We start from the raw sequence: 47,289 nt of genomic DNA on the forward strand, positions 1-47,289 counted from the left end.
ATAGTTATAACAACTATCTCTTTTTTAGTTTCTTTTTTTAAGCTTATCCACAAGTTTATAAACATTATCTTATGTACTTATTTAAAAGTTTAAATCAGATTACATAACTTGTATTATTTTACATTTAATTAGAGTATAATTATAATGTATGACATAAATAAAGATTATGGGGGTAATTTATGAGTAATAATTTACAGACATCATATAAAGGTTATAAAACTAAACATTTTATAAATTCTGTATTAGGTATATTTAATGCTTTATTTACAATTTCAATTTCTGTAATTATTACATTAAATTTAACTTTTATATACAAGTTAACTATATATAAATACAATTTATCAAAAGTCAGTGGATTAACTGTGGAAGAATTAATGATTAACTATAAAAAAATAATAGTTTATTTACAAAATCCATTTATTGAAAAGTTATATTTTCCTAATTTTTCTATGAGTGTTCAGGGAGAAATTCATTTTCAAGATGTAAAAAGAATATTTATCTATATTGATATATATATTTTTTTAGTCATGATATTAATGGGAGTATACTTTCTTATAAGAGATAAAATAAGGTATGATAATTATATAGAGCTGAAATATATATTAAATAGTAGTGCTAATTATATACTTGTATTTGTTACATTTTTAATGTTATGTATTTTAATTAATTTTTCAGAAATATTTATCACATTTCATAAAATATTTTTTAGAAATAATTATTGGGCGTTTGACTCTAATTTAGATCCAATAATTGATGTATTACCTGAAGAATTCTTTATGATAATGAGTGTGATTATACTGATATTTATATTAGTATATGCCTTAATTTCAAAAATATATTATTATAAAAACTGTAAATAGTTAAATATCAAGTATTAATAGTTTGACACTTATTTGTATACCCCTTAAAATTATAAGATAGTAAATAATTAGGGGGATTATATGGAAGTATTATTAATAATATGTCCACTTGTATTTTTAGCGGGAATTATTGATGCTGTAGCAGGTGGTGGAGGTATAATATCTTTGCCTGCATATATTTTTGCTGGAATACCAATTCATATTGCATATGGAACTAATAAATTTGCAAGTTGTATTGGTACTTCTGTTTCATCAATAAAATTTTTTAGAAGTGGAAACATAAAAATAAAGCCAGCATTATTATCTGCAGCAGGAGCATTAATAGGATCGTGGTTTGGGGCACAAATAGTATTATTGCTAAATGAAAAATATTTAAATTATTGTTTAATAATAATTTTACCTATTGTTTCATTATTTTTATTGTTTAATAGAAATTTTGGGATTAAGAATAAAAAAGAAATATCTAATAAAAAATTGTACATGTTATCTTTTATTATTGGGTTGTTTTTAGGTGCATATGATGGATTTTTTGGGCCAGGAACAGGAACTTTTTTAGTTATATGTTTTACAGGAATATTGGGATTTAATCTTATAACTGCATCTGGAAATGCTAAAATTGTAAATTTAGCCTCTAACTTTTCGGCATTAATAGCATATATATTAGGTGGGAAAGTTATGTTCTCTATTGGAGTACCAGCAGCTGTATGTGCAATAGTTGGTAATTATTTAGGTGCCCATTTAGCTATTAAAAATGGCGACAAAATAATAAAGCCAATAATATTTGTAGCTATTGGTTTATTATTTATAAAAGTTATACTTGATTTAATATAAAAGTTATTATGTTTTTAAACAGTGTTAAGTTTTAATATAAGAATATTAAAAATAGAATTACATAATAGAAATGTTAAACGATATTAATTATAAGTTATATTGAAAATAGAGCTTATAATTAATATCGTTTATATTTTTACAAATATATTATTTCTAAGTCATCTGGAACATATATATCTCCATTAAACTCTTCTTTACCTTCATTAAGATATGATTCTTTTCTATGTGATAAATCTTTATCTTCAGTATGATACAGTATAACATTTTTTACAGCTAAGATTTTAGCATTATTACAAGCATCTTTTACAGTTGCATGATGTTTTTCATATGGTTTAAAGATTTCTTTTTGAGAATATAAACAAAATGCTTCATGAAATAAATAATCTACATTTTCACAAAAATCTCTCACCACTTCTCTATATGGTTCATCTCCTAGAAAAGTTAAAGTTTTACCATTTGATAAAAAAGTTTTGAATCCAAACTGCAATTCTTTAGTGCTATGTATATCAAAAAATATTGTTCTTCGTCCTAATATATTAACTTCAGTATTATTTTCAATTTCATTAAATATTATTTTATCATCAAATAGTTTTAAAAATTTATTTTGAAGTACATAAGAACAAATCGTTTTAATAGCCTCAATAGATTTTTTAGTACAATAAATATTAAAAATCCCATCATATTTATCATTTAACATTCCATTTGCTACTGAACGAATTACCCACACACTTCCTAGCACATGATCATTGTGATTATGAGATATAAACATATTATGTATTTGATTTATATTTATGTTTGCTTTTTCAAGATTTGACAATATGGTATTTCCACCACCTGCATCTATAAGAAAATGCTCATTATCTTTTGATAAAGTGAAACAAGTATTATAGCATTTGGTTACCATAGCAGATCCAGTACCAAGCATAGTTATAGATTCCATAAGATTTCATCCCCTTATAATTCATTATTTAAGACAATATAATTATAAAGTTTATATGTATTTATAACAATAAGGCACATGAAAATAAATAATAAGTCTAAAGTTGCAATGGATATTTGTCATCAGGCAAGAAGGTGAATTGTTCATTAAATATATTAATAAAAGAAAAAAATGTATTCCTGAAATAGTTCAAGCTACGAGGGATAAAGATAGTGTGTCCTTCCATTTAATAATAAGGGGAACTTAAATATAAAACCTCTAAGAAAGCACTGCTAGTTCACAAAACAAAAACAATAAATGTAATTATTATATTAAATATATCTTGTAAGTACTTTACAGTAATGTTTAAAAATGATATAATGGTCAAAATGAATACGGAAAACCTAAGGTAGAGGAGCTGTTTATAAATAGTACTTATTTAGAAGTTGGCAAACGTTGACTAATAAGGAAAGGTATAATGGCCGAAGAAATAAATCAAGCAAAAATTTATTTCTGGGTATGTATATAATATATGCATAACTGTCACGTAAGTGGAGAGCTACAAGGATTTACTAAGATGTTATTGTTAAATTTTAATTTAAAAAAATAATATCTTTATAAGCTTTAGCAATGAAACTCTACCCGTTATAGTATTACTATAACGGGTTTTCTTATAGCAATATTTTTAGGGGGAATAATTATGAAAATTAAAGGAATAATAATACCACTTGTAACACCATTTAAAGATAATTGTGTTGATTTTGTTTGCTATAAAAAATTGGTAGATTATTATATAGAACAAGGTGTAGATGGAATAATACCATTGGGAACTACTGGGGAAAGCCCAACAATATCATCTTTTGAGTATAATGAAATACTATCAAAAACAATGGAATATAATAATGGTAGAACAAAAGTTTATGTAGGACTTGGAGGAAATAACACATCTGAAGTAATAAAAAGATTAAAAATAGCTAAAGATAATAATGTTGATGGAATATTATCAGTAGCACCGTATTATTCTAGACCAAATCAAAGAGGAATTTATGAACATTTTAAGAGTATATCTGAATCTACAGATAGAAATATACTAATATATAATATTCCTTATAGAACTGGAGTTAATATAGAAAATGACACTATATATAAGTTAGCAGAGCTAGAAAATATAGTTGGAATAAAAGATTGCTCGGGAAATATAAGCCAAACTTCAGAGTTATTATTAAACAGACCAAGTGATGATTTTTCAATATTAACAGGAGAAGATGCTCTTTTTTATACTACATTGGCGCTTGGCGGTGATGGTGGAATTTTAGCATCTGCAAGCTTAAACACAAAAAGTTTTATAAAAGTATATAATGATATGAAATCAAATGATTATAAAGAAGCATTAAAAACATGGAGAGAGATTTCCAAGGTTATACCATTATTATTTAATGAACCTAATCCAACTCCATTAAAATATTGTTTAAAAAACATGGGATTAATTGATTCTGATGAAGTTAGATTACCATTAATTAATATAACAGATGAACTTAAGAATAAATTAGATAATATGTTATTTTCTAAATAACTATTTATATAAGGGGCTAGGACAATTAGCAATAAGTAATAAGTAAAAAATATGGGGATATTTTTTAAATAAATAAAATTAAGGAGATAAAATCTCTTTAGTTTTATTTTTTTTGTTAAGTGGCATTTAATTAGAAGCTTCTTCTTTATATTCTCAAATATTTTTGACTATTCAAATATTTAGGAGTAATATAAAAGGGTTGCGTTCAATTTTAAAATAAGTTGAGTTTTTTTATTGATACGTACAATTTAATTAAAAATACTACTAAAATGTAGTTTCAAATAATATGATAGGGGGAGATATAAATAATGTTACCTAAACTACTTACAATGATAAAACAAAAGGATATTACTAAGAATCAGATAGCAAAAGATATTATATCAGGAATTATTGTTGCTATAATAGCCTTACCTTTATCAATAGCGTTAGCGATATCATCAGGAGTATCACCTGAAAAGGGACTTATTACTGCAATTTTTGCAGGCTTTGTAATTTCACTTTTGGGTGGAAGTAAAGTTCAAATCGGAGGACCAACTGGAGCTTTCGTAATTATAATTTATTCTATTATTCAACAGTACGGATTAGATGGATTAATTACAGCTACAATAATGGCAGGAATCATTCTAGTTATAATGGGATTGTTAAAATTTGGAACAGTAATTAAATACATACCTCAAACAATAACTGTAGGTTTTACTAGTGGTATAGCAGTAACCTTATTATCCACTCAAATAAAAGACTTTTTTGGATTAACAATAGATAATGTTCCAGCAGAATTTATTCCAAAATGGCAAAGTTATTTTTCACATATGAATACATTAAGTACTTCAACATTATTAATAGGTATATTATGCGTACTTATTATTGCTTTATGGCCAAAAGTTAATAAAACAATACCAGGTTCATTGGTGGCGTTAATTGTATCTACTGTACTAGTAATGGCTTTTAAATTACCAGTAGAAACTATAGGTGATAGATTTAGTACATTATCATCTTCAATACCGATGCCAATGTTACCTAAATTAAGTATAAGCACAATAAATCAATTATTTGCACCAGCGATGACAATTGCTATATTAGCTGGATTAGAATCGTTATTATCAGCAGTAGTAGCTGATGGCATGATAGGAGATACTCATGATTCTAATATGGAGCTTGTTGCACAAGGTATAGGTAATATTGTATCAGGATTATTTGGTGGAATACCAGCAACAGGAGCTATAGCAAGAACAGCAGCAAATGTTAAAAATGGAGGAAGAAGTCCAATTTCAGGTATTGTACATGCTGTAACATTACTAGCTATTATGCTAATTTTAATGCCAATTGCTAAATTAATACCTATGACATCTCTTGCAGCAATATTAGCTGTTGTATCTTATAATATGAGTGAATGGAGAACATTTAAGTCATTATTAAAAGCACCTAAGAGTGATGTTATTGTATTAGTTATAACGTTCTTCTTCACTATAGTGTTTGACTTAGTAGTAGCTATTGGATTTGGAATGCTTATGGCTATGTTTTTATTTATGAAGAGAGTATCTGAAACAACTGCTATTAGAGATTTAGTAGATGAAGAGGTATTTGATGAAGAAGTTTTAGATATGTTAAAAGAAGCTGATGGAAAGATACTTGTTTATCAAGTTGATGGACCATTGTTCTTTGGAATTGTACAAGATTTCTTAATTAAAGTTAATGCTGTTAAATCAACGGCAGAAGTTCTTATATTAGATATGAGACATAGTTATGCAATAGATGCTTCAGCAATAGAGGCATTAGGTAAACTACTTAAACATTGCAGAAAAAATAAAATAAAACTTTTAATAACACATGTTCAAGAACAACCAAGAAATGTTTTAGGAAATATGGGAATTTCAGATGCAATTGGTGAAGAAAATATATACAACACTAAAAGAGAAGCTATAACTGTAGCAAGTGGATATATAAAAAATATATCTAGTTTTGTAAGTTAAATTTTTAAAATAGATCTATATTATACATAATTAGATTAAATGAGATTTAAAAAGTAAAGTATAACATAATGATATACTAAAATAGCAATCTTTAATTTCAACAAATATATTAGATTATAGTATATAAAAACCGTCATAGAAAATAATTATAAAATTATTATCTATGACGGTTTTTAATTTAAATGATTATTTTTTTATGTTTTAAATATGTGCTTATATATTAAATAGGCAAATTACCATTGGAATTAAATTTTTAGCATTACTAAGTTCAAATACTTAACCCACTTACTTACGAATATATCAACACTTTGTAAAAATAGATTGTTAACTAAAATATTTATTCTTAAATTGAAGAGGAGAAATGCGATGTTCTTTTTTAAATAAATTATTATAGTAGTTTTGATTATTAAAACCTACAGTTAGAGATATATCTAGTAATGACATTTCTGTATTAAGCAATAACTCTTCACTTTCTTTTATTCTTAAAGAATTTATATATTGTGTACAAGTTTTACCGATTTCTTTTTTAAATAAACTACAAAAATAGCTTTTATTTATATTTACATGAGAGACTATGTCATCTAAAGTAATATTTTTTTTATAGTTTTCATGTATATATTCTAAGGCTCTTTTTATATGAAAACTATATATTTTATTTATTATATACTCATGTTTATAGATATGCTTATTATTATGTTTATTTGATATTTTATTATTATCAAAATTATATAGTAACTGTATGAGATGAGGTATACAGTGTAATGGTCTATAGATAAACTTTGAATTCTCAATTTTTTCTTTATTAAAAGGTCCTAAAATAAAAAAGAAATTATCATCATTAAATAAATATGGACAAATAGCAAAATTCAAATCAATATATTCTACTATCTGAAAATTGTTTTTTAGATTTTGTTTTTCATATATTAAATTTATTATATGTTTACATATAAAATCTTCATTAGAATCTTCAACATTACCTTTTGATAAAATGATTTTTCCAATAGAATCTACAACTTTTATTGGCATCGATGTACATAAATAAAAGTTTTCAATGATAAACAATAAGTTTTTTTCTTTAGTTTCCAAATGATCCTCCTTTATTATACAAATATAGTTTAAAAAAAATATATATACTTTAAGACATGAACTAAATAAAAATGTATACTAATTGAGAATGATTATTAATTTTAAAAAGATAACCATATTTAAAATTAAAACATTAAAAATATAAATTATACAAAAGAAAACATTAAATTATAAAAATATAATTTAATTATATTACATATGGAGGAAAAATGAAAAAAATATACTTGTTAATATTGTTGGTAATACTGTCAATAGCTTCATTATTTATTGGAGTAAGTGACATATCATTATCAGATATTATTAGTTTAGATAGTGAAAAAATAAACCTTATGTTAATTGGTAGATTACCAAGGCTTATAAGTATAATCTTTGCTGGAATTGGAATGAGTATAAGTGGACTTATAATGCAGCAGATAAGTAGGAATAAATTTGTTTCACCTACAACTGCTGGAACAATAGATTTTGCTAAATTAGGAATATTAGTATGTATGCTTATATTTCCACAGGCAACTATGATGAATAAAATGCTTTTATCATTTACATTTTCAATACTTGGAACACTTTTATTTATGCAAATACAAAAGAAAATAAAGATTAAAAATATAGTTTTTATACCTCTTATAGGTATGATGCTTGGAAAAATAGTTGGTTCAATAACTATGTTTTTCTCTTATAGGTATGATCTTGTTCAAAATATAAATTCATGGATGGAAGGCGATTTCTCATTAATCATGAAAGGGAAATATGAACTATTATATATAAGTATACCTCTTGTAATAATAGCAGCTATATATGCTAATAAGTTTACTATCGCTGGAATGGGAGAGGACTTTTGTACAAATTTAGGAATAAAGTATAATCGTGTTGTTAATTTAGGACTGGTAATAGTGGCCTTAATCTCATCAGTGGTAGTTATAACAATAGGAGCAATACCATTCTTAGGTATTATAGTGCCTAATATAGTGACTATGTATTATGGAGATAATTTAAAAAATGTATTAGGACTTACAGCCTTAATAGGACCTATCTTTTTATTAATATGTGATATTTTAGGAAGACTGATTATCTATCCATATGAAATATCAATAAGCTTAACAGTAGGGGTAATAGGTAGTATAGCATTCCTTTACTTAATATTTAGGAGGTCTGGTCATGAGGCATAATAAGAAATTATTAATACTTAGTTTTTCAGCAATAATACTTTGTGTATTGTTTGTAGTAATAGGATTAAATTCAAATAATCTTTCATATGCACTGTCAAGAAGGATTCCTAAAGTTATAGCAATAGTTTTAACAGGAGCATCTATAGCATTTTCTTCTGTGATATTTCAAACTATAAGTCAGAATCATATATTAACACCTAGTGTTATTGGACTTGATTCATTATATATGTTAATTCAAACAATAATAGTGTTTTTATTTGGATCTAGCAATTTATTTTTGACTGATAAAAAATTAAATTTCTTCTTATCACTTATAACAATGCTCTGTTTTACAGGAATTTTGTATAAGTTCTTATTTAAGAAGGGAAGTAAAAATATATTCTTTTTACTTCTTGTAGGGCTTGTATTTGGAACATTATTTGAGAGTTTAACATCTTTTATGCAGGTAGTTATTGATCCTAATGAGTTTCAAACTTTACAAAATAAAATGTTTGCAAGTTTTAATAATGTAAATACAAATGTACTTTTTATATCTCTTATAATAGTAGTTCTTGTATTTGCATATGTTTATGAACATTTAGATACTTTAGATGTAATGCTATTAGGAAGAGAACATTCTATTAATTTAGGGGTAGATTACGATAATATTGTAAAAAAGATGCTTATTTGTGTAGCAATACTTGTATCAGTAGCTACGGCATTAGTTGGGCCAATAACATTTTTAGGACTTTTAGTAGTAAATATAGCGAGGCAGATGTTACCTACTTATAAGCATAAACACTTATTTAGTGCATCAATTCTTATAAGTATAGTTGCTTTAATTGGAGGACAATTAATAGTTGAGAGATATATGAATTTTGGAACAACAGTAAGTGTAATTATAAATTTTGTTGGAGGAATTTATTTCATATACCTTTTACTAAAGGAGAGAAGTGTATGATAACAGTAAAAAATATAACTAAAAAATATGGTGAAAAAAAAGTAGTAGATAATGTCTCTTTAGATTTACATGAAAATCAGATAATATCATTTATTGGGCCTAATGGGGCAGGTAAGAGTACATTACTATCAATGATAAGTAGACTTGCTAAAAAAGACAGTGGCGATGTCGTAATTGATGCTAAAGAGCTATCTACATGGCAAGATAAAGATTTATCAAAAACAATATCCATATTGAAACAAAACAATAATATAAACATAAGAATTACAGTTAGAGAGCTAGTTACATTTGGAAGATTTCCTTATTGTGGTGGAAATTTAACGAGTGAAGATAAAGCTTTTGTTGATGAAGCTATTAATTATATGGAACTTACTGATTTGCAAGATAGATATTTAGATGAATTAAGTGGAGGACAAAGGCAAAGAGCTTATATAGCTATGGTTATAGCTCAAAATACTAAATATATACTTTTAGATGAACCACTTAATAATTTAGATATGAAACATTCAGTTGAGATTATGAAAATTTTAAAGAGATTAGTCAATGAAAAGAGTAAAACTGTCATAATAGTTATTCATGATATAAATTTTGCATCATGTTACTCTGACTATATAGTAGCTTTAAAAGATGGAAAAGTAGTTAATCAAGGAAAAACAAGTGAAATAATAAATAAGGAGATTTTAGAAAGCATATATGAAATGAATTTTAATGTTACAAATATAGATAATAGACCAATATGTGTGTATTTTTAATCTACGTTTTAAGGCACTAGACAGGCTATTAAAGTGATCCATATTAATTAACGTATATTCTTTGATAATAATAGATTAAAGATCATTACAGAGCTGTCTGAAGAGTATAAAGTGTATATCTAATTGAACAGAATCTATTTTTTAGTTACTAGGTAGACTATTAGACGCAAATTAGTATTAATTACTATTAGATTATCATTAAAGAATAGAATATTAATTATGGAGTCGTATAGCTTAGATATTAAATTTAGGAAGAAAAATAAGTAAAAACAATAATAAATGAAAAATATAGGAGGAAAAAAATGAAAAAAATAAGTAAAAAAACAATAATAATAGTAGTAGCAATAATAGTAGGACTTTTTGGAATAGTAGAAGCTACTAAGTTTGTAGGAAAAGGTAGTAATGATAATAATGAGAAAATAACAATTACACATAAATTAGGTGAAACTGAAGTAACTAAAAATCCAAAAAGAGTAGTAGTATTTGATTATGGTGTACTAGATTCTTTAGATGCATTAGGAATTAATGTGGTAGGAGTACCTAAAGATGGAATACCTTCTTATTTAGACAAATATAGTTCTGACCAGTACATAAATGTTGGTGGAATAAAAGAGCCAAATTTTGAAAAAGTACATGAAGCAAAGCCAGATTTAATTATAATATCAGGTAGACAAGAAGAAAGTTATGATGAATTTAGTAAGATAGCTCCAACAATATACTTAGGAATAGAAAATGAAAGTTATATGGAGTCATTTACTAACAATATGAATACTTTAGGTCAAATATTTGATAAAGAAGGTGAAATTAATAAAAAACTTCAAGGAATAAATTCTAAAATTGCAGAATTAAATAAAAAGACAAGTGAAAGTCAAAAGAATGGATTAATAATATTAGCTAATGATGGAAGTTTTAGTGTATATGGTAAAGAATCAAGATTTGGAATAATTCATCAAAACTTTGGTGTTGCGCCAGTAGATAGTGATATTGAATCATCTACTCATGGACAAAAGGCTTCATTTGAATATCTTGTTGAAAAGAATCCAGATTATCTTTTCGTAGTAGATAGAAGTGCAGTAACTGGAGGACAAATATCTGCTAAAGCCCTTTTAGATAATGAATTAGTAAAAAGTACGAATGCATACAAAAATAATAATATAGTATATTTAGATGCTAATGTATGGTATATAGCAACTGGTGGAATAAATACAACATTAACAATGATAGAAGAAATTGAACAAGCATTTAAGTAAATATTTATAGAATTTTCAATGTAAATTAAAAATCATGTGTAGAATAATGTCTACATATGATTTTTTTCTTTTAATAAGATAATAGAATAGGCATAGTTATAAAGAACTTTTTTGTTATCAAAAAATGTAGAGAATAATTTAAATCATAATTTTAGTATTCCACAAGGAAATTTTAAATATAACTGGAAAGTTAAATTCCAGTTATATTTAAAATCAAATACTTAATTTACATAAATTATTTGATATTTTTAATTGATTTGATAGATTTTGTGTTTATTCAAAAGTTTTTATTAAATCAACTAAACTTTGCTTTATATCATCAATTTTATTAAAATCAATTGTATTAATATATATCTTTTCTAAATCATCATGATAAGATTTAGCTTTTGCAAGATATAGGGTAGCTTTTGAAATTGCTTCTTTATATTTTGATTGAATAACAGATAAGTTATTAGCATATTTTTCATCAGTACCTGGAGTTATTAGTTCTGTATACATATCTATTACAAAATCATTTTCTTTAGTTGGAAAATATTCATGTGGAGCAGTTGAATCAAAGATGCATACGTCTAATTCTCTCATTATAACCATATCTAGGCTATCTGGATCAAATCCACAATGATATACTTCAGCATCAATTCCTCTTAACTTACATTCTTTTACTAATTTTTTTAATAGTGTAGATTTTCCAGACCCAGGTCTTCCTTTTACAAAATATCTATTAGAAACGTTCTCAGTTAAGTTTTCAACAAAATTAACGGGGCCTTTAGGTGTAGATCCACCTAAAAATCTATCTTTTATTACAGCAGTTTTGTTGAATTTAGTATTTCCTATAAGTTTTTTTATAACATCTGCTGTTAGTTCATTTGCTTTTTTAAAATCCATATTTTCAATGTATATTTTTTCCCAATCATCATGTATTACAAGGGCTTTTTCAAATAGTTTATAAGCATTATTATAACAAGATGAAATATGCTTTTTAATTTTTAGTATATCTTTTGTATGTTCTTTTAATTTATTAGTATCCCAAGCAACGCCTAAGTTAACATACTCTTCAATAGCACCAGGAGCAGTAGGTTCTATAACATGAGGAGCAGTTCCATCAACTATTGCTACTTTAATTTTTGGTATTATTACTCCATCAAGAGAATCATTATCAGAAGAACAGTGAATGAATTCTATATCATAACCTTTATTGCACCATTCATCTCCAATAGATTTTATAAGTGTAGATTTTCCACAGCCAGGTCCACCTTTTAGAATATATATTTTATCTAAGTTATCTAAATTAGATGAAAATAAGTTACAAAACCCTTTTGAAGTATTAGCAGAAGCAAAATAATTTAAAATTTTTCCAGCCAAGTTCATCAACTCCTAAATAAAAATAATTTTAACACTAAATATTATATGACTAGAATTTTTATATGTGTAAATTTGATAAAATATACATTAATTAAGTATTAAGATTTTTGTATGTCATTTAAAACAGAATCAAATTTTTGAATTTAATAAAAGTATAAAAAAACATATAAAGCACATAATATTCTTGTAACAAATTATAGGGAGTGAAGAATATGAATAAAAATCCAAGTATAAAATGTTCAGTTGCATCATGCAAATATCATAATGAGTCACAAAATTATTGTACGTTAGATCAAATTAATGTAGGTACACATGAATCACATCCAAAACAAGTAGAATGTACAGATTGTGAATCTTTTCAACTAAGATAATTTAGTTTATAATTAACCCAAGTAATGAAAGAGATTTAAAGAAAATTTTTCTTTAAATCTCTTTTTCTATTATAATTAAATTTAGTACGGTGATTTTAAAATTTAATTTAAATAAAGGCTGTGTTTTAGCTGAGTATTAAAGGGATAAGTAAAGCTGGACTGAACAATTGACTTAAGAATATGGAGGAAACTTTATGGAATATAATTGGGAGAGGTCGTTACCTTTTTTTTATATAGATTTAGATATAGCTAATAAGCTTTTTAAGAAAACTTTATTAAATGAAGAGGTAGAGAGTATAGATCCTATTAACGAAGGGTGTAGAAGCAGTAATTATGTATTAGAAACTAATAATAGAAATAAATATATACTTAAAATATTTCCTGAGTGTGATTGCTATTATGAAAGGGAAAATAATTTATTAAATCTACTTAAAAATGATATTTTAGTACAAAGAGTTTATTTAATATCTAGTAGTAATATTATAAAAAATAAGATTTTTGGTATTTATGAATATATAGATGGGGTTAATTTAGGTAAGGCAATTAGAGGTGGATCTAAAATTGATAAAAATTTAATAGAAGAATTAGCTATGACATTAGCAAAGATACATAAATTTAAATATAAAGAATGTGGAAAACTAGATAAAAACTTAAATATAATCCACAAGTTATCCCCGCTATATACATGGTATGAAGAAAATATGGGGATAAATTTTAAAAATAGATTAGGTGATAATATAGTTAAGAAAATAAATTATATAGTAAATGCTAATAAAGAAATGTTATTAGAATTAGATAAAAATATATCTTTAATTCATGGTGATTTTCAAGGAACTAATATACTTGTAAAAGATAATAAAATATCTGCAATAATAGATTGGGAATTTTCTATGGCAGGAAATCCATTGATAGATATAGGTGAATTATTTAGATATGAGGAGTATTTTGATAATGATTTAATTAAAATATTTGAAAAACAGTATAATAAATATTCAGATGATAGATTAATTGATGAATGGTATAAAATATCTAAGCTAGTTGATTTAATTAGTTTAATTAAATTAATTAATACTAAAGATGATATGCCTAATAAACATAAAGAAATAAAGAAACTTATAATAAATACATTAGAACTGTTTTAATAGAGTGTTGATATTATAGTATAAAGCTTGTGGACGAAATGTAAAAAGGAAACTCGACTTCTGATAGTCGCTGAGTAAGTTCGAGGAGCGAAATATAAAATTCCGACTCTCACTTAAGAATACTAAAAATAAAAAATCATAATAAAGATGTTTTTTAGGAATACTAACTTTATTAAAGATTCTTAGTAGAACCATACGTATAGGAGATAATAATAAAATGGAAGAGAAAAAGATATTTTTAGAGATAGAGAATCATTTACTTAATGATGAAAAACCATCTTTATTTTTAAATGAAGCATTGCATAAAGGTAGTTTTGATAAATATCCACTATCAATGATTAAAGATTTAAAAGAAGTACCTCAAAATCCAAAGTATCATCCAGAAGGAAATGTATTTATACATACAATGATGGTAGTTGATGAAGGTGCTAAAAGACGTAAAATAAGTAATGATAAGAGAATATTTATGTGGGCTTTATTATTACATGATATAGGAAAAAAGCCTACTACTAAAATGAGAAAAGGAAGATTGACTTCATATGATCATGATAAAGTTGGAGCAGAAATGGCAGAAGAATTTTTAAATTATTTTAATGAGAGTCAGGAATTTATAACATATGTTAGAAAATTAATAAGATGGCATATGCAGAGTTTATTTGTTATTAAAAATACCAAATTTCAAGATGTTGAAGGCATTCTAAAAGATGTCAGTGTAGATGATATAGCACTAGTATCATTATGCGATAGATTAGGTAGAGGTGGATTAGATAATTCATTAAGAGAACAAACCTTAAATGATATAGAATTTTTTAAGAAGACATTGAATAGCAAGAAATAAAATTTAACATTTAAAATTATTTTTAATAATATGAATTAGAGTAATTATTAAGGAGTATATAGATGTTTAGAATGTTTCCATTTAAATTTGGGGGAACTATAAATATAGGAAATTTGGGAAATATGATAGGATCTTTTTTTGATGATATAGACTTATCAGGTTTAATAAATGAATTAGATCAAGAATATGAAGAAGAATATTCTCAAGAATCAGAAGATTTACAAAATGAAGATGTAGCTGAATTCATAAAATTAGAAGAATATAATGATATGTATATATTGACTATTGAGTTGAATGGAGTAGATTTAAGACAAACCAGTATACAATATAATCCCGGAAAGTTATCAATAAATTTAAATAAGATGGAAAAAGTATCACAACATATAGGGATGCTTTCATCAAATTATATGGTAAAGAAAAATTATAGAAAAGAATTTGATAAGATAGAATCTATAGACGAAAGTAAAATTATGAAAATATTAGAAAATGGAGTACTTAAAATATCTATGCCTAAAAAATATGCATTAAGTGAAGACTCTAAAATAATAGATGTTAAAAACTATATAGAAAATTAAAATTAGGGAAGATTAAATCTTCCCTAATTTTATAAAAGTTCTAAATATTATTTTCTTTTATTAGCTACTTCAACATTAACTTTTTTTCTATTTATTTTACCGCCGATACATTTCTCTAATACTTTAGAAGAAACATCTTCATCTATAGTCACAAATGAGAAATTATCCATAAGATCTATTTTACCAATAGCAGCAGGTCTTACTCTACTTTGATCTTTTATGTAGTTTATTAAGATTTTTGGAGTTAAACCATCTTTCTTTCCAACAGAGAAGAATAAACGTACATCATTTTTTGAAGCACTAGGTGCATCTAATGTATCAGTATTATATTCAAAACTGCTTTCATTTTCGAATTTTATTTTCATTAAAGATGCTATTATAGAAATTGGATCATAAGCTTCATTTAATTCTATAGCACTTGGAACAAATGTGCTAAAATCACCACTATCAATAGTTTCTTTAATTTCATTAACTATATTAGTGAATTTTCTACTATGTATTTCATTAGCTGTTGGAACAGATTTTTCTGTTATTGTACTTTTAGTTACTCTTTGAATTTGTTTAAGCATACCTAATTCTTTTGGAGTTACTAAAGAATATGCAGTACCAGTTCTATTTGCTCTACCAGTTCTTCCTATTCTATGAACATATGATTCTACATCTTGTGGTAAATCATAATTTATTACATGTGTAATACCGTCAACGTCAATACCTCTAGCAGCTACATCAGTTGCGATTAATAAGTTTAATGAACCATCTTTAAATTTCTTTAAAGTAGTTAATCTATGAACTTGAGACATATCTCCATGCATACCCTCAACTACATATCCTTTACCTTGAAGTTCTTCAACTAATTCGTCAACACCTCTCTTAGTTCGACAGAATATTATAGCAGAAGAAGGATTATCTAAATCTAATAATCTACAAAGTGCTTCAAGTCTATGTTTATTGTTAATCATAAAATAGTTTTGTTCTATTTTAGATACTGTAAGTGAACTTCTCTTTATTGCTACGTGCTTAGCATCTGCTTTCATGTAATTCTTAGCTAATTTTGCTATTGGAGCAGGCATAGTAGCAGAGAATAATAAAGTTTGTCTTTCAGCAGGAGTATTACTTATTATAGTTTCAATATCTTCGATGAATCCCATATTAAGCATTTCGTCAGCTTCATCTAATACTAGGAAATCTACTGTATTTAATTTAAGTATTTTTCTGTTTATAAGGTCTAACACTCTTCCAGGAGTTCCAACAACAATATCAATGTTATCTCTTCTTAAGGCTTTGATTTGTCTATCGATAGACTCTCCACCATAAACAGGTAATACATTTGCTTTTTCATATTTTGAAAGCTTTTTAAGTTCATCATTTACTTGTACAGCAAGCTCTCTTGTAGGAGCTAAAATAAGTGCTTTAATTCCGTTCGTGTCATTTAATCTGCTAAGTATAGGACAACCATACGCAGCAGTTTTTCCTGTACCAGTTTGTGCTTGACCAATTAAGTCAAAACCTTCTAGTGTTACAGGTATACTTTCTTCTTGTATTTGAGAAGGGGTATTAAATCCTAAATCCTCTATTGCTTTTACAATTGTGTCTTTAAGACCTAAAGAATAAAATTTGTTATCGTTCATTAAATATCCTCGTTTCTTTTATCTAAAATTGGTTACTTTATATTACTTAATTTACATAAGTCAAATAAAATAAGTTTAACAGAGTAGTTTATATAATGTCAAATCTAAAAAATTTACAAATTTTGAAATTTATAAATCTTGAAATTGCTAATTATCTTTATATTTACTACATACTATTGATCTAACTTTACTTGGAAGTTCATCTTGTTCTTCCTTTGTTAAATCTTTTGTATAAATTGGTGCATGTACTACAAGCTCTACATTTGCAGGCTTTATTCTATTGGTTTGCTCTAATAATTTGTAAGTTCCATTAATAGTAAGAGGAACTATAATGCATTTTGATTTTAAAGCTAATTTAAAGCTACCAGCTTTAAAGTCACCAATTTCTTTTCCTTTACTTCTAGTACCTTCTGGAAATATAACCATAGAATAGCCAGTTTTAAGTATGCTAATTCCTTGAACTATTGCTTCAGCAGACTTCCTTAAGTTTTTTCTATCCATGAAAACGCAATTTATGTATTTCATCCATGTACTAATAAATGGAACAGTTTCTAATTCTTTTTTTGCGATAAAGCCTTTTGGGACATCAATAGAACTCAGTAATAATGGAATATCAAAATTACTTTGATGATTAGATACAAATAATATAGTCTCATCTTTAGGTATATTTTCTAATCCTACCACATTAATTCTTGCACCACAAGCTTTCATTACAAATCTTGCCCACTTAGAAGTAACTTTATGAATAAATTCTTTTTTTTCTTCTAAATTCCCCTTATTTTCTAAGGATTTAATTTTAAATTTATTCATAGATACAAATAATAAACTAAAAATTATGGCTATAGAAAATGTTATTGTTCTTATCATGTTTACACATCCTTAATTTTAATTACTACATAAATATAGTATATTATAAAAATGCATTATTTAAAAGATAGCAGCAAATACTTAAAGGATAAGCACACAAATTTAATTCTAGCCCTAAAATAATAATTTTAAAACCAATAATAAGATATATTTAAAATTATTTTAATATAAAATTAAAGGAAAATAATATAAAAAAGGATATAATTATTATAGTAGATAAAATATTGTTAATTATTTAAAAAAATTACGATAAATAAAATGAAGATAAATAAAGCAGAGGAGGATCAAATGGATACAGATGCACTAGAGAAAAACAATGATCTTATAGGCCTTAGTGATAAAGAAGTAACTGAAAGAATTGCTGAAGGAAAAGTTAATTATATTCCGAAAGCTCCATCAAGAACATTATGGCAAATAATTAGAGCTAATTTATTCACTAGTTTTAATACTATAAATTTAATATTAGCAATAGTAGTTATAATAGCTGGATCACCTAAAAATTCAATATTTGCAGGAGTTATATTAGTTAATACTTTAATTGGTATAGCACAAGAACTTAGAGCTAAAAAAACATTAGAAAAATTATCTGTTATAAATGAAGCTTATGCTAATGTTCTAAGAAATGGAGAGGTAAAAAAAATACCTTTAGAAAAAATTGTTTTAGATGATATATTGTATTTGGATACAGGAGCGCAAATACTAGCAGATTGTGAAGTTATTTCATCAGTAGAACTAGAGGTTGACGAATCTATGTTAACTGGAGAATCTGATTCTATTATAAAATATAGTGATGATAAATTATTTTCTGGAAGTTTTGTTGTAGCTGGAGAAGCGTATGCTAAAGTAACTAATGTTGGAAAAGAAACATATGCATCTAGACTTGCAGAAGAGGCTAAGAAATTTAAATTAATAAATTCAGAATTACAAAATGCTATAAATAAAATATTTAGAGTAATAATATGGATAATAATTCCGTTATCAATTTTACTTACAGTAACTCAACTTATGATAAATAATGTAACATGGCAACAAGCATCAATTGGAACTGTAGCTGGAATTATAGGTATGATTCCAGAAGGATTGGTTCTTTTAACAAGTGCTACATTCATAGTTGCAATAGTTAAACTAGCTAAATATGATACACTAGTTCAAGAATTATGTTCAACAGAAGTTTTAGCAAGAGTTGATGTATTATGTTTAGATAAAACAGGAACATTAACAGAAGGAAATTTAAAATTAGTTGACATAAAAAATATTAGTGATATTAAATCAGGAGAAATAGATACAGTATTAGCAGCACTTACATACAATTTACCTAGTAATAATGCAACTCAAAAAGCCATCTTAGAAATATATAAAGATTTTAATAATGATTTAAAATGCACAAATAAGATAGTATTTTCCTCTAAAAGAAAGTGGGGCGGTGCTACCTTTGAAAATTTAGGTACGTGGGTAATAGGAGCACCAGAAATTATATTAAATAAAGAATATAGTAGTATTAAATCATTAGTAGATGAAGAAGCAGCGAAAGGAAGAAGAGTATTACTTTTAGCTAAGGTTAAGAACAATAAACTTAATTATAAATTAAGTGGAGAGATTGAAGCTGTAGCTTTAATATTAATAGAAGACATAATCAGAGAACAAGCACCAGATGTATTAGATTATTTTAATAAACAAGATGTAGAAGTAAAAATAATATCAGGTGATAATCCATTGACAGTTTCAACTGTTGCTAAAAAAGCAGGAGTAAATGGATGGGAAAATTCAATAGATGCTAGAAATCTTCCGGAAAATGAAGAAAAATTTAATGAAATGATTAAAAATAACACTGTTTTTGGAAGAGTAACGCCTCATCAAAAGAAGAGAATAGTTAAATCACTTCAAAAGTTAGGTCATACAGTTGCTATGACTGGTGATGGAGTAAATGATGTACTTGCGTTAAAAGAGTCAGATTGTGGAATAGCTATGGCAAATGGATCAGATGCAACTAAAGCAGTGGCACAGTTAGTATTGTTAAAATCAGATTTTTCAGCGTTACCTAAGGTTGTTGAAGAAGGAAGAAAACAAATAAATAATTTAGAAAGAGTTGCTGAACTATTTTTATCAAAAACAGTATACTCTATAATATTAGCTTTAGTTTTTTCATTGTTATTTTTACCATTCCCAGTTTTACCAATACAAATGTCATTAGTGGGAAGTTGTGCAATTGGTATTCCAGCATTTTTCTTAGCATTACTTCCTAATGAAGGTGGAGTAAAGAAAGGGTTTTTACATAGAATTTTAACTGTGAGTATTCCCAATGGTATATTCTTAGCATTGTTTACAACATTAACATTTATAAGTTCATTTTATATAGGAGCTTCCATAGAGTACAGTAGAACTTTAGCATTACTTATGTTTTCAGGTGTTAGTATGATTATTTTACTTAAAGTATCAAGACCTTTAACAACATTTAAATTTTGTTTAGTAGTTTTGATGTTTGGAATAGTTATACTTGCGTTTATTACTCCAATAGGAAGAATTATTTTCACATTAGAAAAATTAAAATTAAGACATTGGATAATATCTTTAGTAGTAATAATATTATCAGCTCCATTAATTACTAAAATAGTAGACTTAGTAAGGAAGAAAGTTAATAAGGTATTTAAATTCGAATATTAGTTATTGGGAAGTGAGAGATTAATGTTTAAAAATGATTATATGAAAGAGATGGAAAATAGCTTAGATTTAATAAAAGAAGAAGTAAATAAAAATTTAATAAATGAGGAAATAACAAAGGCTAAAATTGCAGTAAATAATCAGCTTAGAAATTTAGTAGGATTAGATATTAATGCTATTGATACCTTATCATTTAATAGTGTTAGGGAAATAATTAGTAAAGATGCTTCTTATAATTTAGGAAAATATATTGCACTGGGAGAATTATTACAATTACAAGGAAAGATTTGCTTAAAAGACAACGATGAATCAATGATGTTAAATTATTATTTAAAATCACTACAAGCTTTTTATGAAATATATGATGAAGAAGAGATTAATAGTGATAAGTATATTAAAGATATAGAATGTTTAATAAATGAATTAAGAGAATATGATGTTCCATTAGAAAGTGATATGCAAATTTTTAAGTTTTACGAATTAATGAATAAGTTAGATAAAGCAGAAGATATGTTGTTTTATATTATAGATAAAAGTAATAATGATAAAAATAATATAGAAATGGGATTAGAATTTTATAATAAATTAAAACAAAAGCCAGAAGAAGAATTAATCAAAGGAAACTTACCATTAGAAGAAGTAGAAGATAGCTATTTAGAACTTAGTAAAAAACTTAAATAATATGTTGAATATTTTAATATAAAGCTCACTGAGCTAAGGAATTTACTTTAAGAATACTAGAATAAAGCTTAGTCTAATTAATGCGTGTTCCCAATGAAACATTGTGACAAGCAATTAATCCAACAAATCTTTATTAAGGATTCTAAAAAGTAAATTCCAATGTCAGATTCGCCTTTATATTAAAATACCAACATTAATATAAAGTAATGTTTTTAGTAATTTAACTTGGTTGGAATGCGAAAATGAGTATAGTCCCATTTTAGCTTGNNGAGACAAGCAGTAAATGTGAGAATATTAAAAGGAAACTCGACTTCGCTGAGTAAGTTCGAAAAGCTAAATATAAAATGCACTGTGTGAAAGTTCGTGTAGCCAAATGTAAAATTTGGACACTTACTTTTAGATTCTCACTTAAGTATTCTCAAAGTCCAATTGCAATGCCAACTTTACATATTGCATATCTCAACATATATTAATAATAGCTTGATTAATGTGTTTTTAAAATTAAATTTTGTAATGGGTGAAAGTTTGTTTAGCCAAATATAAAATTTGGATACTTATTTTTGGTTTCTCACTTAAGGATTCTAAAAAGTAAATTCCAATGTCAGATTCGCCTTTATATTAAAATACCAACATTAATAAAAGATGATATTTTAAATGAACTTTGTGGAGATGGATTGTATAAATAGCATTACTTGACAATGGATAATAACTATAATAAAATTTAATATATAATTTCATAATTCAAGTCCTCATAGTTAAATGGATAGAACAGTCCCCTCCTAAGGGACAGATGTAGGTTCGATTCCTACTGGGGATACCAATAAAAAGCTACAACCTAGAAATATCAATGGTTGTAGCTTTTATTATATCTTCTTTGGGGATTATTTTCCTGAAAAATGTTTTTTGTTACTTTGGGTATCTTTAGGGAGAAAAAAATAATGTGTCATAATACTAATTTTTGCAAAAAAAGACAATGAGTATATGTTAATATGATGTTGATTTTAAAGTCAATATAAATCCAAGAAGTGGAAATTAAATAGGAGGGTTATATGGTTTCATGTTTATTAACTGTTTTATCTATAATTGCTATACTATATTCAATAAAAATGATTCGATATAACTTAAAAGAAGAAAACAGACATAAAATAAAAAAATACACTTTATAATGCAATTAACTATAATTTTCCCATTTGTATTTATAATAATAGGGTCTTTATTTTCAGAACCGTTTATGGTAATAATTACATTGAGTATTTTAAGTTGGTTAATAGTATTTATTTATAAAAAGTACTAAAATTTAGTCCTTTAGATTTAATTCTAAGGGGCTTTTTAATTATTTTGTAAATTAATACTTATATAAATTAATATTTTATTTTTTACTTATTAAAAAAAACAATAAATAAAAGTATTTTATAATTACTATAGTATGACTATAATATGATCTTATGTAAATATCTTGGACACAAAAAGTCAAACTTTTTTATGCTGCACTTCTAGCTAATAATTCACATTGATTTGGAGTCATGTAATTAATAGAAGAGTGTAGTCTTTTTCTGTTATACCATCCTTTAATATATTTAAAAATACCTCTATTAATAACTTCATTATCATATATTTTATTTCCTTAACATTTTTGATCCTATTATAAAAGAGCTTTTTGGTAAAGATTCAATTCAAGTATTTTAATTTTTGAACCCTCTTTTTATTATATAATTTTTTAGGAAAAGTTCTTTAATAACATACCTTTGAATTTAATTAGCTGGTATTTTTATGTGTAAAAATTTGAAAGCGAATATAAACTTATTAAGTTGAACTGCTTATTATAATAGGAATATAATACAAGTATACATGAAAGAATAGAAAAAGGAGGGTGAGATATGGATTATGAAATAATTAATATGACTAAAGATTACTGGAATGAAGTAAGTAAGATTTATGTTCAAGATATAAGAACAGGAATTGCTACTTTTCAGACTAAAATTCCATCTTTTGAAGAGTGGGATAAATATCACTTAAACTTTGGCAGACTTGTAGCTGTAAGTGAAAATGAAGTTTTAGGATGGGTGGCATTAAGCCCTACATCAAGCAGAAGTGTTTATTCAGGTGTGGTTGAAGTAAGTATATACATATCTGAAAAGCATAGGAAAGAAGGAATTGGAAAAGCTCTAATGACTGAAGTTATAAAAGTTTCTGAAGCAGAGGGAGTATGGAGTTTTTATTCTTCAATTATAAGAGAAAATATAGGAAGCATAAAGCTTCATAAAAATTGTGGTTTTAGGATAATTGGAATAAGAGAAAGGATAGCTAAACTTAGTAATGGTAAATGGAGTGATACTGTACTTATGGAGTATAGAAGCAAGATGGTAGGAATTGATTAAAAGTTGCTATTAAGATCTATATATAAAGATTGGTCTTATGTCAATATCTTGGATACAAAAAGTCAAACTTTTTTATGTTTATGCTGCATTTCTAGCTAATGATTCACATTGATCTGGAGTCATGTAATTAATAGAAGAGTGTAGCCTTTTTCTGTTATACCATCCTTCAATATATTTAAAAATAGCTTTATTAGCTTCTTCGAAGGTACGGTATGTATTTCTATAAATTTCTTCTTTTTTTATTGAGGAATGGAAAGATTCTATACAAGTATTGTCATATGGACAACCTTTATTACTAAATGATTGTGTAATATTAAAGTTTTTACATAGCTCCTTTAAATCATTACTAGTGTATTGAGATCCTAAATCGCTATGAAATATTAGTTGCTTATCTTTATCAGGAGATTGGCTGCAATAAGCATTTTTCAAGGATTTAACAACTAAATCATTAGTCATTCTTTTACCGAAAGCGTAGCCAATTATTTTTTTAGAATGTAAGTCAAGAACTGAAGCTAAATAGCACCAACCATCTTTGATAGTATGAATATATGTAATATCTCCTACCCATTTTTCATTAATAGAAGTAGTAGTAAAATCTCTTTTTAAAACGTTTTTTAAACCTTCTGCTACCTTTTTACTTGAATGAGGTTTGTATTTTTTTACAGTTATTGCACAAAGACTAAGTTCAGTCATTCGTCTTTGAACTCTTTTTAAAGATACTTTAAAGCCTCCTGTACCAAGTATATGATGAATCCTAGGAGCACCATATATGCCTCTATTTTCTTTATATATCCTTTCAATAGCTGATTTTAATTCCTCATTTTCTATTTTTCTTATAGATTTAGTTTTATCAAAAGATTTATAATATGTGCTTCTGGCTACGCCTAGAACGGTACACATAGTTTTAATATCATGGTTGCTTTTGTTACTATCTATAAATTCTATTACTTCATTTAATTTCTTGTAAAGTACTTATCTTAACGTATTATTAGACTATACTCATTTTGCCATTGCTAAGTCAAATTCTCGGCTTACTTCAACTTATGTACATACAAATACTATATTAAAGCATATAAACACATGTTATTGAAATCTTTTTGTTCATTATGGGGGGAATTATGTATTAAATTTTGTGCAGTTTAACGAAATAAGGGAAATATTAAATTTTATAATGCATTTTTTAGTAAATTCAATTAAAATATATATATGTAAACTAAATTCATGTTATACAAATTAAGTAATTAGTAAAAACACATAAGTCACAACAAAAGAAAGGAAGTATATTGCATGGAGATTTTTGCTGAACAATTTATTCCTTCAGACAAATCACATAAAAGTAGCCAAGTCATGAAAAAGATTTCAATAGTATTATTTATACTATCTTTATTTATATTTTTTTTATCATTAATGATAGCGGTATCATTGATAGTATTATCTGTAGTCTTATTTTTAAGTAGTATGTGTATATATGTTGATTATGAGTATGAATTTTTTGATGGAACTTTAACTATAACTAAAATATTTAATATGAGTAAAAGAAAAATTGTTTTAAAAATGGACAAGAGTTCTATAAAGAATTTATATGCTTTAGAATCTAAGAAAGATAATAATTCAAAAATAAAAAAGTTTTATACTACTAATATTGAAGGTCTTAAAAAATATAATTTTGAATTAAATAATGGTGAAATAGTTCAACTAGCTTTAAATACTGAGATAGAAAAGTTGGTTAATATTTTTCTTAAAAATAATATGTAAGATCATTTGTAAAAAAAGTTACATCATTTTTAATGGTGTGACTTTTTTATTCTTTATGAAATTACATCACCTTAAAAATTAATGAATATGTTGATTTTTTAAGCATGTGTTTTTTATATTAATCCAATATATTACTTTTAATAATATTATGATATAATGTTGAGTAAAATATAATTATTAAATCAATTAGGAGAGTGATTTTTTTTGGACCCTAGTTATACGTGGGAGATAGTAACTTTAATAATATTACTTATGCTGTCAGCATTTTTTTCAATGTCAGAAACAGCATTAATGTCTATAAATAAGATTAGACTAAGACATATGGTGGAAGAAGGCGTACCAGGAGCAAAATTAGTAGAAAAACTTACAGAAGATCCAAATAAATTATTAGGAGCTATATTAATAGGTAATAACATAGCTAATATTGCAGCATCAGGACTTGCTACTGTGCTTGCAACTAATATATTTGGTTCAGGTGGAGTAGGAATAGCTACAGGAGTTATGACTGTATTAGTATTAATTTTTGGTGAAATAACGCCTAAATCTATTGCAAAGCAAAGATCAGATTCTGTTGCTTTAAAGGTTGGTAAACCTATAAAGTTAATAGTTACTATATTTAAACCTTTTGTATATATATTTACAGATATATCATCATTTTTTATAAAAATTTTAGGTGCAGATCCTAAAGCTACTGAACCATTTATTACTGAAGAAGAATTAAAAACAATGGTAGGTGTAAGTGAAGAAGAAGGCGTATTAGAAAATGTTGAAAAAGAAATGATATTTAATGTATTTGATTTCGCTGATCTTCAAGTAAAGGATGTAATGGTTCAAAGAGTTGATGTTACTGCTTTAGATTCAGAATCAACTTATGATGATGTATTAAAGATCATAAAAGAAGAACAATTTTCTAGAATACCGATTTATAATCAAACTATAGATGATGTTATTGGTATATTAAATGTGAAGGATTTATTAATGCTTGAAAATCCTAGAGAAAACTTTAAAATGACGAAATATATAAGAGAACCTTTCTATACGTTTGAATTTAAAAAGATTGTAGAATTATTTAAGGAAATGAAAAAAGAAAGAAATCATATTGCTGTTGTGTTAGATGAATATGGTGGTACTGTTGGAATAATTACTATAGAAGATTTGGTAGAAGAAATTGTTGGTGATATAGAAGATGAATATGATGAAGCTAATACAAGTATTGAAGTCATTAAAGAAAATGAATATATAGTAGATGGTAGTGTGAGACTTCATGATATTGGTGATTTAATAGGTATCGATATGGAATCAGATGAATTTGATTCTATTGGAGGTCTTATAATTGGAGAGCTTGGAAGAATGCCTGAAGAAAAAGAAGAAATTGAGTGCGATAATATGAAATTTATCGTAGAAAATATAGATAAAAATAGAATTAAAAAAGTTAGAATATTTACAGATAACGAATAATCATAAAAGACTGCTGGCAAAAATAATCAGCAGTCTTTTTTTAAAGTAGATTATGTTTTAACAGAGTATTGCATATATCAATACATATTTAAAACAGAGATATAATCAAAAATTAATATATTGATTTTTATGGAGGGAAAAGATATGAATTTTTTAGATATTGCTAAAGAAGAAGCAAAGATAGCAATGTCCAAAGGTGAAATTCCAATAGGTGCAGTTATAGTAAAGGATAACATAGTTATATCAAAGGCTCATAATTTAAAAGAAACATTAAATGATGTAACAGCTCATGCAGAGATATTAGCAATAAGAAAGGCATCAAAAATTTTAAATGACTGGAGATTAAAAGGAACGGAAATGTATGTTACTTTAGAACCATGCTCTATGTGTGCTAGTGCTATAATTCAAAGCAGAATATCAAAATTACATATAGGGACATTTAATAAGGACATGGGAGCTTGTGGTTCTGTAATAAACCTTATAGATAGTAGAAAGTTAGATTCGTTTGTTAATGTTAATTGGTTATATGATGAAGAATGTTCAAAATTACTTATGGAATTCTTTCAGTTAAAAAGGAAACTTAATAAAAATAAATTATTATAGTATATGTTATAATAAAAATTACTCACAATATACATTAAAAATAGTAGTAAAAAATTTATAGTTTGGAGGATATTAATGCAATTTATTCAAATGTTTGATAACAAAATTTTGGAGTTTATACGTATTAACTTACATAGTCCGATGATGGATAAGATTGTTCCTATAATAACTTCTTTAGGAAATATGGGATTAGTATGGATAATTATAGGATTAGCATTTATATCTAATAAGAAGTATAGAAAATATGGTTTTATAATGTTATGTACATTATGTATTGGTGTATTAATTGGTGATGGAATCATAAAACCACTAGTTGGAAGAATAAGACCTTTTAATTTTGTTGAAAATATAGAATTACTTATAAAGGCACCTAGTAGTTTTTCATTCCCCTCTGGACATACTATGTCTTCATTTGCAGCAGCAACTATTATTTATAAAGCTAATAAAAGAATGGGAATTGGTGCATTTTTATTAGCAGCACTTATAGGATTTTCGAGAATGTATTTATATGTTCACTATCCATCAGATGTGCTAGTTGGGTGTGTGCTAGGAATAACTTTAAGTACTTGTGTTTATAAAATAATAAGTCCTAAGTACGATAAAAAATTTAATAAGTCGTAAAATAAGATACAAAATATTCAGTTGAATTAGGCGTTTTTATATGATATTATAAGAAAGCATTATGCCTTTGGAGAAATGTCCGAGTGGTTGAAGGAGCACGCCTGGAAAGCGTGTATAGGGTTCACGCTCTATCATGGGTTCAAATCCCATTTTCTCCGCCAAGAATTTATTGGTTTTTCTATTTATGACATCTAGATAGATTATAGAGTTTAACAAAATATATACTTAAGAAACACATTTTTTAATGAATTTAGATTATGTGTTTCTTATTTTTGTTTAAAAATATAAATGTTAAAGAAATTAACTTTTATTCATAAGTTTAAAAATAAATAGTATTTGATATAATATAGATAATAGACACGTGTACGAGTTAATAGAATCGAAAAAGAGAAGAGGTGATTTTTTTGATAATAGATGATTTAAGAGAATTAAGTCTTACTAGTACTTCAAAAGGAATGCTATATAAATGTATAGGTAATATAGATGGGAAAAAGGTTTTCATTAAGACAGGAACTAAATTAAAAAATAAATTTTCTATATTAGAACCAATTAGTGAAGTTATTGCAAGTGAAATAATTAGAAAGTTTAATATAGAATGTGCATTTAATACTTTAAGTAAAATGAAATTACCTAGTTTTAAGGATGAAGTAATAGTAAATATATCAGAAAACTTTTTAAAAGAGAATGAATCATTAATGAGCATTAGAAGTATCTTAGGTAATACAAGTAGAGAAAATTTATATAATAAGATTATATCTATAATTCCAAGTTTTAAAATAGATATTGATAAAATGATAGTTATGGATTTTTTAATAAACAATATTGATAGGCATTTAAGAAATTTTAGTGTTGTAAATAAAGATGGAGAGATTATAAAATTTGCTCCGCTTTATGATCATGGATTATGCTTATATGCAGATATTCAAGATATTGAATTAGAACAAGATGATAAAGAAACTTGGGAAATGATAGATGAATGTAAGCCTTTTTGTGAATCGCATTATGAACAGCTAAAGTTAATTGATGATGTTAAATTACCTAAAGTACATTTGAATGAATTATTTGATATAGTGGATAAATATAAGGTGTACCTATCAGAATATAGAATTGAATGTATTAAATATTTACTACAAACTAGATACAATCATTTAATAGAGAGGGGAATTTTATGATAGATAAATATATGTTGATGTGTAAAGACACTCCAATTGGTGATATTATTTATGATACAAATACTAAAAAATTTAGTTTTATAAAATATGATGAAATTACAGATAGAAAATATTTGCCTTTAGGAATGTATAGTTATCAAAACTGGAATATAGATTACAAACCTTCTCACGATGATATTGTATTTTGGCTTGAAGATAGAGTTGTTCCCAAAGAAAGAGCAAATATAGATGATATATTAAAAGTTATGGGATTAATAGATTATGATTTTTGGGAATTATGTAGAAGAACAAGAGCAATGTGTATGGAGGATTATTTTTGGTTAAGTAAAGGGGAAACGTATGAAAAAGTTCATATGAGATACTTAGCAGAAAATAATAGAATAGATGAAACACCAATACCTTTTGAGGCAGTACCATATCCAAATGAATTCAAAATATTGGACAACAATAAAGTAGTTAAAAATATTACTTATGGTGAAATATAAAGAAAAATATTCATGGAAACTTTGGATTTGTTATTTATTTTCATGTGCCTAAATAATATTTAAACAAAAGGTTGAATCAAAAAAATATATATGATATTATGAGTTGGCAATAGAAAAATATTAATGTTTTTAATTTAAATAAATATTAATATTAAGGAAAAATTTAAGAGAAATTCATAATAATATATATATTTACAAAAGTATATTAATAGTATTATCTTGTATTTATAGATAGTATGTGTTATGATGTAAAAGTATAAAAAATGTATAGTACTTAATATGGTTTGATGCCTAATGGAGGCAGATACTTTTCATTAAGAAAAAGAATTATTGAGGTTCGAATCCTCTTCATACCACCATTCCGTGCTAGATGGGGAGTTAGCGGTGCCCTGTAACCTGCAATCCGCTATAGCAGGATTGAATTCCTCGTAGAGGTATTAATTTTTTATAGTCTGACCTTTGTAAGTGGTGTTGATGACTGGGTCCCACGCAATGAAAGCGTATGAACCTCGTCAGGTCCGGAAGGAAGCAGCGATAAGTGCACACTGCATGTGCCGTGGATCAATCTGGTCTGAGCTAACTGCAAAGGTAACGTATAGGGAATTTTTATCGAAGCGAGGTGCACGGTTTATATACATAAACCTTCACAGAGAATGAAGGATTTTTTTTCGAATTAAATTAGGTTATTCTTCAATAGGATTAACAATATAGGACAAAACAATAGGATAAGAAAATGAGGGAATTTAANNTTAAATTCCCTCATTTTCTTGTTCTTTTTTAATATATAGGAGAGTGTAAGATTTCAACTAAGAAAGTCTACTTAAATTTATAAAGTTATATTCTAATCCGCTTTTTTCATCAGTTATAATATCTGATTCATAATCTATTTTAAAATCATCATAATTTATTTGCGGAAAATAAGTATCCCCATTAAAATCTTTATTGATTTTTGTTAAATACAGTTTATTAGAATAAGGTAATAGCTGTTTATAAATTTCTCCACCACCAATTATAAAAACTTCATCGTCAGAGTTATTATATTTATTTAATAATTCCTCGAAATCATAAATTATTTCTACACATTCAGAGTTAACTTTAAAATTTTTATCTCTAGTTAAAATCACATGTTTTCTATTAGGTAATACTCCAGGAAGAGATTCAAAAGTTTTTCTTCCCATTACAATAGTTTTTCTGCTTGTAATTTCTTTAAATCTTTTTAAGTCCTCAGAAATGTGCCAAATTAATTTATTATCACTTCCAATAACATTATTTTTAGCAATAGCTACTATTATTGATAACATTTATAAGCCCCCTTTTAATATCTTATTTAAATCATATAATCATTTTAGTATTTCTAAGTTCAATTACTCTTACCAGTTTTATTTATGCATATATCAACACTCAACTAAATTTTAAACTGAAACAGGCATTTTTATTGATTCATGATGCTTGTAATCTTCAAGTTTAATATCATCAGGAGTAAAATCATAAAAATCTTTAATTTCAGGATTTATCCAAAGCTTTGGAGCATCATAAGCTTGATCTTTTCTTTCTAATTGAGTTTTCATTCCATCAATTTGGTTTTCGTAAATATGAGCATTATTTACTACATGAGTAAATAGTCCAGGCTTAAGACCTGTTACTTGAGCTAATAAATGAACTAATACAGCATATTGGCTGGTATTAAAAGGAATTCCTAGTGGCCAATCTCCACTTCTTTGTACAAGCATACAATTAAGTCTACCATCAGTTACATCCCACATAGTTAAGAAGCAACAAGGACATAAAGCTCCACCATCTAAATAAGGTATTTGCCATAAATTAAGCATCATTCTTCTATCTTGAGGATTATTTTTTAAAGAATCTATAAGTTTATCTATTTGGTCAAATTTTTTAACAACCCAACCATAAGACGTTCCTATAGTGCCATCTTCCATTTCCCATTCATCCCAAATATGTACGTTTTGTTCTTGAAGTTTTTTTACATCATTAGATTGATCCTTAAAAATCCATAAAAGTTCTTTAACAGCTGTTTTAAAAGCAACGAATTTAGTAGTTAATATAGGGAATTCTTTTTCTAAATTAAATTGCATTACTTGATGGGGTATTTTATAAGTAGGCATACCAGTTCTATTATTATCATAATAACCATTATCTAAGATATTTTTAGCTATTTCTAAATATTTATCATCATATAAACTCATAGTGTATATTACCTCCAAAATTTTTATTAAGTTATGTTGATAACTTTCTTAAATATGTTAATAACTTTTTTATAGTTATACATAAATTATAAAACATAATCTTTCATTAAAATACTAATATTCATTTTAACACATGGGTATATTTAAGAACAGTGTTGATATTTTAATATAAGGTTCATAGACAAATGAAGTAAATAGATTATAAATGTTATGAAATTTGAGAAATTGTATATTAAAGGTTATAAATTTATTATCAGTATAAAATAAAAAAACAGACTTTTAGTCTGTTTCTTTTTTGTTGGGATTCTATACCCTATAATTCTTAATTAGAGCTTTTAACTCAATTCTTAATTTTATATTATCTTACTTAATTAATTTTGTCAACTCACTAGTTTAAACCAAAAATATCATCAAAAATTTTATCTATACCATCAAGAATTTGCTTTTTACTTAATGTATATTTAATGTCATTTTTTAATATGTCCCTTATTTGATTTCTTATACGTTCTATTTCATTATTTTAGACATTAATTATAGGATTTTTAGGGTTTTCGTTAGTTAAAGCTTGTACGTATTGCTTTAATTTTAATATGGAATATGCTAAGTTTACGGATTTTAGTACACATGCTTGTTCATATTGAGTTTTAAATAAGTGTATTCTTTCATCATAATCAAAATTATGAGTTATATCATTCATACCTAAACCTACTAGTTTAAAAAATAAATTATCATCCATTTTTGACTCTATAATAGAATTGCCTTCTTTCAATGAAATAAATCTTGATGCATTAACAGTTCTTATTTGATTAAAAACTGCATATGTATTATTGCATTTTAAACTAGAAGGAAGAGAGTCTATAATTCCTATATTTATTTTATTTATGCCATTACCATTCTCTTCACTTGTTAATGGCATTACAATTAATGTTTGCTTATCATTATTTTTCTTTAATACTACTGCTAAATGCTTTTTATCAAATTCACATGGTTTAACAGGATCGAATATAACATTATAGATATGTCTAGTTTTAATTTTACTGAAATACACTTTCTTCTCCTTAAAATAAAAATATAATATATTAATTATAACAATAGGTTCATATTTTGTAAGAAATTTTTACGATATATATATAACCAAAATAAGATAAATTAAGTAATTTAAGCTTTATATTATTTATTAAATTATTAGTGTATAATAAGTATATGATTTAATGGAAAAAAGAAAGGTGGAGGAAACCTTTGGCATATACAGCTTTATATAGAGAGTGGAGACCAAGGACATTTAATGATGTAGTAGGTCAGGAACATATAACAACAACATTAAAAAATGAAATTCTAAATGATAGAATTGCACATGCATATCTTTTCTGTGGAACAAGAGGAACAGGTAAAACATCAACAGCTAAAGTTATGGCTAAAGCATTAAATTGTTTTAATCTTCAAGATGGAGAGCCTTGCAATGAATGTGAGATGTGTAAAAAGATAAATGAAGGTTTATCAATGGATGTTACAGAATTAGATGCAGCATCTAACAATGGAATAGATAGAATAAGAGATATAATTGATGATACAAAATATCCTCCACAAGAGGGTAAGTATAAGATTTATATATTAGATGAAGTTCATATGTTATCAGGGGGGGCGGTAAATGCATTTTTAAAGACATTAGAAGAACCACCGAGTAATGTTATATTTATATTAGCAACTACTGATCCTCAAAAATTACCTATAACTATTTTATCTAGATGTCAAAGGTTTGATTTTAAAAGAATAAATCAAAAAGATATTTCAGATAGATTAAGAAAAATAACTGAATCACAAAATGTTAGTGTTGATGAAAAGAGCTTAGATTTAATTGCTAGAGTGGCTGACGGTGCTATGAGAGACTCTTTAAGTATATTAGATCAAGCAATAGCTATGGGTGATAACAATATAAAATATGATGACTTAATAAGCATATTAGGGTTGGTTACAAACGAATATTTATTTGACATAACTAATTCAATAGTAGAAAGAAATATAGAAAAAGCTATGGTGATAATTGATAAATTAGTTTTTTCAGGTAAGGATATTCATTTATTTATAAAAGATTTAATAGGACATTTTAGAAATTTACTTATGGTTAAAGTTTCTAATACTCCAGAAGAGATTTTAGATATGTCTCTTGAAAATATTGAACTTATAAAAGAGCAAGGTAAAAAAATACGTATTGAAGAAATAATGAGAGGGATTAGAATTCTTCAAGAAGGGGAAGCTAATTCTAAAGTAAGTAAACAAAGCAGATTATATTTAGAGCTTAGTATAATAAAGATGTGTAAAATAGAATATGATACATCAAGTGAAGTCATGCTTGCTAGGATAAATAAGTTAGAAGAAAGCATAAAAAGTGGTAAGATACAAGTAGTATCAAATTCACAAATAAGTGAAAAAGCACATTCAACTGACGTAGTATCAAATAATCAAGTTAAATCTCAAGAAAAACAAGTTAAAAGAGAGCAACCTACTGTATCAGAAGAACATAATGTTAATGTTGAATCTTCTTTAACAATAGATAATATAAAAAGAGCTTGGTCAGAAATATTAGAGGCATTTAAAGCAAAAAGAGCAATGGTTATATATGCATCTATAGTAACTGCAAGACCATATAAATTTGAAAATGGTGTAGCCACATTATTATATGAAGCATCATATGCCTTTAATAAAAATAGATTAGAAAAATTAGAATATAAAAAAATTGTTAATGAAGTATTTTCTGAAGTATTAAAAGATAAAATAATAGTAAGGTATGAAGTTGAAAATAATAAAGATGGTGAATTAAGCAAAGAAGAATTGCTAAAGCAAAAGTTAGATGGAATGCCTTTTGAAATATTAGACGAGTAGAATCAATATTTTAATGTAGTAAACAATAAGAAAATGTTCTATAATAGAGAGTAGAAATTTATTAAGAGGAGGATTTGTATGGCAAAAGGAGGATTCCCTGGAGGTTTCGGGGGAGGAAATATGAATAACCTTATGAAACAAGCGCAAAAGCTTCAAAAGCAAATGGAAGATATGCAAAAGGATCTTGAAACAAAGGAATTTGAAACATCAGTAGGTGGCGGTGCTGTTTCTGTAACAGTAACTGGTAAAAAAGAAGTTAAATCTATTAATATAAAGCCAGAAGTAGTAGATCCAGATGATGTAGAAATGCTTGAGGATTTAGTACTTACAGCAGTTAATGAAGCCTTAAGAAAAGCAGAAGAAGAAACTGCTAGCAAAATGGGAAAATTAACTGGTGGAATGCCAGGAGGATTATTTTAAATAATAAAATAAAATATTATCTAATAAAATCCCAAGTAAAAATAAAGCATACAGAATAGAGGAAATTCCTTAAAGCTGTATGCTTTTAACTATCTAAATTCGAATCTTTAGCTCAATGATTTAGCCAAGCGTTGCTTATGCATGTATCAACACTCTGCTAAAATATGAGATATATAAAGGAGAAGTGTAATATGGAATTTTATCCAGTAGCCATAGAAAAATTAATTGAAGAGTTTGCAAAATTGCCAAGCATAGGGAAAAAAACAGCACAAAGATTAACTTTACATATATTAAATCTTCCTGATGACGAGGTAAGAGAGTTTGCAACCGCATTAGTTAAAGCGAAGGGAACAATAAAATATTGTTCAACATGTGGAAACTTTACAGATAAAGATCCTTGTGCATTATGCTCAAATCCTAATAGAGATAAGAGTACAATATGTGTTGTAGAACAACCAAAAGATATAATGACAATGGAAAAAGTAAAAGAATTTAATGGAGTGTATCATGTATTGCATGGAAATATATCACCTATGCAGGGAAGAGGCCCACAAGATATAAAGATAAGAGAACTTGTTGCAAGAATGAATGAAGAAGTAAAAGAAGTTATATTAGCAACTAATCCTAATATAGAAGGCGAAGCAACAGCTATGTATATAGCAAAGGTATTAAAGCCATTAGATGTTAAAGTAACTAGAATTGCAGCAGGAATACCAGTTGGTGGAGATCTAGAATATGCAGATGAAGTAACCCTATCTAAAGCACTAGAAGGTAGAAAAGAGATATAGATAGTTTTAAAAAAGCATGGTGATCTTATAGTATAATGCTCATGGACAGAGGAATTTACTTTAAGAATACTAAAACAAAGCTTAGTCTAATTAATGCATGCTCCCAATGAGACATTGTGACAAGCAATTAATTCAACAAATCTTTATTAAGTATTCTAGAAAGAAAATTCCAACGCCACTGCGCTCTTATACTATAATATCACTGTCTAATTAAAAAAATCTATATAACAAATCATAGAATTAAAAATGGAACCCAATAGATATTGGGTTCCAGAAAAAAAGGTGTTATATAGATGGGAGTTAGAACTTTTTATTTGATATGAGTGAAAAGTTTTTATAGTAATATATTATGAATTCTTTAAAAAAAGTGTTACTATAATTAAAAAAATATATAAAAATTAAGTATATACATTCAAACCTATGGATAAGATTTTAATAGTAGTGTTTGGAGGTATTTATATGAATAAAAAGAGAATAATTGAATATTTAATTAATAGAACAAAAGATATAGATGTAAATAAGGAATTAATAGAGCAATTAGAAGATACTAAGTCTGAAATTGATGCAGCACGAAGTATGTTCGATAATGTGAATGATTCTAAATTAATTGAAGTAGCAATATATGCAGAAGAAATGGCTAAAAAAAGATATGATTATCTATTGCTTATAGCTAAATCAAAGGAAATTAAAGTGACTGATGATTATGTTTTACAAAGAAATATTTCTTCAAAATAATAAAAAGGAGTTTGTGTATGAATGAGCAATATATAATATATGGTTTGATTGGATTAGTTTTATTATTTTTAATGATAAAACTTTTAAAATGGCCATTAAAAATTCTTATAAATGGAGTGCTTGGAGTTGTAATATTATATGTAGTAAATTTAGTTGGTGCTAATTTTAATTTTGGATTAGCAATAAATCCAATTACTGCATTAATTGCAGGCTTTTTAGGTATACCAGGAGTAATACTTTTAGCTATATTACAAGTATTTTTATAAGTAATTAAAATTAAGATATTTAAAATTTGAAAAACTAAAAGATAAATAGAGCTTGTTGTTTGTTATTTATTTAAATTAAATAATACAAGCTCTATTTTTATTTTTCACAGAAGTTTATTTGAAAATTGCAATGTGAAGTTGGAGAACTCATAGAAAAAATTCAACTAGAATTTTTACAATATATTGTTTTAGAAATCTTGGAACTTTTAATATAAGATAATTTGTAAACATTTTATTACTATTAAGTATTAATTTTAAAAAAATTCAAATATTAAGAGAATAATAAATTTTAAGGTTATATAGACTTTCATATTGAGAGTTTCAAAATATATTTAATAAATATTAAGAAATTATATATATATTTATTAATTTGTTGTACTTATAATTCTAAGTATAGCTCACGTTAAGGAGGAAAATTGATGAATGTTTTAGAAATAGAAAATCTTTATAAAACATTAGGAAAAACTGAGATAATTAAAGGAATAAACCTTTCTATAAAGCAAGGAGAAATATTTGGATTTTTAGGTCCTAATGGTGCAGGAAAAACTACAACTATAAGAATGTTAGTAGGCTTAATACAACCTAGTAATGGTGAAATAAGAATATGTGGTTATGATTTAAATAAAAATAAAGAAAAGGCACTTAAAAACGTAGGAGCTGTAGTTGAAAATCCTGAATTATATAAATATCTTTCTGGAAGAGAAAATTTAATGCAAATAGCAAGAATTAGAAGTGTATCTAAAAAAGAAGTAGAAGAATTAGTAAAGCTTGTAGGTCTTGAAAAAAGAATAGATGATAAAGTTTCAAAATATTCTCTTGGAATGAAACAAAGATTAGGACTCGCAGTAGCTTTAATGGGAAATCCTAAACTGCTTATATTAGATGAACCTACTAACGGACTAGATCCAACAGGAATATTAGAATTTAGGGAACTTATTAAAAAAGCATCTAAAGAAAAAGAAATCTCAGTATTTATTTCCTCTCATATATTAAGTGAAATTCAAAATTTATGTGATAAAGTAGCCTTCATAAATGAAGGCGTAATTCAGTCTATAGAGAAGATGGGTAACAAAGGAATATATCAAGGAAAAGATGATATAATTTTAAAGACAAAGACTGCTATTGAAACAGTATTAGATATAGTTAAGACATTACCATATGTTATTAGGAGTAAAACAAATGGAGATGAAATAATATTGCTTATAGAAAAAGACATGACTCCTAAGTTAATAAAAAAATTAGTAAACGAAAATATAGAAATTTGTGAAGTCTATAAAAACAAACAAGAATTAGAAGAAAGATATATGGAACTTATGAATGGAGGATCTATATAAATGATATTTTTGTTAATAAAAAATGAACTTATAAAGATACTAAAAAGGCCTAAAACATGGATTGTATTTGGATTATTTATAATATTTATGCTAGTCGGTATGTATGGCTTATATCATGAAGATAAAAATATGAAAAAATATAATTCTCCACAATATAAATTAGAACAAGTTGAAAAAAGTATTAATTATACAGAAGAAGAAATGAGCAAAATAGAAAATAGTAAGGATAAAGAATATTTAAATACGTTAAAAGAAGATTTGAAACATTATGAAGAAGAAAAAATAAAATATGAAAATCAAATAAACAATCCTAGTAATGTTGATCAATGGAAGCTAGATGTGACAGAAGAAATAAAGAGTCATGAGGAAAATTTAAAAAACAAAGACATTGCAGAGGAAGACAAGACATGGATTTCGGAAAGAATAGATAAACTTAAATACTTAGAGCAAAATAATATAAAACCATTATACGGATATGAGTTTAATGCTTATAATTATATAGACAGTGTTATGGCTATATTAGGCATGGTTTTATTAGCAGTAGGGATATCTGTATTTATGAGTGATATAGTTTCAGGGGAATGTACTCCACCAACGTTGAAATTCTTGCTAGTGCAACCTGTATCAAGGGGAAAGATTTTGTTATCTAAATTTATAGCTATAACAATTACTGTATTAACAATGATTATATCAACAGAAATTTTAACATTTTTGGGACTTGGAGCTGTAAAAGGATTTAATGCAGGAACATATCCTAAAACAATGGGAGTAAGGTATTTTTTAGATACTTCAAATATGCCAGCTCAAAGATATCCAGACTTAGTTAGAATCGCTAATACAGGTAGAATAGGAAACTTTAATGAGTTGATAATAAGGTCGTTATTATTACAAATATTTTTTATAATAACTTGTTGTTCAATAATATTTTTAATATCAACATTATTTAAAAGCAGTAATGTAACTACAGCTATATCAATTATAATAACAGCTTCAGGAACTATAGTATTTCAAATGTTTGAATTTTTATCAAAGTTTTCACATCTTGTATTTTTAAGTTATGGTTCTGTAACAGCTGTAATAACTGGTGATATAGCATATATGTATAAAAACGTGAATATAACTCCTATTAATGGAGTTATTGTAATGATTTTAACTACAATAATTAGTTATACAATTGCACATATTGTATTTAAAAAGAAAGAAATATTAATTTAAAGCTTTGAATTTACTTTATAAAAATGTATTATAATTTAGTAGTATAATAATTGTAATATTATAAGGCATATGAAAATAAATAACAAGTCAAAGATGTGACGGATATTTTGTGAAATACAATGACTTGGGTTCTGCTAATAGTTATGCTATTAGTAGATTCCAATGAAGAAGTAGTTCTCAAAATAAACTAGCATACTGACTAGTTATTTATTTGAATGTGCCTAATTTCAAAGAAAGGAATTGATGTTATGCCAGCAGGAAATGGAGTTAATTGTGAAGATTGTCCAGAATTAAAAAATGGAAAATGTAATTCGCATGATTTAACATGTTTATGTTATAGATGTCCAAGAAAATTAGCACAATGTATGTGTGTAAAGTATTGTAGAGAAACAGAATCAGTATTATTTTTTGATGAAGAATATGATAGATATTAATAGAAAAAGATCCCTAATAATTTNNAAATTATTAGGGATCTTTTTTATTTATTTTTATGAATTTAGATTATTATTATGTGAATTAATTAATTTTTGTTAAAAAAAGAGTCTGTGGATAACTCAAATTATAATTTTGTTTAAAGATTAAGAAATGTATCTTAAAGAATTTTTAAAGATTGAAAAATTCATAAACCTTAGGTTCTAGATAAATATTTAGTTGAAAGAGGGGATTAATAAGAAATATATATATAATTTAAAGTTAATTAATAATGTGAAAAACATTTTATTTGGTATCAATACATTGATAAAAATACCAAATAATGTTATTATGATGTAATAAATTAATATGTAAAATTTTGTTAATAATAAAACTAACTCTCCATTTTGTTTTATATGTATTTAATAATAAATTTCACAAATGATATAAAGGAAGCATAAATATATTAAAGAGAATATAAAATGCTTATGTTTGAAAAAAAATGTACTTATAATTGTTATAATATAGCTAAAATCTATTGTTAATAAATTAACAATAAAAGTGAAGAAAAACACTAAAAATGGTTAAAAATTTAACAATAGCAAAGTAGCACAATTTAAAGCGATAAAGTATTGAGTTGGATGTAAATAAGTAGTAAAATATACAAATAAATCAATATTAAAAAAGCACTAATAAGCAATATAATTTATTAATAAAATGGGGTGGTTTTAAAATGCATAAAAAATTATTTATTCCAGGACCTGTTGAGGTTCGAGAGGATGTCCTAGAAAAAATGGCAACTCCGATGATAGGACATAGAAGTAAGGATGCTTCAATTTTACAAAGAAGAATAAGCGATAATTTAAGAAAGTTATTTTATACAAATAGTGAAATATTACTTTCTACAACTTCTGGTAGTGGACTTATGGAAGGTGCTATAAGATGTTGTACTGCTAAAAGAGCAGCTGTATTTTCCGTAGGGGCTTTCGGAAAAAGATGGTATGACATGGCAGTTAACAACAATGTTCCAGCTGATTTATTTTCAGTAGAAATGGGACAAGCAATAGATCCAGCAGAAGTAGAAAAAGCATTAAGTACAGGGAAATACGACTTAATTGCTGTTACTCATAATGAAACATCAACAGGAGTAATGAATCCAGTTGATAAAATAGGAGATATAGTTAAGAAATATCCTGATGTAGTTTTTATTGTTGATACAGTAAGTTCAGCAGCAGGAACGAAAATAGAAGTTGATAAATGGGGGATAGATGTGTGTATTACATCATCTCAAAAAGCATTAGGTTTGCCTCCAGGATTATCAGTATGTACTTTTTCACAAAAAGCAAAAGAGAGAGCAGAAAAGGTTCAAAATAGAGGATATTACCTAGATTTATTAAAATTATATCAATATATTCAAAAGAAAGATTATCAATATCCTTCAACACCATCACTTTCTCACATGTTTGCTCTTGATTATCAATTAGACAATATACTTAATAAAGAAGGACTAGAAAATAGATTTGCAAGACATCTTGAGATGGCTAAAATAGTTAGAGCGTGGGCTAAAAAATATTTTGACATTTTCCCAGATGAAAATCATCTATCAAATACATTAACAACAATTAAAAATACTAGAGGAATAAATGTAGCTGATTTAAATAAAGAGCTTGGTAAAAGAGGATTCCAAATTTCTAATGGATATGGTGATTTAAAAGAAAAGACATTTAGAATAGCTCATATGGCTGATTGCTCAGTAGAAGATGTAAAGGAATTGCTTAAAAATATAGAAGAAATTTTAGGGTTATGTTGATATATTCATAAGTAAAGTGGACTGAGTAATTGAACTTAGGAATACTAAAATGAGTATAGTCCAATTTTAGCTTGTTCCCAATATAAAATTGTGACAAGCAGTAAATTTGACAATACTCATTAAGTATTCTCAAAATTTAATTACAATGCCACTTTACCTATTGAATATATCAACATATATTAAAAATATTGCTATGTTTTTATTATGGCATTTGAAAGAGCAGTATTAAAAGGTTCTTTTCAGATGCCTAAGTTATATAGAAAATTTAGTTGAGAATTGAAGATGGAAGGGTAAGAGTTAATGCTATGGGCTTAAAAACTCTAAGCTTTTTAATTATCCACTTTCAACTTATAAAAAATTGGGGGAATTTTTATGATTAGGGTATTAACAAACGATGGTTTGCAACCTAAAGCCATAGAAGGTTTAAAAAGTTTGGGTATTGAAGTTATAAATGAACATTTTGATCAAGATATTTTAGGTGAAAAATTAAAAGACTTTGATGTATTGGTTATAAGATCAGCTACTAAAGTTACAGCTGATGTTATTGACAAAGAAATCGGCGGTAATTTAAAGTTAATTATTAGGGCAGGGGTAGGGATAGACAATATAGATATACCTTATGCTGTTAAAAATAATTTAAGTGTTACAAATACTCCATCAGCAAGCTCTGATTCAGTTGCAGAACTAGCTTTAGCTCATATGTTTGCAGTTTCAAGATTTGTTGGAATAGCTAATGTAACTATGAGAAATGGTGAATGGAATAAGAAGAAATATCAAGGCTTTGAATTAGCAGGAAAGACACTTGGAATTATAGGAATGGGTAGGATAGGACAATCTTTAGCTAAAAAGGCAACAGCATTAGGCATGAACGTTATATACAATACAATAGAAGGAAAGCATGAAGAGTTAAGCTATCAATTTTTATCATTTGAAGAAGTTTTAAAAGAATCTGATTTTATATCATTACATGTTCCGTATGATAAAGAAAATGGATCATTAATAGGAAAAGATGAATTAAATTTGATGAAAAAAAATGCATATTTAATTAATTGCGCTAGAGGAAAAGTTGCTGATGAATCTGCATTATTAGAAGCACTTAATAATGAAGTTATTGCAGGTGCAGGAATTGATGTATTTGAAGAAGAACCAACAAAAAATGAAGCTTTAATTAATCATCTTAAAGTTAGTGTAACTCCTCATATTGGTGCAGCAACTAAAGAAGCTCAAACTAGAATTGGTGATGAGGTAGTTTCAATTATTAAGGACTTTTTTAAATTGTAGGATTTAATTAGAAAAAGTTATAATTTACAATATATTGATATATGCATAAGTAAAGCTGGATAGAGTAATTGAACTTAGTAATACTAAAATGAGTATAATTTAATTAGAAGGCCACTTTATTTATTGCATAGATCAATACATGTTTAAAATAGAGACTAAAAAATGAATAAAGTAGTTTATTAATTGAATGAAATTGTTTACAATAGAAGTAAAAGGGGACATGTTTTAACAGAATGTTGATATATTTAAAACAGTGCCTAAAATAAAAATACTTTAAGTAATTAGGAGGAATTTTAAATGGCTGTACTTAGACCTTTTAAAAGTATTAGACCAATTAGAGAATTAGCATCAAAAATAGCAGCTCTGCCATATGATGTTATGAATAGTGAAGAGGCAAGAGACATGGTAAAGGGAAATCAATATTCGTTTCTTCATGTTGACAGAGCAGAAATAGATTTAGATTCTTCAATAGATATACATGATAAAAAGGTTTATGAAAAAGCCAGAGATAATTTAAATAAAATGATTGATGATGGTGAGTATATACAAGATATTAATCCTTGTCTGTACATATATAGACAAATAATGGATGGAAGATCTCAAACAGGAATAGTATTTTGTGCATCTATTGATGATTATCTTAATGGCGTTATAAAAAAACATGAATTTACTAGGCAAGATAAAGAAGATGATAGAATAAAGCATGTTGATTGTTGTGATGCAAATACAGGTCCTATATTTTTAACTTATAAAGAAGATCAAATTGCATCAGAAATTATTGAAGCATGGATTGAAAATGAAAGTAAAAGAAAACCACTATATGATTTTGTGTCAGAAGACGGAATTACTCATGTTGTTTGGGCAATTGATAATGAAATCATAATAGATGAAATAGTAGACTTGTTTAAAGAAATAGATTATTTATATATAGCAGATGGACATCATAGATCAGCTTCTGCAGTTAAAGTTGGATTAAAGAGAAGACAAGAAAATCCTGGTTACACTGGGGAAGAAGAATTTAATTATTTCTTAGCAGTAGCATTTCCAGATAATGATTTAATGGTAATGGATTATAATAGAGTAGTTAAAGATTTAAATGGATTAACTAAAAATGAGTTACTAGATAAATTAGGAGATAAATTTGATATATCAGATGCTCCAACTAATGAGCCATTTAAACCTTATAAAAAGCACATGTTTGGCATGTACTTAGAAAATAAGTGGTATGTATTAGAAGCAAGAGAAGGAACTTTTAATGAAAAAGATCCAATCTTAAGTCTTGATGTATCAATACTACAGAATAATTTATTAACTCCAATATTAGGTATTGAAGATGTAAGGACATCACCTAGAATAGATTTTATTGGAGGAATAAGAGGTTTAAAAGAATTAGAACGCAGAGCAAATACTGATATGAGAATATCTTTTTCAATGTATCCAACAGAAGTTAGAGATATAATGAAAGTAGCAGATATTGGAGAAGTAATGCCTCCAAAATCTACTTGGTTTGAACCTAAATTAAGAAGTGGATTATTTGTTCATAAATTAAAATAAATGTCTCTGCAAAATAAGGCTTAAACAGAAATAAAAAAGATTGACTAAGAAGAGAAAAAGGGACAGAAAATACCGGAGGAAATCAAAGGTAATTAATAAAAAGGGCTATTATAGATAAAATAATGGGTTAGAAGGAATAAGGTAAGATATTGATTTTCAACGCTTGCAAGAGTATTGAAGAGAAATATTGAAAAGCCTCATTCCTTTTTATTTTCCTCATTTTTATCAACTTATTCTAGCAGCCATTTAAGTGCAGTTGCTCATTAGAAAATTATATCGGCTGTAAATTGTTGTATAAGATAATTTTAACTAAACGATTGAAACTAATTATGAATAATTAAAATATATAATTAGGAACAATATAAATATATATAAATATTTTATATATGGCATTATCATGATTTTTATATTATATAAATTGGGGAGGAATATAATAATGCAACCAGAAGTTGGGTCTGTGAATATAACTTCACAAATAATTTTAATAGTCATTTTAACGTTAGTTAATGCATTTTTTGCGTCAGCAGAAATGGCTATAGTGTCATTAAATAAAAATAAAATAAAACTTCTTGCAGAAGATGGAGATAAGAAAGCAATAATTTTATTAAAACTTATGGATGAGCCCACTAAATTTTTATCTACTATACAAGTGGGCATAACTCTTGCAGGATTTTTTAGTAGTGCTTCTGCTGCTACTGGAATATCACAAGATTTAGCACGTTATTTAAGTAAATTTAATATACCTTATAGCAATAAAATAGCATTAATAATAGTAACTGTTATTATATCTTATATAACATTAGTATTTGGTGAATTATTTCCAAAGAGAATCGCACTTAAGGAGTCTGAGTCTATTGCAATGTTTTCTGTAAGACCTATATTATATGTATCTAAAATAACTGCTCCATTTATAAAACTTCTTTCTGCATCAACTAATATATTAGTTAGATTATCAGGTCTAGATAAAGATGGACTAGATGAAAAAGTGTCTAAGGAGGAAATAAGGTCATTAGTAGAAGTAGGTCAAGAACATGGAGTAATAAATGAAACAGAAAAAGATATGATAAACAGTATATTTGAGTTTGATGATAAACTGGCAGATGAAGTAATGACACCAAGAACAGACGTATACTTAATTAATATAAATAAACCATTAGAAGAATATTTAGATGAATTAATAGAAGAAAAATATTCTAGAGTGCCTGTATATGAAGAGGATATAGATAATATTATAGGTATATTATATATGAAAGATTTTATGCTTGAAGCACGTAAATATGGCTTTGAAAATGTAGATATAAGAAAAATACTACATTCACCATATTTTGTACCTGAAACTAAAAATATTGATGATCTGTTTAATGAACTTAAAAGCTCTAAAAAGCATATGGCAATACTAATAGATGAGTATGGAGGATTTTCAGGTATAGTTACAATAGAAGATTTAATAGAAGAAGTTATGGGAAATATAGATGATGAATATGATGAAGAGGAATGTTATATACAAAAGATAGATGGTAACACATTTATAGTTAATGGATTAATGCCTATAAATGATTTAAATGATTATCTTAACATACAGTTAGTTTCAGAAGATTGTGATACTATAAGTGGATTTTTAATCAATTTTATAGGAAGAATACCTGAGGATATAGAAGAAAAAGTTATTGAATATGAAAATGTAATATTTAAAATAGAATCAGTAAAAGAAAAAAGAATAGAAAAAATAAAAATATGTATACAGAGAGATAAGTAGAAACTATTTAAAAATTAATAATATAAATGGAGAGGTGGGCCTGTAAATAATTTTGTGTAAACTGAATAAAATGAACTCCTTCTTGGAAATAATTAAGATAACAAATTATTACAAGAAGGAGTTTTTTTATATGGGAAATGTGTCGAAAGAATTATTAAGAGAATACATAAAGGAGCAAAATTTTAGTAACGCTAATGAAATTTTAGTTGGACTTAAAGAAATGTTTAGAGACGTTTTACAAGAATCTTTAGAGGCTGAAATGGATGAAGCATTAGGATACGAAAAGTATGATAGTATTGAAAAAAATAATGATAATAGTCGCAATGGATATTCAAAAAAGACTGTTAAAACAGAGCTCGGACCTGTACATCTAAATATACCAAGAGATAGAAAAGGTGATTTTGAACCTAAAATAGTTCCTAAACATCAAAGATCCGTTAACGGTATCGAGGATAAAATATTAGGACTTTATGCAACTGGAATGACAACAAGAGATATATCTGACCAAATAAGAGCGCTATATGGGGTAGATGTAAGTGCAGAAACTGTATCAAATATAACAAATAGAATATTACCTTTGGTTTCGGAATGGCAAAATAGACTATTAGAAAATACCTATTCCTTTATATTTATGGATGCTATACATTATAAAGTTAGAGAAGATAAGCAAATTATAGTTAAAGCTGCTTATGTTGTG

44 protein-coding genes, 2 tRNA genes, 1 other RNA gene and 1 riboswitch are annotated in these 47,289 nt (G+C 26.2%); of the genes, 37 read left to right on the top strand and 10 right to left on the bottom strand.

Annotated elements, in window-relative coordinates; genetic code table 11:
- Window positions 1–179: 179 nt before the first annotated feature.
- Window positions 180–860: a TIGR01906 family membrane protein gene (locus tag NG904_RS08745; RefSeq protein WP_252231157.1), complete on the top strand. Its 681-nt coding sequence runs from the start codon at window positions 180–182 to the stop codon at window positions 858–860.
- A gap of 81 nt (window positions 861–941) precedes the next feature.
- Window positions 942–1,691, top strand: coding sequence for a sulfite exporter TauE/SafE family protein (locus tag NG904_RS08750; RefSeq protein ID WP_252216201.1), 750 nt, complete (start codon window positions 942–944; stop codon window positions 1,689–1,691).
- 136 nt (window positions 1,692–1,827) lie between these two features.
- Here the strand turns inward: NG904_RS08750 and NG904_RS08755 are convergent, their stop codons facing one another.
- Window positions 1,828–2,631 carry an MBL fold metallo-hydrolase gene (locus NG904_RS08755; RefSeq protein ID WP_252226198.1) on the bottom strand — a complete coding sequence of 268 codons (804 nt, stop codon included), beginning with the start codon at window positions 2,629–2,631 and terminating at the stop codon, window positions 1,828–1,830.
- 381 nt (window positions 2,632–3,012) lie between these two features.
- A riboswitch (Lysine riboswitch) is annotated at window positions 3,013–3,180 on the top strand.
- A 130-nt stretch (window positions 3,181–3,310) separates the two neighbouring features.
- Here NG904_RS08755 and dapA point away from each other — a divergent pair.
- On the top strand, window positions 3,311–4,183 hold the full coding sequence (gene dapA / locus NG904_RS08760) for a 4-hydroxy-tetrahydrodipicolinate synthase (protein WP_252231159.1): 873 nt from the start codon (window positions 3,311–3,313) through the stop codon (window positions 4,181–4,183).
- Between the two features lie 308 nt (window positions 4,184–4,491).
- Window positions 4,492–6,153 (top strand): SulP family inorganic anion transporter, encoded by a 1,662-nt coding sequence (locus NG904_RS08765; protein ID WP_252216187.1) that lies wholly within the window; start codon window positions 4,492–4,494, stop codon window positions 6,151–6,153.
- 324 nt (window positions 6,154–6,477) lie between these two features.
- On the opposite strand, the gene NG904_RS08770 is transcribed toward NG904_RS08765, so the two are convergent.
- A complete protein-coding gene (locus tag NG904_RS08770) occupies window positions 6,478–7,239 on the bottom strand; it encodes a helix-turn-helix transcriptional regulator (protein ID WP_252231162.1) in 762 nt (253 codons plus the stop codon).
- Between the two features lie 209 nt (window positions 7,240–7,448).
- On the opposite strand from NG904_RS08770, the gene NG904_RS08775 reads away from it, so the two are divergent.
- From NG904_RS08775 to NG904_RS08790, 4 genes are all read left to right on the top strand, one after another.
- Entirely contained in the window at window positions 7,449–8,402 is a 954-nt protein-coding gene (locus NG904_RS08775; protein ID WP_252231164.1) for an ABC transporter permease, read from the top strand.
- Window positions 8,392–9,342, top strand: a complete 951-nt coding sequence (locus tag NG904_RS08780; protein WP_252226190.1) for an iron chelate uptake ABC transporter family permease subunit — start codon at window positions 8,392–8,394, stop codon at window positions 9,340–9,342. The genes NG904_RS08775 and NG904_RS08780 overlap by 11 nt, the downstream gene beginning before the upstream one ends.
- Window positions 9,339–10,094, top strand: coding sequence for an iron ABC transporter ATP-binding protein (locus NG904_RS08785; RefSeq protein WP_252231166.1), 756 nt, complete (start codon window positions 9,339–9,341; stop codon window positions 10,092–10,094). Before NG904_RS08780 ends, NG904_RS08785 begins: the two co-directional genes overlap by 4 nt.
- Window positions 10,095–10,396: 302 nt before the next feature.
- Window positions 10,397–11,344, top strand: a complete 948-nt coding sequence (locus tag NG904_RS08790; protein ID WP_252226186.1) for a siderophore ABC transporter substrate-binding protein — start codon at window positions 10,397–10,399, stop codon at window positions 11,342–11,344.
- Between the two features lie 273 nt (window positions 11,345–11,617).
- Here the strand turns inward: NG904_RS08790 and NG904_RS08795 are convergent, their stop codons facing one another.
- A complete protein-coding gene (locus NG904_RS08795; protein ID WP_353735867.1) occupies window positions 11,618–12,706 on the bottom strand; it encodes a PRK06851 family protein in 1,089 nt (362 codons plus the stop codon).
- A gap of 212 nt (window positions 12,707–12,918) precedes the next feature.
- Between NG904_RS08795 and NG904_RS08800 the strand changes: the two genes are divergently transcribed.
- The 4 genes from NG904_RS08800 (at window position 12,919) to NG904_RS08815 (ending at window position 15,632) form a co-directional block, all read left to right on the top strand.
- A complete protein-coding gene (locus NG904_RS08800; protein WP_252216166.1) occupies window positions 12,919–13,077 on the top strand; it encodes a DUF1540 domain-containing protein in 159 nt (52 codons plus the stop codon).
- A 194-nt stretch (window positions 13,078–13,271) separates the two neighbouring features.
- Window positions 13,272–14,219, top strand: coding sequence for a phosphotransferase family protein (locus tag NG904_RS08805; RefSeq protein ID WP_252231168.1), 948 nt, complete (start codon window positions 13,272–13,274; stop codon window positions 14,217–14,219).
- A 217-nt stretch (window positions 14,220–14,436) separates the two neighbouring features.
- Entirely contained in the window at window positions 14,437–15,057 is a 621-nt protein-coding gene (locus NG904_RS08810; protein ID WP_252231170.1) for an HDIG domain-containing metalloprotein, read from the top strand.
- A 62-nt stretch (window positions 15,058–15,119) separates the two neighbouring features.
- Window positions 15,120–15,632: an Hsp20/alpha crystallin family protein gene (locus NG904_RS08815; protein WP_252231172.1), complete on the top strand. Its 513-nt coding sequence runs from the start codon at window positions 15,120–15,122 to the stop codon at window positions 15,630–15,632.
- Between the two features lie 47 nt (window positions 15,633–15,679).
- Here NG904_RS08815 and NG904_RS08820 read toward each other — a convergent pair whose 3' ends face one another.
- Both NG904_RS08820 and NG904_RS08825 read right to left on the bottom strand, forming a co-directional pair.
- Window positions 15,680–17,260, bottom strand: coding sequence for a DEAD/DEAH box helicase (locus NG904_RS08820; RefSeq protein WP_252216154.1), 1,581 nt, complete (start codon window positions 17,258–17,260; stop codon window positions 15,680–15,682).
- A gap of 147 nt (window positions 17,261–17,407) precedes the next feature.
- A complete protein-coding gene (locus NG904_RS08825; protein ID WP_252231174.1) occupies window positions 17,408–18,127 on the bottom strand; it encodes a lysophospholipid acyltransferase family protein in 720 nt (239 codons plus the stop codon).
- 288 nt (window positions 18,128–18,415) lie between these two features.
- Here NG904_RS08825 and NG904_RS08830 point away from each other — a divergent pair, with 288 nt between their 5' ends.
- From NG904_RS08830 to NG904_RS08840, 3 genes are all read left to right on the top strand, one after another.
- Window positions 18,416–20,788 (top strand): HAD-IC family P-type ATPase, encoded by a 2,373-nt coding sequence (locus tag NG904_RS08830; protein WP_252231176.1) that lies wholly within the window; start codon window positions 18,416–18,418, stop codon window positions 20,786–20,788.
- 21 nt (window positions 20,789–20,809) lie between these two features.
- Window positions 20,810–21,466, top strand: a complete 657-nt coding sequence (locus NG904_RS08835; protein WP_252216145.1) for a DUF6483 family protein — start codon at window positions 20,810–20,812, stop codon at window positions 21,464–21,466.
- A 745-nt stretch (window positions 21,467–22,211) separates the two neighbouring features.
- Window positions 22,212–22,286: transfer RNA gene (locus NG904_RS08840), tRNA-Arg, on the top strand.
- A gap of 660 nt (window positions 22,287–22,946) precedes the next feature.
- On the opposite strand, the gene NG904_RS08845 is transcribed toward NG904_RS08840, so the two are convergent.
- Window positions 22,947–23,081, bottom strand: a complete 135-nt coding sequence (locus NG904_RS08845; RefSeq protein WP_353846055.1) for an IS3 family transposase — start codon at window positions 23,079–23,081, stop codon at window positions 22,947–22,949.
- Between the two features lie 262 nt (window positions 23,082–23,343).
- Between NG904_RS08845 and NG904_RS08850 the strand changes: the two genes are divergently transcribed.
- On the top strand, window positions 23,344–23,844 hold the full coding sequence (locus tag NG904_RS08850) for a GNAT family N-acetyltransferase (RefSeq protein WP_252231178.1): 501 nt from the start codon (window positions 23,344–23,346) through the stop codon (window positions 23,842–23,844).
- Between the two features lie 78 nt (window positions 23,845–23,922).
- On the opposite strand, the gene NG904_RS08855 is transcribed toward NG904_RS08850, so the two are convergent.
- A complete protein-coding gene (locus NG904_RS08855; protein ID WP_502801461.1) occupies window positions 23,923–24,789 on the bottom strand; it encodes an IS3 family transposase in 867 nt (288 codons plus the stop codon).
- 342 nt (window positions 24,790–25,131) lie between these two features.
- Here NG904_RS08855 and NG904_RS08860 point away from each other — a divergent pair, with 342 nt between their 5' ends.
- The 8 genes from NG904_RS08860 to ffs all read left to right on the top strand — a co-directional run bounded on the left by NG904_RS08860 (window position 25,132) and on the right by ffs (window position 30,565).
- Window positions 25,132–25,599: a DUF6106 family protein gene (locus NG904_RS08860; protein ID WP_252231180.1), complete on the top strand. Its 468-nt coding sequence runs from the start codon at window positions 25,132–25,134 to the stop codon at window positions 25,597–25,599.
- A 204-nt stretch (window positions 25,600–25,803) separates the two neighbouring features.
- Window positions 25,804–27,057, top strand: coding sequence for an HlyC/CorC family transporter (locus NG904_RS08865; RefSeq protein WP_252231182.1), 1,254 nt, complete (start codon window positions 25,804–25,806; stop codon window positions 27,055–27,057).
- Window positions 27,058–27,201: 144 nt separating this feature from the next.
- Entirely contained in the window at window positions 27,202–27,660 is a 459-nt protein-coding gene (locus NG904_RS08870) for a nucleoside deaminase (RefSeq protein ID WP_252216111.1), read from the top strand.
- Window positions 27,661–27,735: 75 nt separating this feature from the next.
- Window positions 27,736–28,281 carry a phosphatase PAP2 family protein gene (locus NG904_RS08875; protein WP_252231185.1) on the top strand — a complete coding sequence of 182 codons (546 nt, stop codon included), beginning with the start codon at window positions 27,736–27,738 and terminating at the stop codon, window positions 28,279–28,281.
- 69 nt (window positions 28,282–28,350) lie between these two features.
- Window positions 28,351–28,442 (top strand) — tRNA-Ser (locus tag NG904_RS08880).
- 243 nt (window positions 28,443–28,685) lie between these two features.
- Window positions 28,686–29,453 (top strand): HipA domain-containing protein, encoded by a 768-nt coding sequence (locus NG904_RS08885; protein WP_252231187.1) that lies wholly within the window; start codon window positions 28,686–28,688, stop codon window positions 29,451–29,453.
- Entirely contained in the window at window positions 29,450–29,938 is a 489-nt protein-coding gene (locus tag NG904_RS08890) for a hypothetical protein (RefSeq protein WP_242864996.1), read from the top strand. Before NG904_RS08885 ends, NG904_RS08890 begins: the two co-directional genes overlap by 4 nt.
- A gap of 361 nt (window positions 29,939–30,299) precedes the next feature.
- An RNA gene (gene ffs, locus NG904_RS08895) (signal recognition particle sRNA large type) lies at window positions 30,300–30,565 on the top strand.
- A gap of 179 nt (window positions 30,566–30,744) precedes the next feature.
- Here ffs and NG904_RS08900 read toward each other — a convergent pair.
- From NG904_RS08900 to NG904_RS08910, 3 genes are all read right to left on the bottom strand, one after another.
- Entirely contained in the window at window positions 30,745–31,239 is a 495-nt protein-coding gene (locus NG904_RS08900) for a dihydrofolate reductase (RefSeq protein WP_252231189.1), read from the bottom strand.
- A gap of 111 nt (window positions 31,240–31,350) precedes the next feature.
- Complete coding sequence (locus NG904_RS08905; RefSeq protein ID WP_252231190.1) at window positions 31,351–32,142, bottom strand: thymidylate synthase; 792 nt, start codon at window positions 32,140–32,142, stop codon at window positions 31,351–31,353.
- Between the two features lie 520 nt (window positions 32,143–32,662).
- Entirely contained in the window at window positions 32,663–33,190 is a 528-nt protein-coding gene (locus tag NG904_RS08910) for a type II toxin-antitoxin system PemK/MazF family toxin (RefSeq protein WP_252231192.1), read from the bottom strand.
- Between the two features lie 191 nt (window positions 33,191–33,381).
- On the opposite strand from NG904_RS08910, the gene dnaX reads away from it, so the two are divergent.
- The 13 genes from dnaX to NG904_RS08975 form a co-directional block, all read left to right on the top strand.
- The gene (gene dnaX / locus NG904_RS08915) at window positions 33,382–35,022 is read left to right on the top strand and encodes a DNA polymerase III subunit gamma/tau (RefSeq protein WP_252231194.1); all 1,641 of its coding nucleotides are present in this window, start codon (window positions 33,382–33,384) and stop codon (window positions 35,020–35,022) included.
- Window positions 35,023–35,100: 78 nt separating this feature from the next.
- Window positions 35,101–35,442: a YbaB/EbfC family nucleoid-associated protein gene (locus NG904_RS08920; RefSeq protein WP_004443240.1), complete on the top strand. Its 342-nt coding sequence runs from the start codon at window positions 35,101–35,103 to the stop codon at window positions 35,440–35,442.
- Window positions 35,443–35,633: 191 nt separating this feature from the next.
- The gene (gene recR / locus NG904_RS08925) at window positions 35,634–36,230 is read left to right on the top strand and encodes a recombination mediator RecR (RefSeq protein WP_252216095.1); all 597 of its coding nucleotides are present in this window, start codon (window positions 35,634–35,636) and stop codon (window positions 36,228–36,230) included.
- Window positions 36,231–36,689: 459 nt separating this feature from the next.
- The gene (locus tag NG904_RS08930; protein ID WP_252231196.1) at window positions 36,690–36,965 is read left to right on the top strand and encodes a DUF2508 family protein; all 276 of its coding nucleotides are present in this window, start codon (window positions 36,690–36,692) and stop codon (window positions 36,963–36,965) included.
- Between the two features lie 17 nt (window positions 36,966–36,982).
- The gene (locus tag NG904_RS08935) at window positions 36,983–37,231 is read left to right on the top strand and encodes a pro-sigmaK processing inhibitor BofA family protein (protein WP_252216089.1); all 249 of its coding nucleotides are present in this window, start codon (window positions 36,983–36,985) and stop codon (window positions 37,229–37,231) included.
- A gap of 419 nt (window positions 37,232–37,650) precedes the next feature.
- Window positions 37,651–38,565: an ABC transporter ATP-binding protein gene (locus NG904_RS08940; protein ID WP_252231198.1), complete on the top strand. Its 915-nt coding sequence runs from the start codon at window positions 37,651–37,653 to the stop codon at window positions 38,563–38,565.
- Window positions 38,566–39,780 carry a DUF2705 family protein gene (locus NG904_RS08945; protein ID WP_252231200.1) on the top strand — a complete coding sequence of 405 codons (1,215 nt, stop codon included), beginning with the start codon at window positions 38,566–38,568 and terminating at the stop codon, window positions 39,778–39,780. It abuts the gene before it with no gap.
- A gap of 248 nt (window positions 39,781–40,028) precedes the next feature.
- The gene (locus tag NG904_RS08950; RefSeq protein ID WP_252216207.1) at window positions 40,029–40,214 is read left to right on the top strand and encodes a hypothetical protein; all 186 of its coding nucleotides are present in this window, start codon (window positions 40,029–40,031) and stop codon (window positions 40,212–40,214) included.
- 710 nt (window positions 40,215–40,924) lie between these two features.
- On the top strand, window positions 40,925–42,001 hold the full coding sequence (locus NG904_RS08955) for a pyridoxal-phosphate-dependent aminotransferase family protein (protein ID WP_252231202.1): 1,077 nt from the start codon (window positions 40,925–40,927) through the stop codon (window positions 41,999–42,001).
- A 372-nt stretch (window positions 42,002–42,373) separates the two neighbouring features.
- Window positions 42,374–43,282 (top strand): D-2-hydroxyacid dehydrogenase, encoded by a 909-nt coding sequence (locus tag NG904_RS08960; protein ID WP_252231204.1) that lies wholly within the window; start codon window positions 42,374–42,376, stop codon window positions 43,280–43,282.
- Between the two features lie 297 nt (window positions 43,283–43,579).
- Window positions 43,580–44,836, top strand: coding sequence for a DUF1015 domain-containing protein (locus NG904_RS08965; protein WP_252231206.1), 1,257 nt, complete (start codon window positions 43,580–43,582; stop codon window positions 44,834–44,836).
- A 436-nt stretch (window positions 44,837–45,272) separates the two neighbouring features.
- Complete coding sequence (locus NG904_RS08970; protein WP_252231208.1) at window positions 45,273–46,592, top strand: hemolysin family protein; 1,320 nt, start codon at window positions 45,273–45,275, stop codon at window positions 46,590–46,592.
- 130 nt (window positions 46,593–46,722) lie between these two features.
- Window positions 46,723–47,289: IS256 family transposase (locus NG904_RS08975; RefSeq protein ID WP_252231210.1), on the top strand; the 567-nt coding region annotated here is incomplete at its 3' end.

Origin of the sequence: Clostridium sp. ZBS15, assembly GCF_023845705.1 — a bacterium.
Classification (GTDB): Bacteria; Bacillota; Clostridia; order Clostridiales; family Clostridiaceae; genus Clostridium; species Clostridium aquiflavi.

What these genes read in the sequence shown, in the direction of transcription:
- NG904_RS08940 (WP_252231198.1), top strand. Translation starts at nt 37,651, where the DNA reads ATGAATGTTTTAGAAATAGAAAATCTTTATAAAACATTAGGAAAAACT.
- NG904_RS08745 (WP_252231157.1), top strand. Translation starts at nt 180, where the DNA reads ATGAGTAATAATTTACAGACATCATATAAAGGTTATAAAACTAAACAT.
- NG904_RS08920 (WP_004443240.1), top strand. Translation starts at nt 35,101, where the DNA reads ATGGCAAAAGGAGGATTCCCTGGAGGTTTCGGGGGAGGAAATATGAAT.
- dapA (WP_252231159.1), top strand. Translation starts at nt 3,311, where the DNA reads ATGAAAATTAAAGGAATAATAATACCACTTGTAACACCATTTAAAGAT.
- NG904_RS08805 (WP_252231168.1), top strand. Translation starts at nt 13,272, where the DNA reads ATGGAATATAATTGGGAGAGGTCGTTACCTTTTTTTTATATAGATTTA.
- NG904_RS08810 (WP_252231170.1), top strand. Translation starts at nt 14,437, where the DNA reads ATGGAAGAGAAAAAGATATTTTTAGAGATAGAGAATCATTTACTTAAT.
- NG904_RS08790 (WP_252226186.1), top strand. Translation starts at nt 10,397, where the DNA reads ATGAAAAAAATAAGTAAAAAAACAATAATAATAGTAGTAGCAATAATA.
- NG904_RS08825 (WP_252231174.1), bottom strand. Translation starts at nt 18,127, where the DNA reads ATGATAAGAACAATAACATTTTCTATAGCCATAATTTTTAGTTTATTA.
- NG904_RS08860 (WP_252231180.1), top strand. Translation starts at nt 25,132, where the DNA reads ATGGAGATTTTTGCTGAACAATTTATTCCTTCAGACAAATCACATAAA.
- recR (WP_252216095.1), top strand. Translation starts at nt 35,634, where the DNA reads ATGGAATTTTATCCAGTAGCCATAGAAAAATTAATTGAAGAGTTTGCA.
- NG904_RS08780 (WP_252226190.1), top strand. Translation starts at nt 8,392, where the DNA reads ATGAGGCATAATAAGAAATTATTAATACTTAGTTTTTCAGCAATAATA.
- NG904_RS08870 (WP_252216111.1), top strand. Translation starts at nt 27,202, where the DNA reads ATGAATTTTTTAGATATTGCTAAAGAAGAAGCAAAGATAGCAATGTCC.
- NG904_RS08815 (WP_252231172.1), top strand. Translation starts at nt 15,120, where the DNA reads ATGTTTAGAATGTTTCCATTTAAATTTGGGGGAACTATAAATATAGGA.
- NG904_RS08970 (WP_252231208.1), top strand. Translation starts at nt 45,273, where the DNA reads ATGCAACCAGAAGTTGGGTCTGTGAATATAACTTCACAAATAATTTTA.
- NG904_RS08835 (WP_252216145.1), top strand. Translation starts at nt 20,810, where the DNA reads ATGTTTAAAAATGATTATATGAAAGAGATGGAAAATAGCTTAGATTTA.
- NG904_RS08930 (WP_252231196.1), top strand. Translation starts at nt 36,690, where the DNA reads ATGAATAAAAAGAGAATAATTGAATATTTAATTAATAGAACAAAAGAT.
- NG904_RS08950 (WP_252216207.1), top strand. Translation starts at nt 40,029, where the DNA reads ATGCCAGCAGGAAATGGAGTTAATTGTGAAGATTGTCCAGAATTAAAA.
- NG904_RS08830 (WP_252231176.1), top strand. Translation starts at nt 18,416, where the DNA reads ATGGATACAGATGCACTAGAGAAAAACAATGATCTTATAGGCCTTAGT.
- NG904_RS08890 (WP_242864996.1), top strand. Translation starts at nt 29,450, where the DNA reads ATGATAGATAAATATATGTTGATGTGTAAAGACACTCCAATTGGTGAT.
- NG904_RS08965 (WP_252231206.1), top strand. Translation starts at nt 43,580, where the DNA reads ATGGCTGTACTTAGACCTTTTAAAAGTATTAGACCAATTAGAGAATTA.
- NG904_RS08905 (WP_252231190.1), bottom strand. Translation starts at nt 32,142, where the DNA reads ATGAGTTTATATGATGATAAATATTTAGAAATAGCTAAAAATATCTTA.
- NG904_RS08935 (WP_252216089.1), top strand. Translation starts at nt 36,983, where the DNA reads ATGAATGAGCAATATATAATATATGGTTTGATTGGATTAGTTTTATTA.
- NG904_RS08875 (WP_252231185.1), top strand. Translation starts at nt 27,736, where the DNA reads ATGCAATTTATTCAAATGTTTGATAACAAAATTTTGGAGTTTATACGT.
- NG904_RS08900 (WP_252231189.1), bottom strand. Translation starts at nt 31,239, where the DNA reads ATGTTATCAATAATAGTAGCTATTGCTAAAAATAATGTTATTGGAAGT.
- NG904_RS08800 (WP_252216166.1), top strand. Translation starts at nt 12,919, where the DNA reads ATGAATAAAAATCCAAGTATAAAATGTTCAGTTGCATCATGCAAATAT.
- NG904_RS08850 (WP_252231178.1), top strand. Translation starts at nt 23,344, where the DNA reads ATGGATTATGAAATAATTAATATGACTAAAGATTACTGGAATGAAGTA.
- NG904_RS08955 (WP_252231202.1), top strand. Translation starts at nt 40,925, where the DNA reads ATGCATAAAAAATTATTTATTCCAGGACCTGTTGAGGTTCGAGAGGAT.
- NG904_RS08820 (WP_252216154.1), bottom strand. Translation starts at nt 17,260, where the DNA reads ATGAACGATAACAAATTTTATTCTTTAGGTCTTAAAGACACAATTGTA.
- NG904_RS08750 (WP_252216201.1), top strand. Translation starts at nt 942, where the DNA reads ATGGAAGTATTATTAATAATATGTCCACTTGTATTTTTAGCGGGAATT.
- NG904_RS08755 (WP_252226198.1), bottom strand. Translation starts at nt 2,631, where the DNA reads ATGGAATCTATAACTATGCTTGGTACTGGATCTGCTATGGTAACCAAA.
- NG904_RS08945 (WP_252231200.1), top strand. Translation starts at nt 38,566, where the DNA reads ATGATATTTTTGTTAATAAAAAATGAACTTATAAAGATACTAAAAAGG.
- NG904_RS08765 (WP_252216187.1), top strand. Translation starts at nt 4,492, where the DNA reads ATGTTACCTAAACTACTTACAATGATAAAACAAAAGGATATTACTAAG.
- NG904_RS08785 (WP_252231166.1), top strand. Translation starts at nt 9,339, where the DNA reads ATGATAACAGTAAAAAATATAACTAAAAAATATGGTGAAAAAAAAGTA.
- NG904_RS08960 (WP_252231204.1), top strand. Translation starts at nt 42,374, where the DNA reads ATGATTAGGGTATTAACAAACGATGGTTTGCAACCTAAAGCCATAGAA.
- NG904_RS08775 (WP_252231164.1), top strand. Translation starts at nt 7,449, where the DNA reads ATGAAAAAAATATACTTGTTAATATTGTTGGTAATACTGTCAATAGCT.